This window comes from Nocardiopsis sp. NPDC058631, from assembly GCF_042716955.1.
In the GTDB taxonomy this organism is placed as follows: Bacteria; Actinomycetota; Actinomycetes; order Streptosporangiales; family Streptosporangiaceae; genus Nocardiopsis.
Genome location: NZ_JBHXQY010000047.1, coordinates 1 through 50,692, shown reverse-complemented (window position 1 = coordinate 50,692; position 50,692 = coordinate 1). Strand labels below are relative to the sequence as shown.

Annotated in this window: 41 protein-coding genes; 17 read left to right on the top strand and 24 right to left on the bottom strand. The window is 72.5% G+C overall.

Going from position 1 to position 50,692, the window contains the following annotated elements:
• Positions 1–129 precede the first annotated feature (129 nt).
• The 3 genes from ACFWTE_RS17030 to ACFWTE_RS17020 form a co-directional block, all read right to left on the bottom strand.
• A complete protein-coding gene (locus ACFWTE_RS17030) occupies positions 130–1,764 on the bottom strand; it encodes a hypothetical protein (RefSeq protein WP_378780401.1) in 1,635 nt (544 codons plus the stop codon).
• A gap of 262 nt (positions 1,765–2,026) precedes the next feature.
• Positions 2,027–2,455 (bottom strand): YchJ family protein, encoded by a 429-nt coding sequence (locus ACFWTE_RS17025; RefSeq protein ID WP_378780399.1) that lies wholly within the window; start codon positions 2,453–2,455, stop codon positions 2,027–2,029.
• A gap of 118 nt (positions 2,456–2,573) precedes the next feature.
• Positions 2,574–3,428, bottom strand: coding sequence for an alpha/beta hydrolase (locus ACFWTE_RS17020; RefSeq protein ID WP_378780397.1), 855 nt, complete (start codon positions 3,426–3,428; stop codon positions 2,574–2,576).
• A gap of 526 nt (positions 3,429–3,954) precedes the next feature.
• Here ACFWTE_RS17020 and ACFWTE_RS17015 point away from each other — a divergent pair.
• Positions 3,955–4,374, top strand: a complete 420-nt coding sequence (locus tag ACFWTE_RS17015) for a Fur family transcriptional regulator (RefSeq protein ID WP_378780396.1) — start codon at positions 3,955–3,957, stop codon at positions 4,372–4,374.
• Between the two features lie 58 nt (positions 4,375–4,432).
• Complete coding sequence (locus ACFWTE_RS17010) at positions 4,433–5,938, top strand: catalase (RefSeq protein ID WP_378780395.1); 1,506 nt, start codon at positions 4,433–4,435, stop codon at positions 5,936–5,938.
• Positions 5,939–6,067: 129 nt separating this feature from the next.
• On the opposite strand, the gene ACFWTE_RS17005 is transcribed toward ACFWTE_RS17010, so the two are convergent.
• Entirely contained in the window at positions 6,068–6,445 is a 378-nt protein-coding gene (locus ACFWTE_RS17005) for an ankyrin repeat domain-containing protein (protein ID WP_378780394.1), read from the bottom strand.
• Positions 6,446–6,595: 150 nt separating this feature from the next.
• Here ACFWTE_RS17005 and ACFWTE_RS17000 point away from each other — a divergent pair, with 150 nt between their 5' ends.
• Positions 6,596–8,029, top strand: a complete 1,434-nt coding sequence (locus ACFWTE_RS17000) for an acyl-CoA synthetase (RefSeq protein WP_378780393.1) — start codon at positions 6,596–6,598, stop codon at positions 8,027–8,029.
• Between the two features lie 227 nt (positions 8,030–8,256).
• On the opposite strand, the gene ACFWTE_RS16995 is transcribed toward ACFWTE_RS17000, so the two are convergent.
• Both ACFWTE_RS16995 and ACFWTE_RS16990 read right to left on the bottom strand, forming a co-directional pair.
• Positions 8,257–8,943, bottom strand: coding sequence for a glycoside hydrolase family 11 protein (locus ACFWTE_RS16995; protein WP_378780392.1), 687 nt, complete (start codon positions 8,941–8,943; stop codon positions 8,257–8,259).
• 467 nt (positions 8,944–9,410) lie between these two features.
• Positions 9,411–9,770, bottom strand: coding sequence for an MmcQ/YjbR family DNA-binding protein (locus tag ACFWTE_RS16990; RefSeq protein ID WP_378780391.1), 360 nt, complete (start codon positions 9,768–9,770; stop codon positions 9,411–9,413).
• 458 nt (positions 9,771–10,228) lie between these two features.
• Here ACFWTE_RS16990 and ACFWTE_RS16985 point away from each other — a divergent pair, with 458 nt between their 5' ends.
• From ACFWTE_RS16985 to ACFWTE_RS16975, 3 genes are all read left to right on the top strand, one after another.
• Positions 10,229–13,555, top strand: a complete 3,327-nt coding sequence (locus ACFWTE_RS16985) for an AAA family ATPase (protein WP_378780390.1) — start codon at positions 10,229–10,231, stop codon at positions 13,553–13,555.
• 426 nt (positions 13,556–13,981) lie between these two features.
• Positions 13,982–15,043, top strand: coding sequence for a type III polyketide synthase (locus ACFWTE_RS16980; protein ID WP_378780389.1), 1,062 nt, complete (start codon positions 13,982–13,984; stop codon positions 15,041–15,043).
• Between the two features lie 35 nt (positions 15,044–15,078).
• Complete coding sequence (locus ACFWTE_RS16975; protein WP_378780388.1) at positions 15,079–15,510, top strand: nuclear transport factor 2 family protein; 432 nt, start codon at positions 15,079–15,081, stop codon at positions 15,508–15,510.
• Positions 15,511–15,555: 45 nt separating this feature from the next.
• On the opposite strand, the gene ACFWTE_RS16970 is transcribed toward ACFWTE_RS16975, so the two are convergent.
• Entirely contained in the window at positions 15,556–16,575 is a 1,020-nt protein-coding gene (locus ACFWTE_RS16970; RefSeq protein ID WP_378780387.1) for a methyltransferase, read from the bottom strand.
• A 577-nt stretch (positions 16,576–17,152) separates the two neighbouring features.
• Between ACFWTE_RS16970 and ACFWTE_RS16965 the strand changes: the two genes are divergently transcribed.
• From ACFWTE_RS16965 to ACFWTE_RS16935, 7 genes are all read left to right on the top strand, one after another.
• Positions 17,153–17,548, top strand: coding sequence for a hypothetical protein (locus tag ACFWTE_RS16965; protein WP_378780386.1), 396 nt, complete (start codon positions 17,153–17,155; stop codon positions 17,546–17,548).
• 529 nt (positions 17,549–18,077) lie between these two features.
• Complete coding sequence (locus ACFWTE_RS16960; RefSeq protein ID WP_378780385.1) at positions 18,078–19,676, top strand: ABC transporter substrate-binding protein; 1,599 nt, start codon at positions 18,078–18,080, stop codon at positions 19,674–19,676.
• Entirely contained in the window at positions 19,676–20,635 is a 960-nt protein-coding gene (locus ACFWTE_RS16955) for an ABC transporter permease (protein ID WP_378780384.1), read from the top strand. The genes ACFWTE_RS16960 and ACFWTE_RS16955 overlap by 1 nt, the downstream gene beginning before the upstream one ends.
• Complete coding sequence (locus tag ACFWTE_RS16950; protein WP_378780383.1) at positions 20,632–21,540, top strand: ABC transporter permease; 909 nt, start codon at positions 20,632–20,634, stop codon at positions 21,538–21,540. The genes ACFWTE_RS16955 and ACFWTE_RS16950 overlap by 4 nt, the downstream gene beginning before the upstream one ends.
• A complete protein-coding gene (locus tag ACFWTE_RS16945) occupies positions 21,537–23,375 on the top strand; it encodes a dipeptide ABC transporter ATP-binding protein (protein ID WP_378780382.1) in 1,839 nt (612 codons plus the stop codon). Before ACFWTE_RS16950 ends, ACFWTE_RS16945 begins: the two co-directional genes overlap by 4 nt.
• Positions 23,376–23,425: 50 nt before the next feature.
• Positions 23,426–25,429, top strand: a complete 2,004-nt coding sequence (locus ACFWTE_RS16940) for a CocE/NonD family hydrolase (protein ID WP_378780380.1) — start codon at positions 23,426–23,428, stop codon at positions 25,427–25,429.
• Positions 25,426–26,082, top strand: a complete 657-nt coding sequence (locus ACFWTE_RS16935; RefSeq protein WP_378780379.1) for a TetR/AcrR family transcriptional regulator — start codon at positions 25,426–25,428, stop codon at positions 26,080–26,082. Before ACFWTE_RS16940 ends, ACFWTE_RS16935 begins: the two co-directional genes overlap by 4 nt.
• A gap of 134 nt (positions 26,083–26,216) precedes the next feature.
• Here ACFWTE_RS16935 and asnB read toward each other — a convergent pair whose 3' ends face one another.
• From asnB to ACFWTE_RS16880, 11 genes are all read right to left on the bottom strand, one after another.
• Positions 26,217–27,986: an asparagine synthase (glutamine-hydrolyzing) gene (gene asnB / locus ACFWTE_RS16930; RefSeq protein ID WP_378780378.1), complete on the bottom strand. Its 1,770-nt coding sequence runs from the start codon at positions 27,984–27,986 to the stop codon at positions 26,217–26,219.
• A gap of 243 nt (positions 27,987–28,229) precedes the next feature.
• Positions 28,230–29,300, bottom strand: a complete 1,071-nt coding sequence (locus ACFWTE_RS16925; RefSeq protein WP_378780377.1) for a nucleoside-diphosphate kinase — start codon at positions 29,298–29,300, stop codon at positions 28,230–28,232.
• Positions 29,297–30,103 carry a hypothetical protein gene (locus ACFWTE_RS16920; protein ID WP_378780376.1) on the bottom strand — a complete coding sequence of 269 codons (807 nt, stop codon included), beginning with the start codon at positions 30,101–30,103 and terminating at the stop codon, positions 29,297–29,299. Before ACFWTE_RS16920 ends, ACFWTE_RS16925 begins: the two co-directional genes overlap by 4 nt.
• Positions 30,104–30,163: 60 nt before the next feature.
• A complete protein-coding gene (locus tag ACFWTE_RS16915; RefSeq protein WP_378780375.1) occupies positions 30,164–30,625 on the bottom strand; it encodes an NUDIX domain-containing protein in 462 nt (153 codons plus the stop codon).
• Positions 30,622–31,149, bottom strand: coding sequence for a flavin reductase family protein (locus ACFWTE_RS16910; protein WP_378780374.1), 528 nt, complete (start codon positions 31,147–31,149; stop codon positions 30,622–30,624). The genes ACFWTE_RS16915 and ACFWTE_RS16910 overlap by 4 nt, the downstream gene beginning before the upstream one ends.
• Positions 31,150–31,220: 71 nt before the next feature.
• Positions 31,221–32,243, bottom strand: a complete 1,023-nt coding sequence (locus ACFWTE_RS16905) for an SDR family oxidoreductase (RefSeq protein ID WP_378780373.1) — start codon at positions 32,241–32,243, stop codon at positions 31,221–31,223.
• Between the two features lie 29 nt (positions 32,244–32,272).
• On the bottom strand, positions 32,273–33,505 hold the full coding sequence (locus tag ACFWTE_RS16900) for a beta-ketoacyl-[acyl-carrier-protein] synthase family protein (protein WP_378780372.1): 1,233 nt from the start codon (positions 33,503–33,505) through the stop codon (positions 32,273–32,275).
• Positions 33,502–33,753: an acyl carrier protein gene (locus ACFWTE_RS16895; protein ID WP_378780371.1), complete on the bottom strand. Its 252-nt coding sequence runs from the start codon at positions 33,751–33,753 to the stop codon at positions 33,502–33,504. The genes ACFWTE_RS16900 and ACFWTE_RS16895 overlap by 4 nt, the downstream gene beginning before the upstream one ends.
• Before the next feature lie 22 nt (positions 33,754–33,775).
• Positions 33,776–35,026: an acyl-CoA dehydrogenase family protein gene (locus ACFWTE_RS16890; protein WP_378780370.1), complete on the bottom strand. Its 1,251-nt coding sequence runs from the start codon at positions 35,024–35,026 to the stop codon at positions 33,776–33,778.
• A complete protein-coding gene (locus ACFWTE_RS16885; protein ID WP_378780369.1) occupies positions 35,023–36,303 on the bottom strand; it encodes an aspartate aminotransferase family protein in 1,281 nt (426 codons plus the stop codon). The genes ACFWTE_RS16890 and ACFWTE_RS16885 overlap by 4 nt, the downstream gene beginning before the upstream one ends.
• Positions 36,300–36,752, bottom strand: a complete 453-nt coding sequence (locus ACFWTE_RS16880) for a type II toxin-antitoxin system RatA family toxin (protein ID WP_378780368.1) — start codon at positions 36,750–36,752, stop codon at positions 36,300–36,302. The genes ACFWTE_RS16885 and ACFWTE_RS16880 overlap by 4 nt, the downstream gene beginning before the upstream one ends.
• Before the next feature lie 473 nt (positions 36,753–37,225).
• Between ACFWTE_RS16880 and ACFWTE_RS16875 the strand changes: the two genes are divergently transcribed.
• The 3 genes from ACFWTE_RS16875 to ACFWTE_RS16865 are packed head-to-tail and all read left to right on the top strand — an operon-like array spanning position 37,226 to position 40,163.
• Complete coding sequence (locus ACFWTE_RS16875; RefSeq protein ID WP_378780367.1) at positions 37,226–38,221, top strand: hypothetical protein; 996 nt, start codon at positions 37,226–37,228, stop codon at positions 38,219–38,221.
• Positions 38,218–38,718 (top strand): hypothetical protein, encoded by a 501-nt coding sequence (locus ACFWTE_RS16870; RefSeq protein WP_378780366.1) that lies wholly within the window; start codon positions 38,218–38,220, stop codon positions 38,716–38,718. Before ACFWTE_RS16875 ends, ACFWTE_RS16870 begins: the two co-directional genes overlap by 4 nt.
• Positions 38,715–40,163: an MFS transporter gene (locus ACFWTE_RS16865; protein ID WP_378780365.1), complete on the top strand. Its 1,449-nt coding sequence runs from the start codon at positions 38,715–38,717 to the stop codon at positions 40,161–40,163. Before ACFWTE_RS16870 ends, ACFWTE_RS16865 begins: the two co-directional genes overlap by 4 nt.
• Positions 40,164–40,176: 13 nt before the next feature.
• On the opposite strand, the gene ACFWTE_RS16860 is transcribed toward ACFWTE_RS16865, so the two are convergent.
• Together ACFWTE_RS16860 and ACFWTE_RS16855 are read right to left on the bottom strand one after the other, a co-directional pair.
• A complete protein-coding gene (locus tag ACFWTE_RS16860) occupies positions 40,177–40,407 on the bottom strand; it encodes a hypothetical protein (protein ID WP_378780364.1) in 231 nt (76 codons plus the stop codon).
• The gene (locus ACFWTE_RS16855; protein WP_378780363.1) at positions 40,404–41,171 is read right to left on the bottom strand and encodes a TetR/AcrR family transcriptional regulator; all 768 of its coding nucleotides are present in this window, start codon (positions 41,169–41,171) and stop codon (positions 40,404–40,406) included. The genes ACFWTE_RS16860 and ACFWTE_RS16855 overlap by 4 nt, the downstream gene beginning before the upstream one ends.
• A 142-nt stretch (positions 41,172–41,313) precedes the next feature.
• On the opposite strand from ACFWTE_RS16855, the gene ACFWTE_RS16850 reads away from it, so the two are divergent.
• Positions 41,314–42,105, top strand: a complete 792-nt coding sequence (locus ACFWTE_RS16850) for a siderophore-interacting protein (protein ID WP_378780361.1) — start codon at positions 41,314–41,316, stop codon at positions 42,103–42,105.
• Position 42,106: 1 nt separating this feature from the next.
• Here ACFWTE_RS16850 and ACFWTE_RS16845 read toward each other — a convergent pair whose 3' ends face one another.
• From ACFWTE_RS16845 to ACFWTE_RS16830, 4 genes are all read right to left on the bottom strand, one after another.
• The gene (locus ACFWTE_RS16845) at positions 42,107–44,176 is read right to left on the bottom strand and encodes a BTAD domain-containing putative transcriptional regulator (protein WP_378780360.1); all 2,070 of its coding nucleotides are present in this window, start codon (positions 44,174–44,176) and stop codon (positions 42,107–42,109) included.
• 657 nt (positions 44,177–44,833) lie between these two features.
• A complete protein-coding gene (locus ACFWTE_RS16840; protein WP_378780358.1) occupies positions 44,834–45,991 on the bottom strand; it encodes an acyl-CoA dehydrogenase family protein in 1,158 nt (385 codons plus the stop codon).
• A complete protein-coding gene (locus tag ACFWTE_RS16835) occupies positions 45,988–46,767 on the bottom strand; it encodes a thioesterase II family protein (protein WP_378780357.1) in 780 nt (259 codons plus the stop codon). Before ACFWTE_RS16835 ends, ACFWTE_RS16840 begins: the two co-directional genes overlap by 4 nt.
• A 40-nt stretch (positions 46,768–46,807) precedes the next feature.
• Positions 46,808–50,614, bottom strand: coding sequence for a thioester reductase domain-containing protein (locus ACFWTE_RS16830; protein WP_378780356.1), 3,807 nt, complete (start codon positions 50,612–50,614; stop codon positions 46,808–46,810).
• Positions 50,615–50,692 lie beyond the last annotated feature (78 nt).

Sequence of the window (50,692 nt, the reverse complement as noted above, 5' to 3'; positions counted from 1 at the left end):
CACCCATCCCATACGACAACGCCGTTCTCCACGACCAAGGGTCATGGAGAACGGCGTCACATGGGGCCAGAACCCGGAATTAACCAACAGCATCCGGGGGGGGTGGCGGGGCCCGGGGGCGTCTGGGGCCTAACCCAGCAGGGAGTTGACGAGGGGTCCGAACTCCTCGTCGGAGGTGTGCAGCGCGACCGACTTCGCCTCGTGGTCGATCTCGACGCCCACGGCCCGCAGGTCGGGCACCCCGTCCGGGCCCGTGCCCGAGTCCGGGTGCCACCAGTAGAGCTGCGCGCTGACGGGCTTGGCGGCGTCGGCGGTGAACCGCTCGGCGATCTCCTGGAGGTTCTCCATCGCCGCGAGGGGGTGGCCCCGGCCGATCGGGTGGGCGATGAGCACCTCGGGGGCGGGGAAGGCCACGAGGGCGCCGTGCGGGGCCTCGCCGAGGTGCCGGCCGAGGGTGTGCGCCTGCGCGGCCACGTAGGGGTGCTCTCCGCCGATGTGCACGAGGTGGGTGCCGTCGAGGTCGTGTTCGCTCACCTGCACGGGCTCGTCCAGGGATGCGGCCACGGCCTCGGCGAAGACCTCCTCGTCGGGGCGGCCGGTACGCTCGTGCGCCTTGCGGGAGAGGGGTTGCAGGGACTCGGGGCTGTCGACCACGACGGTCTGCCACAGGCCGGGCGCGATCTCGCGGGTGAGGAGCTCCTCCAGGACGCCCTCGGGGAAGGCGGTGGCGGGGTAGAGGCGGACGCGGAGCCCTCCGGCCCGCTCCGCGCCGGTGTCCCCGTCGGCGGCCGTGTCCCCGTCGGCGGCGCCGTCCTGCCGGGCGGCCCTGCCCAACTGGTCCACGGCCGCGCGGGCGAACCCGGCCGCGTGGTGCGCGACCTGGTCGGGGGCGGCTTCGGCCAGTGCGGAGCGGAACCCGGTGATGTCGGTGCTGGCCTGGTTGCCGTCGGGCAGCGGTACGACCAGCGTGTCCGCGTCCTCGAAGGAGACCTCGACCCCCTCTTCGCGGAAGGCGGCGACGAGTGCGAGGGCCACCGCGTCCCCGGGGTCGGGGGCGGCCGCGGGGGTTCCCTCGGGGGCGCCGCGCTCGCGGGCCGCGCGGGCCACGTAGGAGGCGAAGTGGGCGGCGAGGCCGGGGCGCTGCTCCGCCGGGAGGACGGCGGCCTGGTCGAAGGTCTCCCCCAGGTCGTTGTCCAGGAGGGGCCGGCCGTCGGGCAGCGAGACCCGCAGGCCGGTCGGCGGCAGGTACTCGGCGCTCAGCCCCTCGTCGGCGCACGCCTGGACCAGGGCGGCGCCGAACTCCGCGGTGATCTGCCCGGTCGGCAGCTCGGCTGCCTCCCGGAGCCTGGCGTGGAACCAGTCCGGGACGGCGTCGGCGTCGCGGGGGAAGCGCTCCAGTTCCTGGGCGTAGACGAGCGGGCTGGTGCCGGGGGCCAGCTCGGGTTCGGTGTCGTGGTTGTACTCGACGTTGAACTGGTGGGTGTGGTGCACCGAGAGGATCATGGAGAGCCAGGTGCCCTTGCCCTCCTGGAACCCGGCGCGCTTGAGGCCCTCGACCGCTTCGCCGACCCCGTCCGGCACCTCCAGTTGGCTGATCTGCCCGTCGGCGTCCTGCACGGCGAGGGTCTCGTCGGTGTGGGCGCCGATCACCCTGGTGAGGTAGGTGAGCTGCTGCCAGCCCTCGGGTGCGGCCGAGACGAGTCGGCCCGCGAGGTCCTGGAGGAGGGGGCCCTGTTCCAGCGGGCCCGGGGTCGAGGGATCCATGGTGCTCTCCGTGTCCGGTCGGCGACGTTCGCGCACCCTTCCTACCGTGTCGCGGGGACAGGGCGCGCCAGGGGCCGCGCCCGTCCGCGGTGCCTCCTCGGCCGCCCGGCCCGGTTGCCCCCGGTTTCCGGGGCCGGCGGGCCCGGTGGGTTGCCTGGGGGCGCGGCCGTGTGCGATCGGTCGGGGCGGGCCCAGGCGGGGCTCACTCCGGCGGGGCTCACTCCGGCGGGGCTCGCTCCGCCAGGGCTCACTCCGCCAGGGCTCACTCCGGCAGGGCGTCGAGGTAGACCCAGGCCCCGTCGTGGCGCAGGAAGCGGCTGTTCTCGACGAGTTCGCCCTCGCCGCCGTTCTCCCGGTAGAGGGCGCGGAAGGCGACCGTGCCCTCGTTGTGGAAGGGCGTGCCGCCGGTGGTGGAGAGGATGTCCAGGCGCACCCACCGCGTGCGGGCGTCGAGGTCGAGGACGGCGGGCCGGGTGCGGGGGTGCCAGCTGCGCAGGAGGTAGGCGCGGTCGCCGACGGCGAACGCGCTGTAGCGCGAGCGCATCAGCTGCTCGGCGGTGGCTGCGGACGCCGTCCCGCCGTGCAGGCGGCCGCAGCAGTCCCGGTAGGGCTCCGGCCTCCCGCAGGGGCAGGGGGCGTCGGCGTCCGCGGGCTGCGGTGTGGGGCGGGTGCGTGGGCTTCGCTGCGACATGCTCCCATTGTGGCCGCTCCGGGCCGCGGGCGGCCCGGAGCGGTACGCGCGGGACCGGGCGCGGTGCGCGTTCGCGAGGGCCGTGGCCCGCGCGGGGGGGGTGTGCCTCGGACGCGCCCTACGACAGGTTCCGCTGCCGGACGTCCCACTCGGTGGAGCACAGGCCGCAGTCGTCGCCGACGAACTCCTGGCCCGCCTGCGCGTCGCCCTTGAGCTGCCACTTGAGCCATGCGGTGCCCACCCGGCCGTACTCGCCGCCGTTGGGCTCGGCGAAGGTCCCGAAGTGGCCGACGTCGAGGTTGCCCATGAACGCGGGCAGGTCGGAGGGGATCCTCTCCCAGTCGTCGAGGGCGTTCTCGTAGGCGATGTCGGACGGCCCGCCGGCGAAGTAGGCGATCGGGGCGTGCAGGTCGTCGAGCAGGTGGTTGTCGGCGTCGCTCAGCAGGCCGCTGTTCCAGAGCACGGTGGTGGTGATCCGGGGGTCGTCGGCCACCTCGTAGGTCTCCAGGCCGCCGCAGGACTGGCCCATGACGGCGATGTTGCCGGTGTCGATCCGCCCCCGGTACTCGCTGAACAGGCGGCCGTTCTCCTGGATCGCCCAGTCGACGGCCTCGGTGAGCATCTCGGGGTCGGTGCGCCCCGTCCCGCCGGGGCGTCCGTTGGCGATGACCAGGAACCCGTGCGAGGCGAACTCGGTGAGGATGTTCTCGAACCAGGTCCCGTCCGCGCGGCAGGCGCCGTTGCCCCAGGCGACGACGGGCAGCGTCTCGTTGTCGGGCAGGTCGACGGGGCGGTAGATCGTGTGGTCGCGCAGGCGGATGGTGGTGACGTACTCGGCGTCGTAGGGGCCCGTTCCCGCCATGGTCCGCACGGGATCGGCTGCGGCCGTCGCGGGTGTCAGGGGGGCGAGGGTGGCGGCCAGCAGGCCGAGGAGGAGGGCTGCCGTCCGGCGACCCGGATATCGTGATCCCATTTCATGGCTCCTCAGGGTGTGCGACGAAGGCAGCGGGCTTTTTCCAGCACGCTGTCCACCGAATATTCGACACCGGAAAATGGATGTCAATCACACGCACCAAAAACAGGTAGGTCCACCGATGGCAGTGCTTCTGACCAGGCCGTCCTCGAATACCAGAAACACAGAACCCCGTGACCGGCCAATACTCCACCGCCCTGGTGATTCCACCCATCCTTTTCTGTTCGATCTCGCGATGCCTTCCCCTTCATCTGTGCCGTGGTCGGGGTCGGCGGCCGTCTCGTCCGGTCGAATTGCGCCTCCCCCGGGACCCTCGGCACCTGTCCGCGTCGGATGCCCGACGGTGGAGGCCGCGCGCCTCCGCCGCCCCGGGCCCCAGGGTGCGCGGGCGGTGCCACCGCCCGGGCCCCGGCCGCCACCTCCCGCGCCCGCGCCCGCGCCGTCGCGACCGGCCTGACCACCACCGGCTTCGGGACTTAGGCTCGCCTTTGTTGGAATCATTCCAGAAAAGTGCTTCAATGGGCGTATGCACCAGACGGAGACGGAGGCTCTCCTCCGGGAGGCCTCACTACGCGTGACCCGGCCACGGGTGGCGGTTCTGGAGGCTGTCGGGGCTCATCCGCACGCCGATGCCAGTGCCGTCCTCCAGGCGGTCCGCGGCCAGCTCGGTGCGGTGTCCACACAAGCGGTGTACGACGTGCTCAGGGCTCTGACAGACGCCGGGCTCGTCAGGCGGATCGAACCGGAGGGGTCGGCGGCGCGCTACGAGCGAAGGGTGGGGGACAACCACCACCACGTGGTCTGCCGCAGCTGCGGCGAGATCGCCGACGTGGACTGCGCCACCGGAGCCGCCCCCTGCATGACGGGTTCGCAGGACCACGGCTTCGCCATCGACGAGGTCGAGGTCACCTACTGGGGCGTATGCCCCGCCTGCCAGAAGGCCTGACACACGACCGGTGCTCCACCGCAGCACAAAGAGATCCCACCTTAGGACCGAGGAACGAATGTCGCACGACAACACCAAGCCGCTGACAACAGCCAACGGCGCCCCCGTCGCGGACAACCAGAACAGCCTCACCGCGGGCCCGCGCGGCCCGATGCTGCTCCAGGACCTGTGGTTCCTGGAGAAGCTCGCCCACTTCGACCGCGAGGTCATCCCCGAGCGCCGGATGCACGCCAAGGGTTCCGGCGCCTTCGGCACCTTCACGGTCACCCACGACATCAGCCGGTACAGCAAGGCCGCGATCTTCTCCGAGGTCGGCAAGCAGACCGAGATGTTCGCCCGCTTCTCCACCGTCGCCGGTGAGCGCGGCGCGGCCGACGCCGAGCGCGACATCCGCGGCTTCGCCCTGCGCTTCTACACCGAAGAGGGCAACTGGGACATCGTCGGCAACAACACGCCGGTCTTCTTCTTCCGCGACCCGCTGAAGTTCCCCGACCTCAACCGCGCCGTCAAGCGCGACCCGCGCACCAACATGCGCTCGGCCGAGAACAACTGGGACTTTTGGACCAACCTCCCCGAGGCCCTGCACCAGGTCACCATCGTCATGTCGGACCGAGGCATCCCCGACGGCTACCGCCACATGCACGGCTTCGGTTCGCACACCTTCTCGTTCGTCAACGAGGCCGGCGAGCGCTTCTGGGCCAAGTTCCACTTCCGCACCCAGCAGGGCATCAAGAACCTCACCGACGAGGAGGCCGCCAAGGTCGTCGCCGAGGACCGCGAGTCCTCGCAGCGCGACCTGTTCGAGGCCATCGAGCGCGGCGAGAACCCCAAGTGGACGTTCTACGTCCAGATCATGCCCGAGGCCGACGCCGCGGACTACCGCTTCCACCCCTTCGACCTGACCAAGGTCTGGTCCAAGAAGGACTACCCGCTGATCGAGGTCGGTGAGTTCGAGCTCAACCGCAACCCCGAGAACTACCACGCGGACGTCGAGCAGGCCGCCTTCACCCCGGCGAACATCGTCCCGGGTATCGGCATCTCGCCCGACCGCATGCTGCAGGGCCGCCTGTTCTCCTACGGTGACGCCGCCCGCTACCGCCTGGGCGTCAACCACCACCAGATCCCGGTGAACTACCCGCGCGGCGCCAAGCTGGTCAACACCTACCACCGTGACGGCGCCATGCGCGTGGACGGCAACCAGGGCGGCGTTCCCGGCATCGAGCCGAACTCCTACGGCCGCTGGCAGGAGCAGCCCCAGTTCGCCGAGCCGGCGCTGGCCGTGGGCGCGACCGCCGACCGGTTCGACTACCGCGAGGACGACGCCAACTACTTCGAGCAGCCCGGCAACCTGTTCCGCCAGATGACGCCGGAGCAGCAGCAGGTCCTGTTCGAGAACACCGCGCGTGCGATCGACGGTGCCTCGCAGGCCACCATCGAGCGCCACATCGGCAACTGCACGCAGGCCGACGCCGCCTACGGCGAGGGTGTGCGCAAGGCCATCGAGGCCCTCCAGGCCGGCAAGGTCGGGCAGACCGAGCCCAACCCGAACAACGCCCCGGCCTGACCCACACGCCTGAGCACCTGAGTGCCCGGACACCGAGCCGACGCGGTCCCGACCGCGTCGGCTCGGCCCGTTGCGGGCCCCGGTGTCAGGCGTCCACGGGCACGGGCCCGGGTCCGCAGCGGTGGGGGATCAGGGCAGCAGACCGGTGCGGCCGAACATCTCGGCCGCGGCCCGGGCGCTGGGCGTGCCCGCGTCGAGGTCGGCCCCGGCCGCGACGAGCGCCCTGACGACGCCCTCCTCCCCCTTGAACAGGGCTCCGGCCACGGGTGTCTGGTCCTTGTCGTTGCGCAGGTTCACGTCGGCGCCGCGGTCGACGAGGGCGAGGACCGTCGTCTCGTGGCCGTGGTAGGCGGCGAGCATCACCAGGGTGTTGCCCTGTTCGTCGCGGGCGTCGACGGGCAGGCCGTGGTCGAGGAACTCCAGCAGCTCCTCCGTTCCGCCCTCCCGGGCGAGGTCCATGGCCAGGGCGACGACCCGTGCGCTCTGCTCGGGTGAGAGTTCGTTCATGGGTTCCATGCTAGGAGTGGTCTCCCCCCTGACCCGACACGTGTTCGCCTCCCGGCGCGGTGAGGGTGCTCTCCCTTCTGGCGGTGGCGGCCGACGCCCTGTGGTGTACTGGCTCGCGACCGGATCGGAAGCGACGGACGGGAGCGGGGCATGCTGCTGAACCCCAGTGCGGGTGAGGGGTCCGCGGTGCGGGTCGGCGAGGCGGAGCTCGACCGCGAGGGGCTGTGGTCCGCGGCGGCCGCCGTCGCCGAACGGATCTGCGGGGCCGACGCCGTCGCCGTCCACGGCGAGGCCTCCCTGTCCACGGTCGTCGCCGTCGTCGGCGGCCTGCTGGCCGGGGTCCCCGTGGTCCCCGTCCCGGCGGACGCGGGAACGGTCGAACGCCGCCACATCGTGCGCGACTCCGGCGCGGCCCTGTGGCTGGGCGCCCCGCAGGAGGGCGTCGACCTGCCTGTCGTCCCGGTCGACCCGGCTGAGCGTTCCTCGTACACGGCCCCCGAGGCCCCGCCCGCGTCCGCCGCGCTGATCATGTACACCTCCGGGACCACCGGCCGGCCCAAGGGCGCCGTCCTGTCGCGGCGGGCCGTCGCCGCCGACGTGGACGCGCTCGCCGACGCCTGGGACTGGACCCGCGACGACGTCCTGGTCCACGGGCTCCCGCTGTTCCACGTGCACGGCCTGGTCCTGGGAGTGCTGGGGGCCCTGCGCGTGGGCAGCCCGCTGCTGCACACCGTCCGCCCCACCCCCGCCGCCTACGCCGCCGCGGCGAACGGAGGCGGCCGGCCCGCGGGAGGCGGCGCGGGCGGACACAGGCGCGGAACGCTGTTCTTCGGCGTGCCGACCGTGTGGTCGCGGATCGTCCGGGACCAGGACTGCGCCCGCGCGATGGCCGGTGCGCGGCTGCTCGTGTCCGGCAGCGCCGCGCTCCCCGACCCGGTGGCCGAGGGCCTGCGGGCGGCCTGCGGCCACAGCCCCGTTGAGCGGTACGGGATGACCGAGACCCTGATCACGCTGGCCGCGCGCGCCGACGCGCCCCGGCGCACCGGCTGGGTGGGGACGGCCCTGCCCGGTGTGGAGTCGCGGCTGCGCGGCGAGCACGGGGAGCCGGTCGCGTCGGACGGGGAGGCCATCGGTGAGCTCCAGGTCCGCGGCGCCACCCTGTTCGACCGCTACCTCGGTCTGCCGGAGGCCACCGCGGCGGCCTGGACCGACGACGGGTGGTTCCGTACCGGTGACGCCGCCGTGCTCGGCGGGGACGGCTGGCACCGGGTGGTGGGGCGGATGTCCGTCGACATGATCAAGACCGGCGGCTACCGGGTGGGCGCCGGGGAGGTGGAGTCCGCGCTGCTCGGCCACCCCGCGGTGCGCGAGGCGGCAGTGGTGGGCGAGGCCGACGACGACCTGGGCCAGCGGATCGTCGCCTACCTGGTGGGTGACGGCGTCGACCCGGGGTCCGTCATCGACCACGTCGCCGCCCAGCTGTCGGTGCACAAGCGCCCGCGTGAGGTGCGGGTGGTGGACGCGCTCCCCCGCAACGCGATGGGCAAGATCCAGAAGAACCTCCTGGGCGGTACCCACCTCTGACCCCCTCCCCCAGAGGGTGGTTTCCTCCGGGGCTCCTTCGGAGTCGGATCGACGTGTCGGCCGGGTTGGAGGGCACCGGTGGCGCGGCGAGCGGGGCCGCCGCACCACCGGTGCGGTGTGGGGTGGTGTCGGACGGGTGCTGCGGGGGCTCGGCGTTCAGCGCGCGCCGGGGGCCGAGGGACGGCCGGGGGCGGTCACCGTGCGGCCCCGCACCGGAGGCGGGGTCCTCATCCGCTCACCGTGAGGTGGGAGTTGCCGCTGCTCCGGTACCCCTCCGTCGCGAGGATCATGTAGTAGTTGAAACTGCCCAGCCCCATACCGGCGTTGTTCCACGCGTCGAAGTGGTTGCCGCTGGTGATGGTCCCGCCGGTCCTCCTCGACTGCCGTACGCTCCAGTACTGGGGGAAGGTCCGGGTGCCCTCGACGGAGGGCGCGTTGTAGCGCATCGTGCGGTAGAGGTCGTAGGTGCCGCCGTCGGAGTGGACCGTTCCCCGGTACTCCCCCGTGGGCCGGTACGTCCCGTAGTTGTCGACGACGTAGTACTCCACCAGCGGGTTCGACGTCCACCCGTACAGGCACAGGTAGCCGTTGCCGGACGGGTTGAAGCTGCCCGAGTAGTTCACGTTCCTGCGGCCGCCGTTGCCCCAGCCCTTGCCGCAGACGAAGTTCCCGGTGTTGCTCCACGAGGTGCTGTAGCTGCCTCCGGACCCCAGCGTCATGGAGACGGAGCCGCCCCCGTCGGTCCAGAAGGAGTAGTAGTACCCGCCGTGGTTGCCGGTCTGGTTCTGGGTGATGGTCGTCAGGGCGTGGGCGGGGCCGGACGCCACCACGGGCGCCACCATCGCCAGGGCGCCGACGCCGCCTATACCGATGAATCTTCTGCGGTCGAACGGGCGGTCGGGGGTGTCGGTCATGGTCGCTCTCCTCTTCGTGAGGCCGGCGCGGGGCCGGGCGGCGCGGTACGGCCCGACGGGGACGGCGGCGACCGGGGGCGGTCGCCGTACATCGGCGCCGTACGACGCGGGGGGAACGGCGGAGTGCCGTGACCGGCAGTATTCGTCCGCATCCGCGGGGTTGTCAATGGTTTCCGAAATGTTTCGTAAAGTGACTCACGCCCGAAGGCATGGAAACCCCAGCTCAATACCGCCGTGGACAGCAAAATCTGTATCGACTCATGGAAGGGCGCCACCGGAAGCGGGAACTCAGGCCCGTTTCCTCGAAAGTTTTCGAACCATTCGGGCTGGACCGGTCGGGTATTTCGGGGGAAGCCGGCGCACGCGGGCCCGGCCTGGCCACCCCTCCAGGGCCGTGAGCGGAGAGTTCTACACCGGACCGGAGCAGCCGTCGGTCTCCGGGGAACTCCCCGCTGGTTCGTCCCGGATCAGGCCTCGATCAGGGCCGCCGGGGTCGGAGGGGTGGTGAGTAGTTCCTCGGGCGCTGTCAGGTACCAGGCCTCCAGGGTGAGCTCGCTGAGCTCCTCCAGGTCGATCCCGTCGAGGTGGACGACCACCCAGCCGAACCCTCCCGCGGTGAACTGCACCTCGAACACCTCGGGCCGCTCGGCCACGAGTGCGGTCTGTTCCAGCAGGGTCTGTTTCAGCCCCACGGTGGCGGTGTCCGGCCACAGGTAGCCGAACGGCCTACCGCGCACACGGAAGGTCGTGTACCGGTCCGACTCCGTGTACTCGCACTCCGGCAGTGCGCGCACCAATGGCAGAAACCGCTCGATCTCAACACCCATGGTGTGAGACAACCACATCCCACCGACACCGCGTCCCGGGGAGGGCCCCTCACACCGGCCGCACCGGAGTTCCGGCGGCTGGGAACGGAGGTTCTCGGCCACGACCCCGCACACCGTGCGCAGAGCTCCCGGCCGGGTGGGGTTCTCGGTGATCCCGCGCCTGCGCCCGACCGATACGTGTGGTCCCCAACCGAAGGGAACGCACCGGCGTCACGGGCTAAACCAACGCCTTCCTGGGCAGGCCCACCCGTCGGGCCCGCACCCGGTGGGGCCTCTCACCTCGAAGGGTGGGGCGAGCCGGCTGTCGTTCGGCGGGACCCTGGCACGGGCAGGGACAGCTGGGACCGAACGCAGGAACGCGGTCTGCGCCACGGAACGCACAGCGGCCGATACGGTACATGTCGCATGCCCTCCGCACAGCCCGCGCAGCCGGGCCACACACCCCCGGGAGCCGATGGATGTACACGGTCCGAGTCTCGCAGACCAACCCCTACGCCTTTTCCAGCCTGGGTGCGGCGCTGCGGGACCCGAGGTACGCAAACCGTGACCTGTACCTGCACGTCGAGCCGGGCCACTACTCGGAGTCCGAAGTGATCGGTGTGAAGCAGCACGTCATCGTGGTGCCCACCCACGGACCCGGCACCGTGACGGTTTCGGCGGGTGCCACGAATGTGTTCAACGTGCGCAAGGGGCGGCTGGAGCTGCACGGTGTGCGCGTGCGCAACACCACAACCGAGTACCCGCCCGTGTACGCACACCCGAAGGTCTCGTTCAAGGCCGTCGACTGTTCCTTCTTCTCGGACTCTCGGATACACGCCAAGGAGGCGAGAGTCGAGTTCTTCAACTGCTCGTTCGAGGGTGGAGGCGTCTACGCGATCAACTCCACAGGGAAGATGGGCGACTGCGGTTTCACCAAGGCAGTGCTCACCATCACGGGACCTGGGACGCCCGACGTCGCGAGAACCACCTTCGCCGGTGGCCACGACACGTGGCACACCCTGTACGTCGCCAATGCCTCCCCCTCGATCACCGACTGCACGCTGACCGACTGCGGCGGGGATACGGTCCAAGCGGTCCACGTGCAGGATTCCGCTGCTCCGAGGTTCACGAACCTGGCGATCACCGGAGACCGGGGCTGGCCAGTACGGGTGACCGGGCGCTCCAAGGCGGAGTTCACCCGCCTGCGGGTGAACGGTGGTCGTGCGGGCGGCGACTCCGTGTTCGCCTGGGACGAATCCGAGATGACTGTCTCCGATGTTCGCATCACCAACGCCAAGGGCAACGCCCTGGCGGTCCGGGAGGGCTCGCTGACCGTCCGCGACCTCGTCGTCGAGGACGCGGGCCAAGCCGGCCTCTGCGGGGAAAACGCAAAGGTCAGCGGTGAAAGGCTGTCCTTCGCCCGCGTCTCCGGGGCCGGGATCTACCTCACCGGGTGCCGGACCGCGCTGTCGGATGTCGAACTACGTGAGAGCCCTCCGGAGGCGCTGGAGAAAACGGCTGCGTTCGTCGCACACAAAGGACGGTTCGAGGTCACCCGGTTGCGTGCCTCACAGTCGACGATGATGGCGTACATCCTGGACGCGCGGGGCAGCTTGACCGATCTGGACGGGGAAGATGTCGAGGGCGGCCTCCTGGTCACCGAGGACAGCACGGTCACGGTGAACGCCATGGCGATCACCAACTGCAGGGGCAACGCGCTGTACCTCAATGACGGGTCCACAGCCGAGGTCGACAAGGCCCGGCTCTCGGACTGCACTCCACACGGGGTGCACGTGCGGGGCGATTCGCGGCTGGTCCTGCGCTCATCGGCGGTGAGCGGATGTGCGTCGGCCGGGATCGCCGCAACGGAAGGGGCCGTGGTCACGTTGGAGGACACCACGGTCCGGGACGGGAAGAGTTCCGGTCTGACTGTGCACGACACCAGTCGCGTGCGCCTGGTGAGGTGCACGGTCTCCGGTAACGCTGACGAAGGGGTGAACTCCGCAACGACCGCGATCGTGCAGGTCGAGGACACGGAGATCACCGGGAACGGGGACAAGGACCAGGTCAGGGCCCAGGTCCCGGGTGGCGCGGAAACGGTCCGACCGGACGTGCCCGAGGGGCAGGCCCGGCCGTTGGAGGAACTACTGGCCGAGCTGGACGCGATGACGGGGCTGGACGGTGTGAAGAAGGAGGTTCGCTCCCTCGCCAACTTCCAACAGGTCAGCGCCAAGCGTGTGGCGGCGGGGCTGCCCGCGTTCAACGTCAGCCGCCACCTCGTCTTCTCGGGGCCACCCGGAACCGGCAAGACCACCGTGGCCCGGCTCTATGGACAGATCTTGCGCGCACTTGGTGTACTGGAGAGCGGGCAGTTCGTGGAGGCGGCACGCCCCGACCTCGTGGCCGAACACCTGGGCGGCACCAGCGCCAAGGTCACCGAAGTGGTCGAACAGGCCCGGGGCGGTGTCCTGTTCGTCGACGAGGCATACGCGCTGTCCCGCAAGTTCGGCAGCGGTTCCGACTTCGGCCAGGAAGCCATCGACACCCTCATCAAGCTGATGGAGGACCTGCGGGAGGAGATCGTCATCGTCTTCGCCGGGTATTCGAGCGAGATGCGCGGCTTCCTCGACACGAACCCAGGGCTGCGGTCGCGGGTCGCCCGGACCATCGAGTTCGAGAACTACTCGCCCGAGCAGCTCACCACGATCTTCACGGGGGCGGCGGAGAAGCAGGGTTACGCCCTGGGGGAAGGCGTGCGGGACCTGGTCACCCGGCACTTTCAAGCACAGAAGCGCGACGAGACCTTCGGCAACGGGCGCGAGGCGCGCCGTATGTTCGAGGAGACCGTCCAGGCCCAGGCCACCCGGATCGTCGACGGAGACTTCTCCTCGTCGGAGGATCTGTCTCTGATCCTGCCCGAGGACCTCTCAGGAGTCGTGGACAGAGGCCTCTCCTCCCGGGTCGGGGAGAGCCCGAGGGATGCTGGCCAAGTCAAGGATCTGCTGGGACGGCTGGACGCCATGGTGGGTCTTGCGGCAGTGAAGCGCGAGGTCACCGACCTCACGAACCTGCTCTCGGCCGGCCGTCGGCGTCAGGCGGCCGGGCTGGCGGCCCCGCTGCCCTCGCGGCACCTGGTCTTCGCAGGAGCTCCGGGCACGGGCAAGACCACGGTCGCGCGGGTCTACGGGGAGCTGCTGGCCGCGCTGGGGGTGCTCTCCCAGGGACAGGTGGTGGAGGCCAGCCGGGCCGACCTGGTGGGGTCGTACGTGGGCCACACAGCCCAGCGCACGCGCGAGGTGTTCGACCGCGCACGGGGCGGTGTGCTGTTCATCGACGAGGCGTACACGCTCGTCCGTCCCAGTGGAGACGTGGACTACGGGCAGGAAGCCGTGGACACGCTCCTGAAACTGATGGAGGACCACCGCGACGAGGTGGTGGTGATCGCCGCCGGCTACACCCGGGAGATGCGCGACTTCATGTCAAGCAACCCGGGGTTGGAATCGCGGTTCTCCCGCACAGTGGAGTTCGTCCCCTACGCGCCGGACGAGCTGGTGCGAATCTTCGTCGGGATGGCCGAGGGCAACGACTTCCTGGTGCCGAAACAGACCCGGGAAGCGCTGGACGCGCTGGTGGCCGAACAGGCTGGGGGGTTCGCGAGCGGCAACGGACGCGCGGTCCGCAAGTTGTTCGAGGAGAGTGTGACCCAGCAGGCGAGACGGATCGAAGCGGCGGCCGTGGCCGGGGAGGACCTCGGTGTGACGGAGTTGCAGACTCTGCGCCCAGAGGACGTCGTGGGCTTCCGGTAGGTCTCGCGAAAGACCGACGGGGAGGATTCGGCCGGCCCTCCGTGCCGGGACATGTCCACCAACCGTGGTTCTCCCCACGCCGGGGGTGCCGGAGGAGGCCGCTCCCCCCGGGCTCGACCGATTCCGGTTCCGCGAGGAAGTGGAGTCTGGTGGCCTTCCTGAGGCCTGGGTTCACCAGCAGACACGTTCCCCGCCCCGGCACCACTCTTGGAGCGGAACCGCCGCACCGGATGCGGCGCGGGAACACATACCTGCTCCGCCGCAAGGAAAGCAGACCCGGCCCTGGTCACGGGGCGTTTCGCGATTCTGGGTAGAGCAGTACACGGGTGGGAAGGGCTGGGACACGTTCCGCGACCGGAACGAGCGGCGGGCGCCCGGTGATGGCGGTGGTGCGGCGTACACCGGGGCGGCGAGGAGGCTTCTGGTATGGAAGCGGTACAGATCAGCAGTATCCACACGGCCCTGCCGGCCGCTGCCCTGGACCAGGCGGAACTGACCGGCCTGCTGCCCGCCGAGCACGCCGGGGACCAGGTTCTGCACAAGATCCTGGCGGGTTCGGGAATCCGCAGACGCCACCTGGTGATCGACCCCAGGGTCGAGGACGTCTCGCACTGGTCCACGGCCCCCCGAATGCGCCGGTTCCAGGAGGAGGGCCTGCCCCTGGCGACGGAAGCGGTCGGGGGAGCACTCGACCTGGCCGGGGTGCCGGCGAAGGAGGTCGGTCTGCTGTGCCTTGTCTCCTCGACCGGTTACGGAACCCCCGGGGTCGACTCCCGGCTGCTCCGGGACCTGGGGATGCGCCCCTCCACACGGCGGCTCGTGGTCGGCCACATGGGATGCTTCGCCGCGCTTCCCGGTCTGGCCGCGTGTGTGGACTTCGCCGGATGCCACCCGGAGCCCGCGGTACTGCTCAGCCTCGAACTGTCCTCGTTGCACCTTCAGCCCCCGCCCTGGGACACGGAGCAGTTCGTCATCAACTCCCTGTTCGGTGACGCGGCCGTGGCCCTGGTCGTCGAGGGGGACGCAGGCCGGTCGGCAAGCACCCGGTCCGCACCGGTCGTGCTGGACCTGGCCTCCCACACCGACCAAGGGCACGAAGAGCACATGACGTGGGAAGTCGGAGACCAGGGCTTCAGGATGGGGCTCTCCGCGGCCATCCCCGACCTGATCGCCACCTGTCTGCCCGGACTGGTCACCGATCTGCTCTCCCCGCACGGACTGACTCCGGGGGGTATCGGCTGGTGGGCGGTCCACCCCGGGGGGCGGCGCATCATCGACGCCGCCGAGAAGAGCCTCTCCCTCGGCCCTTCGGCGACCCGGGCCTCCCGACACGTCCTCCAGGAGTACGGGAACTGCTCCTCCGCCGGGCTCCCGCTCGTCATCGCCGAACTCCAGAACACCACGCCGCTGGCGCCCGGACAACACGGGGTCGCCATGACGTTCGGCCCCGGGCTGACCCTGTACACCGCCCTGCTGCGGGGCAGGTGAACCACGCCGTCGGACCGGAGAATACGGGAGGGACCGTGCACGAGGAAGCCGCGCGCCTGCGTTCGCTGTTCGACCGCGCCGACATCTGCGACCTGCTGGCCGAGTTCGTCCGCTGCCTCGATGACCGGGACTTCGCCGGATACGCCGCGTTGTTCACCGAGGACGGGGTCCTGCGCATGCCGGGAGCGGAGCACAGCGGCCGCGCCGGCCTTGCCGAGTATGTGGCGGCCGACCTGGGGCGCTACCACCGGACCCACCATCTGAGCGCGAACCACCGGGTGGAGGTCAGCGGGGACCGTGCCACCTCCCGTTCCTCCATGCACGCCGTCCACCTTCGCAGTGCGGACGACCCCGGGGACTGGTGGTCGGTCGGTGGCCGGTACGACAACACCTACCGGCGGGTGGGCACGACCTGGCTGATCCGATCGGTGGACATCACCCCGGTCTGGCTGGGCCAGGGGCGCTGACCCCGGCGCCCGGCCTCCTCGGCGGAGGGGCGCGCCGGGAGCGGTTCACCGGGGGGCCGCCTCGACGAGGCTGTGCGGCGAAGACGTCGGGACCACGCGTTCGAGCCCCAGGCCGGCCCCGGCCAGCAGCTCGGCGAACTGCTCCTCGGTGCGTTCCCGCCCGCCGGAGAGGACGAGCATGGACAGGTCCATGGCCTTTCCCGGGTGGGAGGTGCCGTCCGAGGGCAGCACCGACTCGATGACGAGGAGTTTCGCGTCCTCGCCCATGGCTCTGCGGCAGCCGCGCAGGAGGGCGGTCGCACGTTCGTCGGACCAGTTGTGCAGGACCCACTTCAGTACGTAGAGGTCACCGCCCGCCGGTACCTCGCGGAAGAAGTCCCCGCCGACCACCGAACACCGGCCGGCCAGGCCCTCGTCCCGGGTCCTCTCCCGTGCGGCATCCACGACCCCGGGGGTGTCGAAGAGGATTCCGCTCGCGCCGGGCTCACGGTGCAGGACCGCGCTCAGCAGAGCCCCTGAACCGCCCCCGACGTCGACGATGCGGGAGGCGCCCGCGAAGTCGTAGGCGTCGAGCACCGCGGGCACCGCGACACGGGTCAGTTCCCGCATCGCCTCGTCGAACAGGCGCCCGTGTTCGGGGTGGTGCGCCATGTAGTCGTAGATGTGCTCTCCCGCGACCTCCGGGAAGGTGGCCTCACCGGTGCGCAGGCTGTGCCGGACCCCGCCCAGGACCAGTGGGGCGACCGTTCCCGCCAGGGCCAGGACCGAACGCACGGAGGCCGGGTGGTCGGAGCGCAGCGGACCGCCCATCGCCGTCAGCCCGAAGACACCGGGCCCGGTCTCGTGGAAGATCCCGCGGGAGGCCAGCAGCCGCATCAGGCGGTGGAGGGCCCCGGGGTCGGAGTCCGTCCGCTCCGCCAGGTCCTCGGCCGGGCACGGCCCCGAGGCGAGCAGGTCGGCAAGCCCCAGTTCGGCCGCGATCTGCAACGCCCGGGCGTGGACGATCTCGTCCCCCAGGTCGAGCAGGGCGTAGGCCCGCTCCTGATCGGTTCTGTCACCGGCCACGCGTTCCCCCTGACCCTTCGACGCCGGCCCCTCGTCCGGGGCGCGCTGTGCGGTGCCCGGTACCTGCCCCGGGGTGGGTGGTCCAGGGGGCGGGCACCGGGGCGGCAACGGCACCCTGACGGGACCGGTCCTGCCCCGGGACGCCTCTCCCAGCCTCCCGGAAGACCCGTCGGCCACCTGCCGGACTACCGCCGACTGTAGGTTCCCGCGGGTGTGGGCGCGGGCAGGGCCCGCGTGTGGCGTGTCGGCGGCGAAGAGGTGTCCCCGCCGGGCGTGGTGGAGGCCTTCCCACCCGGGTAGGGCGGGGGTTCGGCGGGTCGAGCGGGCTGAGCCCGTGGCTCGCGGTCTCCGTCGGTGACCGCGAGTGTGCGGGCGAGGCGTCACCGCTCGCGTCCGCGATGCCGGGAAGCCGAGCATCGAGGCCCCGAGGCATCCACCCGATCGCTGGTGGTGACCAGGATCCCCTGGCCAGCACGAACATCATCGCCCACCGGGAATGCGACAGCCCTGACAGCCGACCAGATCCGGCAACCGACTAGAATAAAACGAAACGGTGGACTTCAGTAGAAAGCAAGACATGCGTGCTGAATACCTGACGGTGGAGCAGTGGAGGACCATCGCGATCGCGTGCACCCTGCTGGTACCCCTTTCTGTTTACTTTGTCGGCAGGCATCTGAAATCCTCTCTGCTCGCGTTCGGGCTTATGGCGCTCCTCGGGGCCGGGACCATCCTGCTGGGGACCGGCCAGCGGGGGAATACGGGGTACGAGGCCCTGGTGCTGTACACCGCCGCGGTCCTGCCCCTGGCCGTGCTGATACTCCCCTTCCGCCCCGTGGTGGTGGCGGCGCAGCAGAAGGAGACGGCCGGCGAGGAGTACGAGCTCTCCCTGCGGGAGAAATGGATGCTCTACAGCTATGCGACGCTGGTGTTCGTCCTCGCGGGCTTCGCCGCGTTCTGGATTCTGGCCGAATAGTGCTGTGACCGGAAAGGTTCGCTACTCCACCCCTCCTGTCGTGATCTTGTACTTGTAGCGAGTTCGGGTGCCCGAACCCGCTACAAGTACAAGATCATCCGGGGCGGACCCCCTTGCGTCACATCGGAAACGTTTGTGGTCAGCCCACTGGATTCGGCATACCCTTTCCCCGAGAAAGGTCGGACCGACGCCCGCGTGTGTGTCGAGGCCGCGCAGGGCCGGGAACGCCCAAGCGCCGGTGACCCACGCGGGGATGTGCCGCCCCGCCCAGGCGCGGCCCGCCTCGGGCCCGGCCGCGCCGGGCCACGCACTCCGACCACCGCGCACCGCCGTCACATGACGCAGGCCCCGCCCGGCCCTCCCCCACGCGCCCGACCTGCGGTGATCCGTGGCGGAGACACGTGGCCGGTTTCATTTACCCGCTCTGCCGCCCGTTGAACCATCGGCGTCCGACCTCTATCGTGCAAGAATCGCATCAATCGTTCACTGAACGATTAACCTGTTCGCAGCACACCACGGAAGGCAAGACATGCCGCGTTCACCGGGGGCCGGGGGCGCCCCGCCGCGGATCCCGCGCAGAACCGCCCTGTTGGGGGGAGCCGGGGCGCTCGGGGCCGCGGTCCTGCTCCCCGGCTGCGCCGCGTCCGGTCAGCAGGCGGCGCCGGCGCTCCCCGAGGCCGCCGCCACGGGCGCCACTGCCGACGGCGGCGTGCTGCGCATGGCCCGGCCGCCGGCGTCGCAGGCCGAGACCCTGGACCCGGCCAGCTCCCTGTCGGCCTACGAGTACCTCGGGGCCCTGTACAACCGGCTGGTCCGGATGGACCAGGACGGGCAGACCGTGCCCGACCTGGCCACGGGGTGGGAGTCCGACGACGCCGGCCTGGTGTGGACCTTCCGGCTGCGCGACGGGGTCCGCTTCCACGACGGCCGCCGCTTCACCTCCGCGGACGCCGCCTACACGCTCCGCCGGATCGTCGATCCCGACCTGGCCTCGCCGCAGGGGACGGTCCTGGGCCCGCTGATCGACCCGGGCCGGGTGCACACCCCCGAGCAGGGCGTGCTGGTGGTCGAGCTCACCACGCCCAACTTCGAGTTCCCGGCGCTGCTCACCAACTACAACTGCTACGTCGTCCCCGACGGTGACGGCGACACGATCGGCGCGACCGGCATCGGCACCGGGCCCTTCCGGCTCGACTCCTTCTCCCCCGGCGGCAGGGGCAGGATCGTTGCCCACGACGACCACTGGGAGGGGCCGCCCGCCCTGGACGCCATCGAGATGTTCTCGATGACCGACATCCAGGCGCGGACCAACGCGCTGCTGGCCGGCCAGGTCGACCTGATCTCGCAGACCAACCTGGACTTCGCCACCGCCCGCGTCGTGGAGGCCTCCGACCGCGCGACCATCGCGCGCTCGGTCAACGCCCAGTGGTACGTGCTGCCGATGCTCACCACGGTCGAGCCGTTCACCGACGCGCGCGTGCGCCGGGCGATGAAGCTGGCCTACGACCCCCGGCACGTCATCGACGTGGCCCTCCAGGGCACCGGCGTACCGGGCAACGACAACCCGGTCCCGCCCGGCACGCCCTACTGGACCGACTACGCGGTCGAACACGACCCGGACCGGGCCCGGGCGCTGCTCGCCGAGGCCGGGCACGAGGGCCTGGGTGTGGAGCTCTACACCTCCGGTTACGACCCGGTGTTCACCCCGATGGCACTGGCCTACCGCGACTCCGTGGCCGAGGCCGGGATCGACATCACCGTCCGCAACACCTCGGCGGACTCCTACTACACCCAGATCTGGATGCAGAAGCCGCTGATGGCGACGTACTGGTACACCGGGCGGCCGGCCGACCAGCTGCTCAACCAGGTTTTCCGCAGCGGCTCCTCCTACAACGAGACCGCCTGGGCCGACGGCGCCTTCGACGACCTGCTCGACGCCGCCCGCGCCACCGCCGACGAGGACCGCCGCCGCACCCTGTACCAGGACGCCCAGCGGATGGTCGTGGACGAGGGCGGCGCGATGACCCCGATGTTCGCCGACCGGCTGGTCGGCCTCTCCCGGAACGTCCTCAACTACCACGAGTCCGGGTTCGAGTTCGACTACCTCAACATCGGATTGAGGCCCTGATGATCGTCTACACCTCCAGGCGGCTGCTGTCCGCGGCCGTCACCGTGCTCCTGGCGTCGGTGATCGTGTTCGCCGCCGTCCAGCTGCTCCCGGGCGACGTGGCCACGCAGGTGCTCGGCCAGGACGCCACCCCCGACGCCGTGGCCGCGCTGCGCGAGCAGATGGGGCTGAACCGTCCGGCCGTCCTGCGGTTCGCCGACTGGATCGCCGGTGCCGTGCGCGGCGACTTCGGGGTGTCCCTGGTGTCCGGTGAACCCGTCGCCGCGACCCTGTGGCTGCACCTGCGCAACACCATGCTGATCGCGGTCGCCACCGTCGCCGTCGCGGTCACCTCCTCGATCGTGCTGGGCGTCGTCGCCGGCCTGTACCGGGACCGCTGGCCGGACACGGTGATCTCCACCCTGACGCTGGTCGGGATGAGCGTGCCGGAGTTCGTCGTGGCGACCCTGCTCGTGCTGGCGCTGTCCATCACCGTGCCGGTGCTGCCGGCCGTGGTCCTGGACGAGGCGTCCGCGCCGGTCCTCGACCTGCTGCCCGCGGTCGTCCTGCCCACCATCGCGCTGTCGGTGGTGATGACCGCCTACATCGTGCGGATGACCAGGACCAGCGTCATCGACGTCATGGAGAGCGGGTTCGTAACCACCGCGCGGCTCAAGGGCCTCGGCACCCTCCGGGTCGTGGTGCGCCACGCCCTGCCCAGCGCGCTGCTGCCCACGCTGAACGTGATCGCGATCAACGTGGCGTGGCTGGTCGGCGGTGTGGCCGTGGTCGAGAACGTCTTCAACTACCCCGGCGTCGGCCGGATGCTGCTGGAGGCCGTGCACAACCGCGACCTGCCGGTCCTTCAGGCCATCGCCGTGGTCAGCGCGGCCGTGTACGTGCTGTGCAACCTCGCCGCCGACCTGGGGGCGATGGCGCTCAATCCGCGCCTGCGCACCGGAGAGAGGAGTGCCCGATGACCGACTCCCCACGCAAGTCCGCCGGGCCCGCCCGAACAGCCGGAGCCACCAGGGCCGCCGGGACGGTCCGCGTGACGCTGCGCTCGCTGGCGCGGTCCACCCCCGCCGTGGTCGGCCTGACCCTGGTCGCCCTGCACGTGCTGCTGGCTCTGTTCGCGCCGCTGCTCACCTCGTACTCCCCCACGGTCAACGACCCCGGCAGCGCGCTCCTCGGACCGGGTGCCGAGCACTGGGCCGGCACCGACGCCTACGGCCGCGACGTGGTGAGCCGGGTGCTGTACGGCGGCCGCTACGCGCTGACGGTGTCGTTCGCCGCGACCGCCTGCGCGGTGGCGCTGGGGACCGTCGTGGGCTGCGCGGCCGCGCTCAGGGGCGGCTGGGTGGACGACGCGCTGATGCGCGTGCTGGACGCGGTCCTGGCCATTCCGCCGATCCTGGCGCTGCTCGTCGTGGTGACCGTGCTCGGGGCGGGCCCGGCGGTGATCGTCCTCGCCGTGACCGTGGTCTACGCGCCCCAGGTGGTGCGTGTGGTGCGCGCCGCCGCGCTCGGTGTGGCCCCGCTCGACTACGTGACCGCCGCGCGGGCGCGCGGTGAGCGCACCGTCTCCATCCTGGTCCGCGAGGTCCTGCCGAACATCGCGCACGTGGTGTCGGTGGAGTTCGCGATGCGCGCCTCGTGGGTGGTGCTGCTGATCAGCTCGCTGTCCTTCCTCGGGTTCGGCGCCAACCCGCCCACCCCGGACTGGGGGCTGATGGTCGCCGAGAACCGCACCGCCATGGTCGTGGTGCCGTGGGCGACACTCGCCCCGATCATCGCCCTGGCGACCCTGGTCGTGGGGCTGAACCTGTCCGCCGACGGCCTGTCCCGGGCCTGGGGCGTCGACCGCGTGGAGGAGAGCTCATGAGCAGCGCCGAGTCCGGGCCCCTGGTGCGGGTCGAAGGGCTGTCCGTGGCCTACCGTTCCGGCGGTGGCGACGTGACCGTGGTTCGCGAGGTGTCCTTCGAGGCTGCGGCCGGGGAGACGGTGGCCGTGGTCGGCGAGTCCGGCAGCGGCAAGTCCACCGTCGCCGGGGTCCTGCTCGGCCACCTGCGGCACGGCTCCCGGGTCACCGGCGGCCGGGTGGTCGTCGACGGCAAGGACGTCCTGTCCCTGGACCAACGGGGCCTGCGGGAGCTGCGCACCCGCGACATCGCGATGGTGGGGCAGAACGCGGGGCACGCCCTCACGCCGTCGATGCGTGTCGGTACGCAGATCGAGGAGTCCCTGCTCGCGCAGGGGCTGACGCGCGCGCGACGGCGCGAGCGGGTCCGCTCGCTGGTGGAGAAGGTCGGGCTGCCCGATCCCGGGGGGATCGTGCGCCGGTACCCGCACCAGCTCTCCGGCGGGCAGCAGCAGCGGGTGGCGATCGCCATGGCGCTGGCGGCGCGGCCGAAGGTGCTGGTGCTGGACGAGCCCACGACCGCTCTGGACGTGGTCACCCAGGCGCGGATCCTGGACCTGGTGGCCGGGTTGGGCGAGGAGTTCGGTCTGACGTCGGTCCTGGTCAGCCATGATCTGGGGGTCGTGGCCCGGATGGCCGGCCAGGTCGTGGTCATGCGGGAGGGCGAGGTCGTGGAGGCGGCCGGCGCGGCCGAGCTGTTCGACGCGCCGCGGCACCCGTACACGCGCCGCCTGCTCGCGAGTGTGCCGAGGGTCAGCGACCGGGGGCTGGCCGAGGTCGCCGAGGACGGGACGCGGACCGTGCGCGAGCGCGTGCCGGTCCCCGACGACGCGCCCGAGGTGGTGTCCCTGCGCGACGTCACGATCGACTACGGGGCGCACCGGGCCGTCGGCGGAGTCTCACTCGGGTTGCGCCGGGGCGAGGTGCTGGCCCTGGTCGGGGAGTCGGGCAGCGGGAAGTCGACGCTGGCCTGGTCCCTGGCGGGCCTGCGCGCACCCTCCTCGGGAACCATGCGCCTGTTCGACGCGGACGCCGACGGCGCCGGGAACGGGCGCCGGGGCGGCGACGGCGACCTGGCCGCGTCGGCGCGGCGGCGTCCGCCGGGGGTCCGCCGCCGCGTCCAGCTCGTGTTCCAGAACGCCGACACCTCCCTCAACCCGCGGCGGATCGTCCGCGAGGCGGTGCGCCGGCCGCTGCGGTTCTTCGGCCTGGCCGGGCGCGCCCGCGCCGACGACCGGGCGCGCGAGCTGATCGCGGACGTCGCCCTGGACCCGGCGCTGTCGGACCGGCTGCCCGGGCAGCTCTCCGGCGGACAGCGCCAGCGCATCGGCATCGCCCGTGCCCTGGCCGGGGACCCGCGCGTGGTGGTCGCCGACGAGGTCACCACGGCGCTCGACGTGTCGGTCCAGGCGTCCGTGCTCGCCCTGCTGGACGACCTGCGCACCGAGCGGGACCTGGCGTTCGTCTTCATCAGCCACGACCTGGCGGTGGTGCGCGGGATCGCCGACCGGGTCGCGGTGATGCGGGACGGGCTGGTCGTGGAGGAGGGCCCGGTCGCGGCGGTCTTCTCCGGACCCAACCACCCCTACACCCGGCGGCTGCTGGACGCGGTCCTGGAACCGCGGCCGGTCGGGGAGGGCGGGGACGGCGGCGCGACCGCGGGGGCGTCCGCGCCGACCGGGGACGCGCCCGCCCCGCCCGAGGACCGGGCGGGGGTCCCCGACCCGCAATGGATCGACCTGGGCGGCGGCCACCGCATCCGCCGGTGGGACGCCGACGGCTCCGACCGGCGGTCCTGACACACGGTCCCGTCGCGTACGGGGCCCACACGAGAGACGAACGGGGGAACATGCGCTACCGAGAGGACTTCGCGCGCGACGTCGAGGTCCGCGAGGACTGGATCCCGATGGCCGACGGCACGCGGCTGCACGCACGCGTGTGGCTGCCGTCGGACGCCCTGGCGGACCCTGTCCCGGCGCTGCTGGAGTACCTGCCCTACCGCAAGGGCGACTGGACGTCGCCGCGTGACGCCCAGCGCCACCCGTACTACGCGGGCCACGGCTACGCGTCGGTGCGGGTGGACCTGCGGGGGTCCGGGGACTCCGAGGGCGTGATGCTCGACGAGTACGCCGAGCAGGAGACCGCCGACGGGGTCGCGGTCGTGGAGTGGCTCGCCGCGCAGCCCTGGTGCACCGGCCGGGTGGGGATGTTCGGCATCTCCTGGGGCGGTTTCAACTCGCTCCAGGTCGCCGCCCGGCGCCCGGAGCCGCTCAAGGCGGTCGTCACGGTGTGCTCGGCCGACGACCGGTACGACAACGACGTTCACTACATCGGCGGGTCGGTGCTGGGCATCGACATGGCCGGCTGGTCCGGCACGATGCTGGCGTTCACGTCGCGTCCGCCGGATCCGCTCACGGTCGGCGACGCGTGGCTGCCGATGTGGAGGGAGCGCCTCGACGCGCTGGAGCCGTTCGTCCACACCTGGCTGGACCACCAGACCCGGGACGACTACTGGCGGCACGGGAGCGTGTGCGAGGACTACTCCGCGATCGACGCCGCGGTGCTGGCCGTCGGCGGCTGGGCCGACCCCTACCGGGACACGGTGCTGCGGCTGGTGGAGCACCTGCCCGGCCCGGTGCGCGGCCTGCTGGGGCCCTGGGCGCACCAGTACCCCGACATCGCGCGGCCTCCCGGCCCGCACATCGGCTTCCTCCAGGAGACCCTGCGCTGGTGGGACCACTGGCTCAAGGACGCGGACAACGGCGCCATGGACACCCCCCGGCTGCGGTCGTGGGTGCAGGAGCCGGTGCCGCCGGCGACCGCCTACACGGAGCGGCCCGGCCGGTGGGTCACTGACAACGCCTGGCCCTCCCCGGCCACCCTCTGGTCCGAGCAGGCGCTCGGCGGGGAGGGCGGCGCGCCGGTGACGGTGCACAGCCCCCAGCACACGGGCGTCGACGCGGGCCGGTTCTTCCCCTACGGCAACGCCACCGACCTGCCTCCCGACCAGCGGGAGGAGGACGGGCGGTCGACGTGCTTCGACGGTGGTCCGCTGGCCGAGCGCGTGGAGATCCTGGGCCGGGCGCGGGTCCGCCTGCGGCTGGACGCCGACAGGCCCAGGGGCACCGTGATCGTGCGCGTGTGCGACGTCGCCCCCGACGGGGCCTCGACCCTGGTCACCCGCGGTGTGCTGAACCTGGGCAGCCGGTACGGCCGGGACCGGTCGGTGCCGTGGAAGCCGGGCAACCCCGAGGACGTGGAGGTGGAACTCACCGGGACGGGGTACGCGTTCCCCGCCGGGCACCGGATCCGCGTCGCGGTGTCGACCGCGTACTGGCCGTGGGTGTGGCCGCAGCCGGACGACCCGGCCCTGACCGTGTGGCCCGACCGGAGCGTGCTGCTGCTCCCGGTACGGCCCGCGGGCACGGACGGGGGGCGTGCGCCGGTGGAGTTCGACGAGCCGGAGCAGGCGCCGCCGCTGGCGGTGGAGCTGGGCACGTCGCAGGCCCGGCCCGAGCGCCTGGTGTCCCACGATGTGGGGACCGGCGAGTGGGTGCTCGACGTCGATCCCAACTACGGGGGGTCGCGCACCTACCCCAACGGGCTCGTGTACACGGAGAGGGCGCGGGAACGGTACCGGATCCGGTTCGACGACCCGTTGTCGGCCATGGCAGGATCCGAGTGGGAGATCACCATGCGCCGGAAGGACTGGGACGTTTCCGTGCGGACGTCGAGCGAACTGACCGCCACCGCGGACCACTTCGTCGTGCACAGCACGGTGGAGGCCCGCTCCGGCGGCGAGGTCGTCGCCACACGGCGCTGGCACCGCGAGATCCCCAGGACCGCGGGATGAGCGGCCCGGCCGAGGGGGCGCCGGGGGCGAGGCGCCGCGCGGTCGCGCCGGACAAGCGCACGCGCCAGCCCACCGAGGTGCGGCGGCGCCTCATTTTGGAGGCCGTGGTGCCGCTGGTGATCGAGCGCGGGGCGAGCCGGGTGGGCGTGCGCGACATCGCCCGCGCGGCGGGGGTGTCCGTCGGCACGGTCACGTACCACTTCGGCGGCGTGCGGGAGATCCTCAGCGAGGCGGTGTCGATCGAGATCGACGCCTACTACCGCCCGCTCGGTGAGCGGATGCTGGCGTGCGCCACCGCCGCGGAGGGGCTGACCACGCTCATCGAGGGCGTGTTCAGCGCGCAGACCGACCGGCACTGGCGGCTGTGGTTCGACAACTGGGCGGCCGACGCCAGCCTGGAGCCGGACTCGCGCCAGCACCGCCGGTACGAGGAGTGGTCGGACCGGGTGGCCGAGCTGATCGCCCGGGGCCGCGACCAGGGGGAGTTCCGCTGCCCCGACGTCGCCGAGACCACCACCCGCTTCAACGCCCTGGTCGACGGTCTGGCCCTGCGCCGCCTGCGCGGCGCCCCGCCGCTGAGCATCGGGCAGGCCCGCGCCCACCTGCGGCGCTTCCTGGCCGCGGAGCTGGGCCTGGGGTCCTCCCCGGCCTGAACCGCACGGGCCGGTCCCTGCCTCCCGCCGCCCGGGGGGGGAGGGCCGGTCTCGTCGCCGTCCTGGTCGGCGTGGCCCTCGCACTGGTCGCCGTGCTCGCCTGAGATCCGTGGGAGCGCCCCGGGCCGCCGGGGTCAGACCCGGGCTCGGGGGGCGCCGTTGCGCTGCCACCACAGGGAGAGCATGAGCGCGTGGAACCGCGACCGGTCGAACCGGGACACCGGGGCATCGGCCCGGCGTCCCAGCAGCGCGGCCAACCGCGGGACCCCGTCGCCCTGCAGGGAGCTCAGGTGGCCGTCGCACCAGTCCGACAGGCCCGAGCCCAGCCATTCGGGGACCGGGGAGCCGAATCCCAGCTTGTCCACCTGGCCCCAGATCTCCTCCGGCACGCCGATGTCGCGGGCGAAGTCCCGGAGCAGGAGCTTGGTGTAGGTGCCCCTGCGCTTGAGTCCGACCGGCAGCCAGAAGCAGAACTCCGCCCACTCGTGCGCCAGGTAGGGGGAACGGCGCTCGATCCCCAGGGACGAGGCGAGTTTGTCCGAGCTGAGCAGGAGCGGCGGGAAGGTGATCCCCATGTCCACGAGGGTGACCGCCTGTCCCAGGTCCCGGGAGCGGGTGAAGGACCGGTGCACCAGGCTCCGGGTCGCCGAGTCGGTGTCCGGCCCGCGCAGGGTCAACCGGTAGTACCGGTCCGCGGCCCCCGACCGCCGCATCGCCGACCGCTGGAACTTCTCCCGCAGCGGCCGGTACGAACCCAGCCCCGGGTCGCCGACGGCCTCCGGCCCGTCCAGGGCCAGCAGGTGGCGCACGTACCCCAGGAGCAGTTCGTCGGGTCCGATACCGCCGTGTACCACGCGGATGCCGCGCCGGGCCGCCTCCTCGTACAGCATCAGCTCGGAGAAGAGGCTGGCGTTGCCCATGGGGTAGTCGAGGCTCTCCACGATCCGCGGGGCCCGGTCGCGGAACTGCTCCTCGGTCGGCTCGACGCACACCAGTTCGGCGCCGATCGCCGCGGCGACCTTCTCGGCCAGCGGGTGCTCGTCGTAGCGGGAGGTCCCCCGGTAGCGGACGTTGAGCAGCACCGACGGGCGCAGGAGGAAGGCCAGGACGGCGGAGTCGAGGCCGCCGCTGAGCATGAGCGCCGAGTCTGGCCCGGCGCGCCGCCGTTCGACGCCCCCGCGCAGCAGCGTGTCGAACTCGGAGCGGACGGCGCCGATCCCCTCGGGCGCCTCCCGGGGCTCCGCGTCGATACTCCACCACGTGCGGACCCGCCGCCGCCAGGTGCGCAGGTCCAGGGTCAGCAGTTCCCCGGCCTCCAGCAGTTCCACGCCCTCGTAGGGGGTCCTGTTCCCCAGGGGCGTCTCCACCGCCGCCCACTCCGGCACGAACCGGACCGGCAGGTCCGCGACCGCGGCCAGGGCCTTGACCTCGGAGGCGAACAGCAGTCGGGACCGGTCCGCGAGGTAGTACAGCGGTTTCTCCCCGAACCGGTCGCGGGCCAGGAACAGCACCTGGCGGACGGGATCGTGCACGGCCAGGGCGAACATGCCGTCGAAGTGCTCCAGGCACTCCTCGCCGAAGCGGACGTAGGCGCGCAGGACCAGGTGCGCGTCCGACTCGCCGGGGCGCAGCGCCATGCCCCACCGGGCCGCCAGCTCGCGGTGGTTGTAGATCTCCCCGTTGAACACCAGGAGCGTGCCGGTGCGCTCGTCGCGGTAGGGGCCGGGCGGCACCGCCGGGTCCATGATCGCCAGGAGGTTCATGGCCAGGCCGACCCGCCCGCAGTCCGCCAGCGCGGTGCCGAACCCGTCCGGGCCGCGGTGCGCCTGGCGGTGCGCCATCGTCTCCAGCACGTCGGAACCGACCCTGCCCCCAGGCAGCGCGAGTCCGGCTATTCCACACATGAGACCAGCCTTTCCTGAGGGGGCCGCGGTGTCCTGCGGCCCCGCGGCGGGGTGGGTCCAGGGCGTGTTCCGTGGATGCTTTCGGTTGATTCGGCGCTTGCGCCGATCGCCGCGAGCGGCCTCCAAGCAATCTCTCGCAAGACGAGTAGCGCAGGTCAGCCCGGGTTTGGCTGTCCAAGCGTGGTCGGCGCAGCGAGAGGCAGCCTGGCGGTTGCGAGCCCGGAATGATCCGCGGAACACGGCCTAGGACCGCTCCTGGTGGTAGTACAGGCCGGTGTCCAGGGCCAGCTGCTCCCAGGGGTCCGTCGTCAGGCCCCGCCGGGCGCACTCGGCCAGGATCTGGGCGGACAGCTCGAAGCCGTAGTCGGCCGGTTCGGCGAGACGGCGCATCAGGTCGGAGGCCCCCTCCCCCTGCGGCAGCCCGTCGAGCAGGCGCCCCTCCTCGGCGTTCAGCGCGCAGAACCGGTGCCAGCGGCTGACGATGCCCGCGTCCTGCTCCGCGATCTGCCGGTACCTCGCGTAGGTCCCCGCGGTGGCGCTCCGGACGGCCGCGCCGGGCTCGCCGGCCCTGATCCTGCTCTTGACCCTGATCATCACGGAGGCCAGGTCGAGGCTGCGCCGCCCCGGCTGGGTCAGGAACAGCTGCTCCCGCACGTCGGCCCCAGGCAGCGGGCCGCCGCCCGGCTTGCCCGAGGCGATCGCGTCGGCCCGGCGCAGTGCCCGCCGGAGCTGTTCGGGCGTGCCGAAGATCAGGAACTCCCGGGCCGTGGAGATCGGGTCGTCCGCGGCGTGCAGCAGGTTCAGGGCGGTGTTGGACCCGCGGGCCTCCCAGCGCAGCTCACCGGGAGAGCCCGAGAACGGGTCCGACGCCCCCTTCAGCCGTTTGACCTGCTGGTGCGCCGTGAGTCCGCCGACCGGCGGGATGCGGTACATCAGCGCCAGGCTGGGACCCATCCCGTACAGGCGCCCGTTGAGCCACCACACGCCGATCTGGTTCTGCTCGTTGCGCACGGTGAGGTTGTACTTGTACAGGTCCTCGAAGTGGCGCGGTCCGCACGAGAGCGCGGCGTGCGCGTGCAGCAGCTGCCAGCCCGCCGCCTCCATGGCGGCGAGGACCTCCTCGTGCCGCCCGGACTCGATGGCGTCGGGCTTGAGCATCAGGAACACGCACTCCCGGAGCCGCATGGCCCGCGACTCGGACAGGTGTGCGCGCACGTCGGCCCACACGGCGTCGCCGTCGCCCAGCCGCGCCAGGTAGCTGTCCTCCACAAGCCCTTCGGGGCAGGCTCCGACCCGCTCGTCGGTCAGCGTCATCTCTTCCGGTTCCCTTCCGCGATGTCGAACAGGATGCTCTGGCACTGGGCGACCGCCCGTTCCACCCACGGCCCGGGGGCGGACATGTCCAGGTCGGCCAGGGTCAGCCAGCGCCAGCAGGACCGCGGGTCCAGTGGCAGCTCCTCCGCGGGCAGCGACCCGGCGAGCGCCAGGTACTTGCGATACCTCCACTTGGCGCCCGGGATCAGCTCCCCGTGGTCGGCCAGGAAGGCGTCGACGGCGTGGCCCAGGGCCGCGGCGGCCGCCTGGACCGACGAGTGGAGGTCGCCCGCGGCCAGCAGGCCCAGGGCGTCGTCCAACCCCTCGTCGCAGTGGTCGACGGCCAGTTGCAGGGCCACCCGCTCCAGGCCCGCGTCCCGCATCCGGGCCCGGTGGTGTTCGGCCCGGTCGGCGCCGAACAGCGCGATCCCGTTGTGCAGCCGCAGGGCCCGGCTCAGTTCGTAGGACCCGATGACCGACAGGGGCTCCGCGCCCCGCTCGACCGCCGCCACGGCCCGCTCGACCGACGCGGCCAGGCGGTCCACGAACGCGGGCGGGTAGTACTCGACCTCCCAGCGCCTTCCGTCCACGTAGCGGAGCCTGCGTTCGGCGCCGGTTCCGTCGGGGTTTCCCGGCCCGGGGCCCCCGACGACCACGTCGACGTCGCTGTGCGTGTGCTCCCAGCCGCGTGCGTAGGAGCCGCTCAGCAACGCGTACCGCGCGTCGGTCCCGGCGATCTCGCGGCACAGGGCCAGGTCGGCGCGGGACAACAGGTGCGTGGCGTCGGTGCCGCTCGTGGTCATGGCCGTCCAGTCGGGTAGGGGCGCGGTGCCGGGTGTGCGGGGCGGCCCCGCGGGAGGGGGTCACGCATGGTCGGCCAGGTAGCGTTCCAGGGCCCGCCGGATGAAGGGGGGCATGGTCAGGCGGGCCAGGTCGCCGGGGGCGAACCAGCGCAGCTCGACGCCCTCGCCGAGCGGGAGGGTGGCGGCGTCCCCCTCCCAGGTGGCGAGGAAGACGGTGAGCAGCTGGCCGGAGCCGTGGACGTCGGTGACGTCGAACAGGGCGGTGGGGTCGTCGACCTCCAGCCCCGCCTCCTCCCGGAGTTCGCGCACGATCGCCGTGCGCGGGTCCTCGCCCGGGTCGCAGCCGCCGCCGAGCACCGACCAGTGCCCGGGCCAGGCGATGTGCTCGATGTCGTCGCGCAGGTGGAGCAGGAGTTCACCGCGGGGGTTGACGATGACGGCGACCGCGCCGCGGGCCGGCCCCCCGTCGCGCGGCGCGACCGGGCGGGCTCCGCCGCCCGGGGGCGGCGCCGCCCCTGTCACCCCCACGGCGTGTCCCGGTAGGTCCGCGCGTGGTAGACGAGGGGTCCGGGGCCGCCGAGCCGCTCGCCCCCGAGGTAGCGGCCGACGATCACGGTGTGGTCCCCCGCCTCCACCTCCTGTTCGGTCTCGCACTCGCCCCAGGCGATCACGTCGTCCTCCAGGAGGGGGAGCCCGGAGCCGGTGTACCGCCAGGGCGTCCCGGCGAACTTGTCCCCGTCGGCGGAGGCGAAGCGGGCACAGACCCCCGCGGCGCCGTCACCGCCCATGACGTGGACGAGGAACCGCCGCCGCTCGCGCAACCAGGGCAGGGTGCGGCTGCGCTCGCCGATGCTGACCAGCAGGAGCGGCGGCCGCGCGGACACGCTGCACAGCGCCGTCGTGGTCAGACCCACGGGCCTGCCGTGTTCGGCGGTCGTCGTCACGATCGCCACCCCGGTGGGGAAGGCCGCCATCACCGAGAAGAGCCCCGCGGCCCCGGTCCGCACACCGGCCGTGTCGGCGGCCGGCCCGTTCGTCCTGGGCACGTCCCCTCCTTGCTGTTCCGGGTCGCCCTCTCCCGGGATGTGCGGGGCCCGGGGTCCGGTGCGTGTGGTCCTCATGCCATGACACCCCAGGGCTGGGGGATCCGCGAGGCCAGGCGCGGCCGGCTGTCGGCCCACCAGCGCACCGACCGGGCGAGCGCCGTGGCGGGATCCTCGGCCCGCCTGGTGGGGACGAAGGGACGGTCGAGGCTGGTGTAGCTCTCGAACATGCCCAGGAGGCGGACCACCTGCAGCTGCACGGGTGAGAGGTGCTCCTCCGCCAGGGGCAGGAAGAAGCGGTGCCAGCGCTCGGGGGCGATGAACGGCGGGGGCGCGATGGGGGCGATGCCCCTCTCGGCACGCCACTCGTTCAGCGTCGCGCACACGGTGTCCAGGAGCTCGCCCAGCCGCAGGCACCGGTCCCCGCCCGCGATGACCTGTGTGCACGGCGACGAGGGCGGTCGCCCTGTCACCGTCTCGGTGACCACCTCGGCCACCTGGTCGACCGGGGCGAGCTCGGCGTAGCCGTCGGGGGAACCGACCACCGCGGCGGCCAGCCCCGACACCAGGCACTGGACCAGCGTGTAGGGGCCGGTGAAGCGGCCGATGGACCCGTCCGCGCGGCTCCCGATGATCAGGGGCGGGCGCACGATCGTGAGCGGCCCCCCGTGGCGCCGCCGCACCAGGTCCTCGCACTCGGCCTTGGACCACTCGTATCCGTTCCGGTAGCGCCCGAACCCGGAAGGGGCGGCGTGGTCCTGGGCGTCGGTCCCGTCCGCGTAGGCGGTGGACAGGTGGATCAGGTGCGTCCGGTCGTCCACGAGGTCCAGCACGGCCTCGGCCGGGGCGACGTTGGCCGCGAGCGCCTCCTCGCGGGTCATGGTCCACCGGGTCGAGGCGGCCGTGTGCACGACGGCGTCCCAGTGCCCGCGCAGCCGCTCCGGCGGGGGCTGTTGACCCATCGGCCAGGCGACCTCGTCGGGGTGGGCGGGTCTTCGGGTGGCCCGGACCAGTTCGATGTCGTCCCCGAACCGGGAGAGCGCCCGCACGACCTCCTGACCGACCACACCCGTGGTCCCGGTGACCAGGACACGCATGGCTCCTCCTTCCTTGCGGTGCGCCCGGCTCAGCACGGCGCGAGCACCAGGGTGGCGTTGTGTCCGCCGAACCCGAACGAGTTCGACACGACCGGTGCCCGGTCGATCTTCTCGGGCCCCCCGGAGACGATCCACAACCCGTCGGTGTCGGCGTCCGCCTTGGTGAAGTTCGCGACCGGGGGGACCAGGCCCCGGTCCGCGCAGGCGAGCGCGACCGCGGCCTCCACGGCGCCGGCGGCGCCGAGGGAGTGCCCGAGCACTCCCTTGGAGGAGGTCACGGGCGGGCCCGACGTTCCGAAGCAGCGGGTGATCGCGTTGGCCTCCGCGCGGTCGTTGTGGACGGTGGAGGTGCCGTGCGCGTTGATGTGCCCCACCTCGTCGGGCGCCAGGCCGGCGTCGGCCAGCGCCGCGCGCATGCAGTCGGCCGCGACCGAGCCGTCCTCGCGCGGGGCGACCATGTGGAAGGCGTCGGAGTTGGTGCCGTAGCCGAGCAGCTCCCCGAGGATCGTGGCGCCCCGGGCACGCGCGTGCTCCCAGCGCTCCAGCACCAGGAACGCCGCGCCCTCGCCCATCACGAACCCGTCGCGGTCGGCGTCGAAGGGCCGGCACGCCTGCCCGGGATCGTCGTTGCGCCGCGACAGGGCGCCCAGCCGGGCGAAGGAGGACATGATCACGGGGGAGACCGTGGCCTCGGCCCCGCCCGCGACGACCGCGTCCAGCCTGCCGGAGCGGACCATCAGCGCGGCCTCGCCCATCGCGTTGGCGCCGCTCGCGCAGGCGGTCGTGTAGGTCAGGGCCGGACCGCGCGCCTGCAGGGTGAGCCCGATCCGCGCGGCCAGGCTGCTGGGCATGATGCGTGGCACGGTGAAGGCGGGGACCTCGCGGGGGCGGTCGCCGTGGGTGCCCATCACGTGCTCGGCCGCGGTGAGGCCTCCCGCGGACATGCCGACCGCGACGCCGAGCCGCTCGCTCTCCACCGCCCCGGCCAGGCCGGCCGCCCGCGCCGCGTCCAGCGCGGCGCACGTGCCCAGGACCGCCGCGCGATCCATCTTGGACAGGTCCCGGCGGCGGAGGTACCGCTCGGTGTCGAATTCCGGAACGCGGCTGGCGAAGGTCACCGCCAGGTCCTGGGCGGCGAACTCGTCGACCCGCGCGGCGGTGGGCCGGGCCCCGAGCACGGCGTCCGCCAACTCGTCGGGGCCGAGCCCGGCGGGGGTCTTGACCCCGACGCCCGTCACCGCGACCCTGCCGCGCGCTGTCACGACACCTCCCGCAGGTGCTTGCCAATGAGGTCGACGGCGTCGCCCACGTTCTCCATACCCATCAGGTCCTCCGCGTCCAGACGGGTGCCCAGGGCCGCCTCCAGGCGGGTGCCGATCTCCATCAGCTCCAGGCTGTCGACCTCGTGGTCGACGCGCAGATCGGTCTCGCGGGTGATCTCGTCGACCGTGACGCCGATGACCTGTGCGACGCACCCGCGGACGACCTCCGCCAGTTCTTCCGGTTCCATTGCTGTCCTTTCTCGTTCGCCGTCAGCGGCCGGTCGTGCCGGACGCGCCGCCCGCCAGCCCGGGCGCCGACTCGTCCAGGTCCAGGCCGGCCGGGAGCCCCAGGGCGCGCCGGGCCAGGTACTGCCGGGTCGCCACCGGTGTCGGCGGGTGGAAGCGGATCGCCTGCGCGTCCCGCCACAGCCGCTCCAACGGCCCGGAGCGGGAGTAGGCGGCCCCGCCGCAGACCTCGGCCAGCGCGCCGACCGCCTCGGGGACCACCCGCAGCGCCCGCTGCTTGACGGCGAGCGCCGTGTCGACCAACCGCTCGGGTGCGGCGCCCTGCTCCATGCGGCGCGCCGTGTCGGCGCACGCGGCCTCCAGGGTGAGCAGGGCGGCGACGTGCTCGCCGACGACCGCCTGGTAACTGGGCAGCCCGGCACGCGGGCTGTCCAGGTGCGCGATGCGCGAACGGCCGAGCAGGTCGCCGGCGTGGCGCAGGGCGGCCTGGGACAGGCCCAGGTAGCAGGCCGTGGAGGTGAGCGCGAACCAGATGGTCCCGGCCGCGAAGACGTCGTCGTCCCCCGAGCCCGCGGGTGCCCGGTGGAACACGAGCTCGTCGGGGATGAAGCAGTCCTCCAGGACCAGGGTGTTCGAGCCCGAGCCGCGCATGCCCATCGCGTCCCAGTCCCGGACCACGCGCATCCCGGGCGCCGTGGTCGGCAACAGCACGACCAGGACCTCCTGGGGGTCGCCCGGTTCCGCCTCGGCCTGGAGTTGGAGGCAGACCAGGTCCGCCTCCGCGGCCAGGGAGCACGGGCGCTTGGTGCCCGAGACCCGCCAGCCGCCCTCCACCTCCTGCGCGCGCAGGAGCGAGCGTGTGGTCGAACCCCCCAGGTTCGGTTCGGCGAACGCCGAGGCGAGCAGCCGGTTCTGTGTGGCGATGGCCTCCATCAGCAGCCAGGAGGTGTCCGTGCGCCGCCGCCAGTGCTCGACCATCAGCCCGACCGAGAACAGGTGCATGTTGAGCGCCACGGCCAGCGCCGGGTCGGCGGCCCCCAGCGCCCTCTGCATGGCGCAGCACCGCACCAGGCCCGCCCCGCCGCCGCGGAACTTCTCCGGGACCGGCTGTCCCGGCCAGTCCAGGGAGCGCAGCAGGTCCAGGCTCTCGCGTGCGGGCGCGCCCGCGCGGTCGGCCTCCTGCGCGCGCTCGGCGATCGCGGTGAGCGCGTGTTCGGGCAGTTCCCGCTCCACATCCGGCCACAACCCGTCGAAGGGGTCCCCCAGCGCGGTCATCGCACCGCCTCCCGGGGCCGTACGCCCTCCAGGGCGGACCTGGCCTCGCCCAGGGAGGCGGCCAGCACCTCCAGGGCGGAGCGCACGTCCTCCTGCGTGGCGACCAGCGGCGGCAGCAGCCGCAGCGTCTGCGGCCGGCTCAGGCAGGGGGAGACCAGGAGTCCGTGCCGGGCCAGGGCCACGATCACCTCTCCGGCGTGCTCGGGGCTCGCGAAGTCCAGGCCCCAGATGAGTCCGCGTCCGCGAACCTCGGTCAGCACGTCGGGGAAGTCCGCGCGCAGGCCGGCGAGTCCGCGCCCGATCCGTTCGGCGACCAGGGCCCCGTTGTCGGCGTTGTCCTCGACGGCGCGCAGGGCGGCCGGCACGGCGGCCATGGCCAGCGGCTGTCCGCCGAAGGTGGAGGTGTGCAGGAACGGGTCGTCCAAGAGCGGCCGGTAGAGCCGGTCCGTGCAGACCGCGGCGGCGACCGGCATCACGCCGCCGCCCAGGGCCTTGCCCAGCAGGACCGCGTCGACATCCAGCCCGGCCGCCAGGGCCGCCGAGCGCGCCCCGGTACGGCGGAGCCCGACCTGGATCTCGTCGGAGACGGTGAAGGCTCCCGCGGCGCGGGCGTCCTCGCACCAGGCGGCCAGGACCTCCTGGCGCAGGGGGACGACCCCGTGCTCTCCCTGCACCGGCTCGAACACGACCGCGGCCAGGTCGCCCTCGCGCGCGAGGCGGCCCACCGCGGCCGGGTCGGCCGGGTCGACGTGCACGACCCCGCCGAGCAGCCCCTCCAGCCCGGCCCGGAACCGCGCCTGGTGGGTGAGCGCCAGCGCTCCGAGGGTCTTGCCGTGGTAGGCGCCCTCCACCGCGGCCACCGTCCGCCTGCCGGTGACCAGGCGGGCGAGCTTGACCGCCGCCTCGACCACCTCGGCACCGCCGGTGCCGAAGTACACCCGGTCCAGCGGGGAGCCGAGGTAGCCGGCCAGTTCCTCGGCCGCCGCGGCGGTGAGCGGGTTGCCCAGGGAGCGGGTGGCGACGGGCATCTCGTCCAGCTGCCGGCGCACGGCGTCGACGACGGCGGGGTGCCGGTGCCCGAGCAGTGTGACGGCGTAGGAACCGAAGTCGAGCACCTCCCGGCCGTCGGAGAGCCGGACCCGGCACCCGCGGCCCCCGACCTCGACCGCCCCCTGGCCCGCGAACTTGCCCGCCAGTGCCAGGGAGGGCGACATGTGCCTGCGCAGTCGCCGGTAGGTGGTGGCGGCCAGCTCGGACCGCTCCGTGCCCGGCGTCACCGCGCGGCCTGCGAGGCGTCGCGGGCGCGTGTGCCGAGGCGCCGCAGGATGGCCTGCGAGTTGTCCTCCAGGGCCCGTGCCGCCACCGGGTTGAGCATGTCGCTCATCATCGGGATACCGATGTCGAACTCGACGTGCAGTTGCGCGTTCGTCCCCTCGGGAACGGCCGTGACCTGCCAGTACCCGGTGAAGTAGGCCAGGTCCCCCTCGGTCTGGTGGAAGTCGATCCGCTTGCGGGAGGAGTCGATGGTCTCCGCTTCCTCCCATTCGAGCTCGGAGCCCTTGAGGAGCACGGACCAGCGGCTGACCCGCTGGTCCCCCTCCCAGGAGACCACCTCGATCTCCCGTACCTCGTCCATGTAACTGGCGTAGGACTCGCTGTCGAGGAGGGCCTCCCACACCTCTTCGGGGCTCGCCCCGGACGTGTGGCTGGTCGTGACGGTCGGCATCTTCGGGGCGCCTCTCCTGTAGCTCCACTGGTCCGGAAAACCGGATCGGGCGTTCCTTTCAGGGAAATGCGGGGACTATATGCATTCCCCGCCGGAATCGCTCCGGCGATACCGTCCCCCACCCTGGAAACCCATGATGCATCACCCCGCCTTCCTGCCGCCCACCACAAGTCAACCAGGTGGTAATCCAGCAGTAAGACCAGGGTAATTTGACGTACACAGTTCGCGAACATCCGGTGTCATCTTTCACAGACGCCCTGTTCACAGCGCTGACGATCTGTCATTCAAGGACTACCGGAACACACGCCCGACCCCGTTTCCGGTATGGGAAAATCGCCATGCCTGCTGTTACTCTTTCGCACGATGATATTTGTCGGATCCCTGCCGATCCACAGAAAACACGCAGACCGACACTCCTTTCATGGGTCCGCGGTTCGACATCAGTACACGAACTCCGGACAGGAAGGCAGAACGTGTCCACCGAACGCGAAGAGGAGGGGGCAGTGGTGCCACCGAGCCTGAGTGAGGCCCTGGAGAAGGTCGGGGTCACACCGGAGCAGTTGACGGAGACGGGGGGAACCGTCCTGACCTCGGGGCCGGCCTACCTCGTCGGCTCCCTCGCCCACGGCCTGGGCAACGGGGGCAGCGACATCGACGTCCACGTGTTCACGGAGGAGACCCGGCGGCCCACTCCCCCGTTCCTGTTCTTCCTCGGCCGCACCCCGGTCGATGTGGAGTACTACCCGTCCGCCCACGTGGCCGACGTCACCGGCGGGCTCTCCCCCGACTCCGTGCCCACCGCCGTGGGGCCCATGGCCTGCGGTGTGCCGCCCGCCTCCCGTGATCTGCGTTCCCTGACCCGCTGGTGTACGGCCCTTCCCCTCCGGGAGGGGTCGCCGGCCCTGCTCGGCGACCAGCAGCGGTCCCTGGTGGCCGCCCATCGCAGGCGCACGGTGCTGGACTCACTGCTGGAGCGTTGGATGGCGGCCGAACTGCTGGCCGCGGCGGGCCACGACTCCCCCCACGCCTGGCGCGGTTGCGGCAGGGCACTCCTGCAGCTGGCCGCCGGGACCGGGGACCGCCTGGCCATCGGCGGCAAGTGGCTCGTGGCCAGTGTCCGCCGGTCAGGGGTCGCCCCCTCCCTCGTCTCGGCGGCCGTCCGCGTCCGCGGCGGTCCCGGGATCGCCGGGCTCCTCGCCGAGCTGGGCCTGCCCGACCTGGACCCGTGGCCGCTGTGCCGGTTCGTCCCGCACCCCCGCAGCGGGGAGGTCAGGATCGGCCGCGAGAAGTACACCCTGTCCGCCCACGGGACGCTCCACCGAGGGGCGCCCGACGTGCCCGCGGACGTTCCCGACGCCCGCGGGGTCGACACCGCGGCGGCGGTCGAGGGCATCAGGGCCGGGCTGTGGGGGTTCGAGATCGACCGCGGGGCCGTCACGGCCGCGCTGGAGGGGCGGGGTGGGCGATGAGGCACGACGAGTGGGCCGAGGACGCGCACTGGATGGCGGCCCGGGTGGCCCCGGCGGCCTGGGTGTTCGTCGACGAGGTGCAGGCCGCGGTGGGGGACGCCGAGGCCGCGCTCGCCGACGGCGACTGGGGGACCTGTCTGGAGTCCGCCGCGGAGGCCTACACCGCGATCGTCTACTGCAGGCTGATCCTCACCGGCCACCGCTCGCCCTGCGCGGGCCACGAGGTGGCGGTGTGGGCCGCGCTGTCCGACTTCCCCGAGAGCCGGGCCCTGCGGCAGCTCGTGACGGGCTTCGAGGCGGACCGCGGGACGGCCGAGCGCAGCTGCGCCGACGTGCGCCGCGCCGCGGAGGCGTTCGAGGCCGAACTGCCGTTGCGGATACCCGTCATCCGCACCGCCCAGGGGTTCTTCCCGAGCATCCGCGTGGGCGCCGACATCGAGAAGCTGCGCGAACGGCTCGGTCTGGCCCCGATCGACTGGATGGAGTGGCGCCTGTGAGCCGCTCCGGCGGGCACGGGGGCGCGGAGGGGGACCTGGAGCGCCAGGGCCCCGGCGGCGGCGCGCCGGCGCTGCGCCCGCACCTGCTGACCACGGCCCTGGTCCTCACCGTCGTGGTGGCCTCGTTCGAGACCACCGCCACCGCCACGCTGATGCCGGCCGCGCTGGACGAACTGGGCGGAAGGCACGTCTACGCCCTCGTGTTCGGCGTGTTCACCCTGGCCCAGCTCGCCGCCCTGGCCGTCGGCGGATGGCTGTGCCCCACGTACGGTCCCGCGCGCACCTTCGTCCTGTCCGCGGTCCTGCACGGGGGCGGCCTGCTCGTCTGCGCCACCGCCCTCACCCCGTGGTGGCTCCTGGCGGGCCGCCTGTTCCAGGGCGCGGGAGCGGGGCTGGCGCTGATATCGGTGTACGTCCTGGTCGGAGCCTGTTATGCGGAGGAGCGGCGGGGGCGGGTCCTGGGCCTGGTCTCCATGGGCTGGGCGGCACCGGGGCTGCTGGGGCCGCCGATGGCCGGGCTGGTCACCGACGCGGCGAGCTGGCGGGCGGTCCTGGCCCCGGTGCCGTTCGTGGAGGCCGCGATGCTGTTGGCGGTGTGGCCGGCCCTGGCCGCCGTCCACGCGCGGGGGCTGGGCCGTGGGACGGCCGCACCGCTGCGCGGCCGCCTCGCTCCGATCGCGCTGTTGAGCACGGGCGTGCTCACCGCCATGACCGCGCCCGGCCTGGCTCCGGCGGTCGCGCTCCCCCTCCTGGCGGTGTCGGTGGCGCTCGTCGTGCTGGGCGCCCGCCCCCTGTTCCCTCCGGGGGCTCTGCGCCTGGCCCGGGGCCTGCCGTCGGCGGTCCTGTTGCGAGGGCTGGTCGGGGGGCCGTGGATGGGACTGCTGTTCGTCGTCCCGCTCGCCCTGGCCGAGGGGCGGGGCTACTCCCTGTCCGCCTCCGGCGCGGTGCTCTCCTGCGGAGTCGTCGGGTTCACGGTCGGCGGCGTGGTGCACAGCCTGGCGTGGGCGGCGCGGGTGGACCGTGCCCGGATGGTCCTGGCAGGCCTGGTGCTCCAGGCCTGCGGGATGGGGCTGGTCGCCGCCGGCCTCGGGCCCGCGGCGTCGGCCGCCGCCTACGTGGGCTGGGGGTTGACCGGTCTGGGGGCGAGCCTGGCGGTCACCGCCCTCAACGCGAGCGTGCTCGCCCTGTCCGGGGACGCCGAGCGGGGCGGGGCCACGTCCGCCATGGCCGTCGGCGACTCGACGGCCACGGCGGTGGTCGCCGGTCTGGCCGGTGCCGCCGTCGCCGTGTCGGGAACGACCGGCCCGGCAGCGGTCACGGCGGCGCAGGCGGTCCTGCTCGGCACCGCCGCCGTGCTGCTGCTCCTGGTGCCGGCCGTGCACCGCCTGCGCCCCGGCGCCCCGGCGCGCGGGGATCGCGGCGCGTCGCCGCGGACCCGCGGGTGAGCGCGGACCCGGCCTACTCCGGCCGGGTCCCCCGGTCCCCGCAGCGCCGCCGGCCTTCGTGTGCGTGCGCGCGTGCGGCCCCGGCGCGGCCCCGGTCGAGGGCCTCCGACGTCCCGTCCGCGCCCGCCCTGCGGACCGCCAGTGCCCGTGCGACTCCCCACCAGGCCAGCCCCACCAGCGGGGCGGCGGCGACGGCGACCCACCAGAGGGACCCGGTGGACCTGCGGTCCTGTGCTCTGCTCACGACTGTGTCTCCTCTGGGAACGGGGTGGTGCCCGGCGTGCGCCCCGCGGGGGGTTCGTACTCCAGCCCCAGCGTCGAGCAGAGGTCGGCCAGGCAGTTCTCGAAGATCGGTGTGACATCGGAGTAGGCGAAGTCCAGCTGTCTGAACACCTCCATGCACAACAGCCCGTAGAGGCGTATCCAGCAGCCCAGGAAGACGTGGGCGGCGCCGGGCGGGAGCCTGCCGTCGAGGAGGCCGGAGTAGCGGATCATCTGGTCGCGCAGGGAGTCGGGCAGGTCCTCCGTCGCCGGGACCCCGAAGGGCTTCGTCTCCCACAGGCGCACGACCTCGTCGAGGAAGACCTGCTCGAAGTCGAGTCCGGCCAGGAGCCGGGGCGACCGCGCCTCGGGCTGGTCCGGCCCCGGGATCGGGCTGGCGAACATCCAGTCGAACTCGGCCGGGTGGGCGGTCACCCACCCGCGCATGGCCCGGCACATGCCCAGCAGCCGCCGGGAGGAGTCCTCCTCGGAGTGGGCGTGGCGCGCCCTCTCCATCACCTCGCCCAGCTCCTGGTAGAAGTCGGCGGTCACCGCCCCGACCAGTTCCTCGTGGCTCGCGTAGTAGCGGTACAGCGCCGGCCCGCTCATCCCCATCTCCCGCGCCACGGCGTTGATCGTGACGGCCGCGGAGCCCTGGCGGACCAGTAGCTGGTGGGCGACCGAGCGGATCTCCACCAGGGTGGCTTCGCGTACCCGCTCGCGCCTGCTCATCGCCGGTGCCGCCATCTCTACCTCCACCAGAACCGTGTGACTGATACTAGAGACCCTATCTCACGCTAGAACCACTAACTAAAATGATAAGGTCTAGCGTATGATGCGACGGGACGGCGGTCGAACGCACCGCCCCCTGTGTGATTGGAGTTCTCCGATGGAGAGGAACCTCACGTCCTCGCCCCGCCGTTCCTCCCGCAACCCCCTGGTCCGCCACTTCTCGCAGTTCAACGACGAGGGGACCGTGACCGAGACGGAACTGGTCACGCCCTCCCTGCAACGCGTGCGCGTGGAGTCCCCGGCCCTGGCCGAACGGCCCTACACACCCGGGCAGCACGTCAGGATCGAGATCAACGACCCGCTGTCGCTGTACGGCATCCTGCGTCCGTCCCAGACACTGCGGACCTACACGATCTGGGACCACTCCGCACAGGAGGGCTACTTCGAGATCCGCGTGCACCTGTACGAGGGTGACGGGATCGGGTTGAACTGGGCCCGCACCGTACGGCCGGGGGACAAGGTCGTCTTCTGGGGGCCCATGGGCGACTTCGTCGTCGCCGACCCGCCCTCCTACCTCCTCTTCGTCGGCGAGGAGACGGCGTCGGCGGCCTTCGGCCCCATGATCCGGGCGCTGCCGCCCGGGGTGGACACGCACGTGGTCTCGCAGAGCGAGTCGCCCGAGCACGACGTCCCCCTCCCCCACCCCGCCGCGGGCACCATCCGCGTCCACCGGACCCACCGCGACGGCTCCTCCCCCGCGGCCTCCGCCGACCTGGTCTCCGCGGTGGCCGGGGCCCCGCTGCCCGACCGTCCTGGCCGCGCCTACGTCGCCGGCGAGGCCCGGACCTGCCAGATGGTCCGCGACCACCTCGTGCGGATGAGGGGGTGGGAGCGCACCGACATCCGCACCAAGCCCTTCTGGGTCCCCGGCAAGCAGGGGCTGCACTGAGTCACGCCCCGAAGGAGGGCACGGTCAGCGGAGGTCGGGGAAGACCCGCCCCGGCACCACGGGCCGTGTCGATGGTGAGGGTGGTGAAGCGGTTGGCCCCTCCTCCCCACCCGGGCCTGTCGCGCAGCAGCTTCGCGTGGGCCACAGCGATCACGAGCAGGGGGACGCTGGAGGGGCCCTCCCCCAGTTCCTCGACGAACTCCAGAAGGGGGTCGGCGGCGTGGTGCAGGTCGTCGAAGACGGTGACCAGGGGGCGGTCGTGCGCCGCGCCCAGGAGGAAGTAGCGGAGCATCCCCCAGGGCTCCTGTGTGCTCGCCCGCGTGGCCCCGGGCGCTCCCTCCTGCCCCGGCTGGGCCGAGAACGTGCGGACGAGGCGCTCGATGTCCATGGTCCCCGTCGGGGCCGCGGAGCAGGACGTACCGCATCCGGGCAGCGCCCCCAGGCACGCGGCGGGGAGGGAGCCCGCCGGGTCCGACCGGCTCGCCGCGAAGGCCCTCCCCATGAGGATCCGGGCGTCCCAGGCCTGCTGTGCGAAGCAGTGTTCGAACTCCGCGAGGAGGCGATCGCGATCGTCCTCCGACTCCCACAGGAGAGTCACCAGATGGGGCGTACGGTACTGCCGGACCCAGTCCAGCAACCCGCTCAGGAACAGCAGTTCGGGCTGGTGCCCCCCGGCGCCCACCGGGGTCCCCTCCCCGGCGCCGCGCGCGGCCCGCGCCCGGCGCACGGACCAGCAACCGGTGCGGCCGTCCCCGCCGGGGGCGTAGTCCACCTCGGCCCGCGTGGCCTCCCGGGTCCTGTCGCACACCCGGATCCGCCCGGTGGAGGCGGCGCCGAGCATCTCCTGGCACCGCGCCGCCAGCGCGTCGACGCCGTCCCCGCTCCCGGCCGTGGCCACGGCCGCGCTCAGGTGCACACCGGCCGGCGCCCCTCCTTCGACGACCGCGACCGCCGCACGGACGGCCCGCACCGCGTGGTCCGCGGGGCCTGCGCCCGCGGCGCCGTCGAACACCACCAGCCAGGAGCCCTCTCCGTGCTCCGCCACCCTGCCCGCGAAACGCCGCACGCCCGCGTGCATCCGCTCGGCCACCAGCCCGCGTACCCGCTCCGAGTACGCCGCCCGGCCCCCTTCCCGCACAGGGTCGGCTCGCACCAGCAGGACGCTGGAGGCGGGTTCGGCCCGGCGGGTGGGATCCGGTTCCGCGGGGCGGGTCGGCCCGGGGCCGGCGGCGGCTGTCCGGTTCCGTGCCCGGACGGGCTCCTCTCCCCGGCCCCACCCGGATCCGCCGCTGAGGGCCGGGGCCGGTGCGCGCCGCTCCTGCGGGGCGGGGAGCTGCAGCGAGGGGTCCTGCTTGAGGATCGCCCGTTGGAGCTCCTGCAGGCCGCGCCCCGGTTCCAGGCCCAGTTCCTCGACCAGGGCCTGGCGGACCCGGCCGTAGACGTTGAGCGCCTCGGCCTGGCGTCCGCACCGGTAGAGCACGGTCATCAGCTGCCCGGAGAAGCCCTCCCTCAGCGGTTCCTCCTCCACCTGGGCCTCCAGCCGACCCAGCACGGCACGGTGCCGGCCGCAGTCGAGTTCGGCCTGGAAGTAGTCCTCCAGGGCGTCCAGGCGCGATTTCTGCGCGGTGGCCAGCTCGGGCCAGGAGAGCCCCACCTCGACGAGGTCGGACAGGACCGGCCCGCGCCACAGGTCCAGCGCCTGCTTGAGGATGCCGGCCGCCCGCTCGGGGGAGCCCGAGACCAGCTCCGCCCGGCCCTCGGCGAACTTCTGCTGGAAGACGTGCAGGTCGACGTCGTCGACGTCGACGCGCAGCATGTAACCGGGCGTCTGTGTCACCAGGGCGACGGACCCGGTGTGCAGCCCGTGCGAGGACAGTTCCCCCCGCAGGCCCCACACGGCGTTCTGGAGGATCTTGCGCGCGGTCACGGGGGCGGCGCCCGTCGGCCACAGGGCCTCGACCAACCGGCTCGTGGCGACGACGCGGTTGGCGTTCAGCAGAAGGAATCCGAGGGTCGCCCGTTGCTTGATCCCGCCCAGAGCGACCCGCCCCTCCCGGCCTGTCAACTCCAAGGGACCAAGTACCTGAAATCGCAAAACAACTCCTCATCAATGGGTGCCGGTAATTCGCCTCAGCCGATACTTCCCATCTCGGAACTCCTCCGACCCCCTGCCGTCGACACCGAATCCGAAAGATCACGCACACCTTCCGCGCGAACGGGTCGACCGGCACACCGATCCACAGAAAGTTGAATATCAAACTATCGGCGCACCGGACAGAGAAGACATGTGAGGGCACATCGGTCAAAACACCCCCAGGCGAGATCGCCGCACCCCATCCCCAGGCGACTGACCAGCGGTGACGCACGAACACGAACGCGCTGCCCCACCCCCGTCCAGATCATGTCGAACCCGCGCTCACGGGTCACACCGTTAGGGACCATCACCCAAGTTTATAGACCTTTCGTCGCCTTATGCGCAAGCACGACATCGATGCCACCAGGCGCCCCGATACGCCCGTCCAGGACCAATCCCACTTCAACGCCAGCCACACCAGCCACGCGAGAGCAAGACGAAAGCCCCTGACCTGCGACTCCACCAGAACAAGACGCGAATAAAGCATCACATAAAGCAATCAGTCAATCACGAGAAGAAACAAAAGGACCGTACGCCTATATTTGCGCACGGTCCGGATCCGGCCACCAGCCGGCCGAAATTTGAGAGAACCACTCAGGCCCTGCGCCCCCCGGGCACGACATATCGCTTGTACACGAGTTCCCGCAACACGTCGTCCCCACCCTCGACAATCGAGATATAACGCATATCACGCATGAGTTTTCCGATGGGCGACTCGTGTGTGTAGCCCAGGCCGCCGAACATCTGCGAACCGCTGTCGGCCACCTGCCACCCCGTCTGGCCGCAGAACATCTTGGCGGTCACCGCCTGCTTGACCGTGCCCTGGCGGGCCAGGCGCGCCGCCGCGTCGGGGGACTCCCTGATCTCGTCGAACTCGCGTGCCGCGGCCCGGCAGTGGCTGCGCATCACGTCGATCTGCATCTCCATCTGCCCGAGCTTCGCGGCGAACACGGGGTTGGCGGCCAGCGGGGCGCCCCTGAGCGTCTTGTCACGGGCGTACTCCAGGCACAGGTCCCGGATCCGGCGGGAGATCCCGAGGGCCGTGGTCGCGATCAGGATCCGGCTCGCGTTGAGCCCGATCTCCAGCAGGCGCAGCCCCGGGCCGGCCAGCGCGTTGCCCACGGGGACCCGGCACTCCCGCAGGCTCACCTGGTAGGTCCCCGAGGAGCGCAGGCCGATCATGTCCCAGCGCTTGACGACATGGACCCCGGGCGTGTCACGGGGCACCACGATCGCCCCGTAGGAGTGGGGATCGGTGGACGAGCGGGCGATGACGACCAGGAAGTCCGCGAACCCGGCGTTGGTGGAGAAGTACTTCTCCCCGGTGAGGACCAGTTCGTCCCCGGCCCGCGTCACCGTCGTCCCGATGTTGGCCAGCTCGCTGCCGGCGGCCATCTCGCTGCCCAGCGTCGCGCAGAACGAGCCCCGCTCCCCCATCGGTGCGAGGTAGCGCTCCCTGAGCTCGTCGGAGCCGTACAACTCGACCATCGTGGTGCCGAGGATCGAGATGAAGAGGGTGAAGGCGGCCCCCGCGTCGCCGTAGGACAGCTCGCTGGTGATGTCGACGCCGTCCGCGAGCGAGAGCCCCAGTCCGCCGTACTCCTTGGGCAGCCACCAGTTGGCCGCCCCCGTCCGGGCGAACTCCCCGTACACCGGCAGGGGCGCGGGCTCCAGGGAGTCCAGGAGTTCCTGCCGGGGCACCAGGTGCCGTGCGGCGAACTCGCGTACGTTCGCCAGGACCTCGCCGCTCATACGGCGCTCCCCCTCCGGTCGGCGCGGGCGGGAAGCAGCGCGTCCAGGTCCGCGACGACCAGTTCGGCCACCTCCTCCAGCGCGTGGTCGAGGAAGAAGTGGCCTCCGGCGAAGACCTCCATCCGGGCCGGCAGGGCGCTGTGCCCGCTCCATGAGCGGACCAGGTCCACCGGCGCCACCGGGTCGGCGTTGCCGACCAGCATCGTCATGGGCACCTTCACGGGTTCCCCGGGCGCCCACGCGTAGGTGCGCAGCGCGCGGTAGTCGGACCGCAGGGCGGGCATGACCATCGCGCGCAGGTCGGGGTCGTCGAACACCGCCTCGGCCGTGCCGCCGAGTTCGCGCACGTGCGCGACCAGTTCCTCCTCGTCCGCGTGCCGGTCGGCCGCGGTCGGCCCGAGCCCCGGGGCGGCGCGCCCGGAGACGAACAGCCGCACGGGCGGGGGAGCCCCCCGACGCACCAGGTGGCGCACGGTCTCGTAGGCGACCAGCGCCCCCATGCTGTGCCCGAAGAAGGCGTAGGGGCGGTCGGGCTCCTGCGCGGTCAGGGCACGGGCGACCATCCCGGCCAACTCGACGATGTCGCCCACACCGGGTTCGGACCGCCGGTCCTGCCTGCCGGGGTACTGCACTCCCGCCACCTCGACGCCGGAGGCGGTGAGGCGGCGGGCGAGCGGGACGTAGTAGCTGGACGCGCCCCCCGCGTGCGGGAAGCAGATCAGGCGGACGCCGCCGTCCACGGGCGGCGCGAGCCTGCGAAACCAGGTTCTCTCCATGTCCGTCCTTTCCTATGCGGTGTGTGTGGGGCCCGCGGCTTCAGGCCCCCGGCTCCGGGACCGGCGGGAAGTAGCCGGTTCCGACGAAGAAGTCCACGTACTTGTCGATGAGGTCCGCGGTCGGTTCCGGGCACCGGATACCGGCCCCCGACAGCACCTCGTCGGTCTCGGAGGTGTCGAAGCCCGGGAAGCGGACGGTGGAGTCCACCGCCATCAGCTCGAAGGAGTCCAGCAGCGGGTTCATCGCGTTGCCCCGGTCCGCACGGACACGCTCCCTCCACGTTCCGCGGTCCAGTTCCTCCAGCCGGTACCCGCGCTCGCCCAGGCGGTGGACGAGTTCCGCGAAACCCACACCGGCCCGGTTGTACAGGTGGAAGTCGCGTCCTCGGGACCGGGGGTCGCGGGACAGGTGCACGATGGCGGCGCCGGCGTAGTCCACGGGGGTCAGGTGGACCTCGCCGGTGAGCGAGCGCGGCACGCACCCCGCCTGGAGGAGTCCGCGCAGGCTCAGCCAGACGAAGTCCCGGGTCTGGCAGGCCCCGTTCACCTGGTCGCCGGAGATCACGTCGACGCGGTAGACGGTGACCGGGACCCCCCGTTCCCTGGCGAGGCCGATGACCTGCTCGGCGACCCACTTGCTCTGGACGTAGCCGGTGGGCAGCGCCTCCCCCGGTCCGGTGCGGTCGGTGGTCCTGACCGAGGGGAGGTCCCGGCCCACCGCCTCCGTGGCGGGCTCGGGTGAGAACACACCGGTGGTGGAGACGTGGTGGACGGGGACGGTGCGGTGGCGGGTGGCGAGCCGCAGGACCTCCCTGACCCCGCCGACGTTGACCGCACGCAGTTCGCCGTAGGGAAGGAGCCAGTTGACCGCGGCCCCGGCGTGGTAGACGGCGTCCACGGTGGCGGACAGCGCGTCGAAGCGCTCCTCGCCCAGGCCCAGGAGCGGGGCGGCGAGGTCTCCGGGGACGACCTGCAACCGGTCGGGGTCCACCTCGTCCCAGACGCGGTACCACCGCAGGTTCTCGCGCAGGCGCTCGGAGGCGGCGGCCTCGTCGGCGCCCCGCACCAGGCAGTGGATCCGGGCCCGGGTGGTCCGCATGAGGTCGCGGAGCAGGAAGGCGCCCAGGAACCCGGTGGCGCCGGTCAGCAGGACCTCCCGCGGCTCCCCGTCCACGGGGACGGCCCCGCCCCGCGGCCGGATGTCGTCGGGCAGGTGTATCTCGGCGGCGAAGTCGACCGCCGCGCGCGTGGGTCCGTCCGCGCGGGAGGAGGTCTCCACCAGCCGGGTGCGCAGGTAGGCGGCCAGGTCGCCCGGCGTGGGGTGGTCGAAGACGACGGTGGGCGCCAGCCGCAGCCCGGCGGCCGACTCCAGGCGGTTGCGCAGCTCGACGGAGGTCAGGGAGTCGAAGCCCAGCTCGGGGAAGGGCGACGAGGAGGCCAACGCGCCGGGGTCGGTGTGGCCGAGGACCTCGGCCACCTCGGTCCGGACGGCGTCGAGGACGATCCGGAGCTGTTCGTGCTCCGCCCTTCCCTGGAGGAGCGCGGCCAGGCGCCTGCGCCCGGACTCGGCGTTGCGCGCCGCGTGGCGGACGGTCCGCCGTGCCAGGCCGGTCAGGACGAGCGGGATCCGGTCGGGGTGCTCGCGCAGCACCGACAGGTCCATCGGTGCGGCCACCAGAGCGGGTTCCCCCAGCGCGAGCGCCGCGTCGAGCATGGCCGTGCCGTCCTCGGAGCGCACGGGGCGAAAGCCCGCGCGTGCGATGCGGTTGAGGTCGATCTCCCCCAGGTGCCCGGTCATTCCCGTCTCCTGTTTCCACAGGCCCCAGGCCAGCGAGGTCGCGGCCAGGCCCCGGTCGGCCCGGTGCCGGGCCAGGGAGTCCAGGAAGGCGTTGGCGGCGGCGTAGTTGGCCTGGCCGGGCCCTCCGATCACCCCGGCGATCGACGAGAACAGCACGAACGCCGTCAGGTCGGCGCCCAGCGTGAGCTCGTGCAGGTTCCAGGCCGCGTCCACCTTCGGACGCAGGACGCGGTCGACCTGTTCCGGGGTCAGGCCGGTCAGGACGCCGTCGTCGAGGACGCCGGCGGTGTGCACCACTCCGGTGAGCGGGTGGTCCCCCGAAATCTGGGCGAGTGCCTTGGCCAGGGAGTCCCGGTCGGCGACGTCGCAGGCGGCGATGTCCACCGTCCCGCCCATGCCCTCCAGTTCCGCGCGCAGGGCTGCGGCTTCCGGGGCCTGTTCGCCACGCCTGCTGAGCAGCAGCAGGTGCCCCACTCCGTGCTCGGCGACCAGGTGGCGTGCGACGAGTGCGCCCAGGGCGCCGGTTCCGCCGGTGACCAGGACGGTCCCACGGGTGTCCCAGGTGGCGGGCACGGGCGCGCGGCCCGTGTCCGGGGGGACCTGTCCGACCCGGGGCACCCGGGCCGTGCCCGAGCGGAGCAGGATCTGGGGTTCTCCGGAGGCCACCGCCGCGGGCAGGGCCTCGGCCGAGGCGGGGCCGCCGTCCGTGTCGACCAGGACGAACCGCTCGGGTGCCTCGGACTGGGCTGAGCGCAGCAGGCCCCAGACCGCGGCGGCGCCGGGGTCGGTCACGGTGTCGCCCACGGCTCCGCTGGTCACCACGACCAGTCGTGCGTCGGCGAGCGCGTCCTCGGCGAGCCAGGACCGCAGGACGTCGAGGGTGCCGTGGACCAGGGCCCGCACACGGTCGGCCGTCCCGATGCCGTCGACCGGGGGGACCGGCAGCAGGACCAGGTCCGGCACGGTGTCCCCGGCGGCGATCTGGGCGACGTCGGCGAAGGGTTCGGCGTCCGGCAGGCCGGCCATGGTCCCCGGCGTCGCGGAGGGAGCGGGCAGCAGCGCCCAGCGCGGTGTGCGCACGTGTGAGGGGAGGGGCCGGTGGGACCAGCCGAGGGAGAAGAGCGCGTCGTGACCGCGCGGGTTCCCGGGGCCCGGGCGGTCGGCGGCGGGCAGGAGGGGAGGCAGGGAGTCCACCACGGCCACGGGTCCGCCCGCCCTGTCGTGGAGCACCGCGGACAGGCCCTTGTCCGTCCGGGTCAGGCGCGCCCGCACCGCGACCGCTCCGGAGGCGGTGAACCGGACCCCCGTCCACTCCTGGGCGGACCAGGTGTCGTCGCCGGTGGCGGTGCCGGCCTCGGCTGCCGTCCGGCGCACCGCTTCGAGCAGCACCGGGTGCAGGACGTACGAGGAGGCGTCCTCGTGCAGGCCGGCGGGGAGTTCGGCCTCGACCAGGAGGGCCTCTCCGTCGGTCCAGGTACGGGTCCGGGGAGCGGAGCCGTCCTCCTCGTCCTCCTCGGGGGCGGCGGGGCCGACGGGGACCGCCCCGGGGGGAGGCCACTGCGCCAGGTCGGGGACCGGTTCGGGAGCCGCGGCGCCCACGGTTCCGCGTGCGGTGAGGGTCCAGTCGGCCGAGTCGCGGGACTCGGGCCGCGAGTGCACCGTCACCGGGCGGGAACCCTCCTCGTCGGCCTCACCCACCCGCACCTGCACCAGCACACCGCCCTGCTCGGGCAGCACCAACGGCGCCACCACGGAGAGCTCCTCCACAACCGTGGCCCCGAACTCGTCCCCCGCCCGCACCACCGACTCCACCAGAACCGCACCCGGCACCACCACACGCCCCGCCACCCGGTGCTCGGCCAACCACGGATGCGTACGCACCGACAACCGACCGGTGAACAACACCTCACCGCCGCCGGCCACCTCCACCCCAGCGCCCAACAGCGGATGACCCGTCGCACTCAGACCCAACGAAGCAGTGTCGGCCTGCCGGTGGCGCTCCCCCAACCAGAACCGCCGACGCTCGAACGCGTACGACGGCAACCCCACCCGCACACCACCCACAAACAACCCCGACCAATCCACCCCCACACCACGAACAAACACCTCACCCAACGACAACAAAAA

What these genes read in the sequence shown, in the direction of transcription:
- ACFWTE_RS17030 (WP_378780401.1), bottom strand. Translation starts at nt 1,764, where the DNA reads ATGGATCCCTCGACCCCGGGCCCGCTGGAACAGGGCCCCCTCCTCCAG.
- ACFWTE_RS17025 (WP_378780399.1), bottom strand. Translation starts at nt 2,455, where the DNA reads ATGTCGCAGCGAAGCCCACGCACCCGCCCCACACCGCAGCCCGCGGAC.
- ACFWTE_RS17020 (WP_378780397.1), bottom strand. Translation starts at nt 3,428, where the DNA reads ATGGGATCACGATATCCGGGTCGCCGGACGGCAGCCCTCCTCCTCGGC.
- ACFWTE_RS17015 (WP_378780396.1), top strand. Translation starts at nt 3,955, where the DNA reads ATGCACCAGACGGAGACGGAGGCTCTCCTCCGGGAGGCCTCACTACGC.
- ACFWTE_RS17010 (WP_378780395.1), top strand. Translation starts at nt 4,433, where the DNA reads ATGTCGCACGACAACACCAAGCCGCTGACAACAGCCAACGGCGCCCCC.
- ACFWTE_RS17005 (WP_378780394.1), bottom strand. Translation starts at nt 6,445, where the DNA reads ATGAACGAACTCTCACCCGAGCAGAGCGCACGGGTCGTCGCCCTGGCC.
- ACFWTE_RS17000 (WP_378780393.1), top strand. Translation starts at nt 6,596, where the DNA reads ATGCTGCTGAACCCCAGTGCGGGTGAGGGGTCCGCGGTGCGGGTCGGC.
- ACFWTE_RS16995 (WP_378780392.1), bottom strand. Translation starts at nt 8,943, where the DNA reads ATGACCGACACCCCCGACCGCCCGTTCGACCGCAGAAGATTCATCGGT.
- ACFWTE_RS16990 (WP_378780391.1), bottom strand. Translation starts at nt 9,770, where the DNA reads ATGGGTGTTGAGATCGAGCGGTTTCTGCCATTGGTGCGCGCACTGCCG.
- ACFWTE_RS16985 (WP_378780390.1), top strand. Translation starts at nt 10,229, where the DNA reads ATGTACACGGTCCGAGTCTCGCAGACCAACCCCTACGCCTTTTCCAGC.
- ACFWTE_RS16980 (WP_378780389.1), top strand. Translation starts at nt 13,982, where the DNA reads ATGGAAGCGGTACAGATCAGCAGTATCCACACGGCCCTGCCGGCCGCT.
- ACFWTE_RS16965 (WP_378780386.1), top strand. Translation starts at nt 17,153, where the DNA reads ATGCGTGCTGAATACCTGACGGTGGAGCAGTGGAGGACCATCGCGATC.
- ACFWTE_RS16960 (WP_378780385.1), top strand. Translation starts at nt 18,078, where the DNA reads ATGCCGCGTTCACCGGGGGCCGGGGGCGCCCCGCCGCGGATCCCGCGC.
- ACFWTE_RS16955 (WP_378780384.1), top strand. Translation starts at nt 19,676, where the DNA reads ATGATCGTCTACACCTCCAGGCGGCTGCTGTCCGCGGCCGTCACCGTG.
- ACFWTE_RS16950 (WP_378780383.1), top strand. Translation starts at nt 20,632, where the DNA reads ATGACCGACTCCCCACGCAAGTCCGCCGGGCCCGCCCGAACAGCCGGA.
- ACFWTE_RS16945 (WP_378780382.1), top strand. Translation starts at nt 21,537, where the DNA reads ATGAGCAGCGCCGAGTCCGGGCCCCTGGTGCGGGTCGAAGGGCTGTCC.
- ACFWTE_RS16940 (WP_378780380.1), top strand. Translation starts at nt 23,426, where the DNA reads ATGCGCTACCGAGAGGACTTCGCGCGCGACGTCGAGGTCCGCGAGGAC.
- ACFWTE_RS16935 (WP_378780379.1), top strand. Translation starts at nt 25,426, where the DNA reads ATGAGCGGCCCGGCCGAGGGGGCGCCGGGGGCGAGGCGCCGCGCGGTC.
- asnB (WP_378780378.1), bottom strand. Translation starts at nt 27,986, where the DNA reads ATGTGTGGAATAGCCGGACTCGCGCTGCCTGGGGGCAGGGTCGGTTCC.
- ACFWTE_RS16925 (WP_378780377.1), bottom strand. Translation starts at nt 29,300, where the DNA reads ATGACGCTGACCGACGAGCGGGTCGGAGCCTGCCCCGAAGGGCTTGTG.
- ACFWTE_RS16920 (WP_378780376.1), bottom strand. Translation starts at nt 30,103, where the DNA reads ATGACCACGAGCGGCACCGACGCCACGCACCTGTTGTCCCGCGCCGAC.
- ACFWTE_RS16905 (WP_378780373.1), bottom strand. Translation starts at nt 32,243, where the DNA reads ATGCGTGTCCTGGTCACCGGGACCACGGGTGTGGTCGGTCAGGAGGTC.
- ACFWTE_RS16895 (WP_378780371.1), bottom strand. Translation starts at nt 33,753, where the DNA reads ATGGAACCGGAAGAACTGGCGGAGGTCGTCCGCGGGTGCGTCGCACAG.
- ACFWTE_RS16890 (WP_378780370.1), bottom strand. Translation starts at nt 35,026, where the DNA reads ATGACCGCGCTGGGGGACCCCTTCGACGGGTTGTGGCCGGATGTGGAG.
- ACFWTE_RS16880 (WP_378780368.1), bottom strand. Translation starts at nt 36,752, where the DNA reads ATGCCGACCGTCACGACCAGCCACACGTCCGGGGCGAGCCCCGAAGAG.
- ACFWTE_RS16870 (WP_378780366.1), top strand. Translation starts at nt 38,218, where the DNA reads ATGAGGCACGACGAGTGGGCCGAGGACGCGCACTGGATGGCGGCCCGG.
- ACFWTE_RS16855 (WP_378780363.1), bottom strand. Translation starts at nt 41,171, where the DNA reads ATGGCGGCACCGGCGATGAGCAGGCGCGAGCGGGTACGCGAAGCCACC.
- ACFWTE_RS16850 (WP_378780361.1), top strand. Translation starts at nt 41,314, where the DNA reads ATGGAGAGGAACCTCACGTCCTCGCCCCGCCGTTCCTCCCGCAACCCC.
- ACFWTE_RS16840 (WP_378780358.1), bottom strand. Translation starts at nt 45,991, where the DNA reads ATGAGCGGCGAGGTCCTGGCGAACGTACGCGAGTTCGCCGCACGGCAC.
- ACFWTE_RS16835 (WP_378780357.1), bottom strand. Translation starts at nt 46,767, where the DNA reads ATGGAGAGAACCTGGTTTCGCAGGCTCGCGCCGCCCGTGGACGGCGGC.